This window comes from Pseudoalteromonas sp. SG41-1, assembly GCF_014164575.1.
Lineage (GTDB): Bacteria > Pseudomonadota > Gammaproteobacteria > Enterobacterales > Alteromonadaceae > Pseudoalteromonas > Pseudoalteromonas rhizosphaerae.
Window position 1 is genome coordinate 53,008 of record NZ_JACJFL010000010.1, and the last position, 57,671, is coordinate 110,678.

The following is a 57,671-nucleotide window of genomic DNA, read 5'->3' on the forward strand; positions in this document are numbered from 1 at the left end:
TTTGGTATTGGCTGCTTCGCCATCTAACTGCATGTCGGTTAAAATAAAAAGCAACTCAAGCCAAGTTATCCCCTAACTTGAGTCGTCTTTTTGACAACATCTTCACACACAATTATAAAGATTCGGTTCTAATATTTTTCAATACGTATTGTAGATTCACTGATGAACAATAAGTTCATTTAATCGCGTGGCAGTAAATAAAAGCAGTTCAAGCTCAGGTTAACTAAACTTGAACTGTCTTTTTGACAACATCTTCACACACAATTATAAAGATTCAGTTTTAGCGTTGTTCAATAAACACTGTAATTCAGTGACAAACTTTCAGTTCGTCCAATCATGTGGCAGTAAAATAAAAACAGTTCAAGCCCAGTTTGTACTAAACTTGAACCGCCTTTGACAACATCTTCACACACAATTATAAAGATTCTTTGTAAGCGGCTTGTTCATTTCGCTTCCTTGAAACTAAATTTAGTGTAATAGCTCAAAGCTTACAACTGATAAAAATAAATCTGATAGATGAAAAAAATTAACTCATAGACTTTAGTCTAAATTTTAACCCTAAAATCAACTTAAATGTTCACAAAAAACTTTATCAAAAGATATTATTTTATAATAAACAATCAATTGAAAATAAAGCCCGCAAAGCATCACAGTTATGAGAAATGATTTCACTTAAAGTGAAGATAATTTTGGACCGATCCATTTTAATATTATATTCTTAAAAATTTGCAAAGCAAGAATAGCGGGGTATTATTATGATTCGCAAAACCATACTAGTTGGCTTACTTAGTTGCTCATTTAGCTTAACTGCCGCACCAATCGCAATGCACCAAATTAAAGGATTAAACAAAGCAGCGATTACACACGCTGATCTTGCTCCTTTACTAGATACGTTAGCTGCTCACCCCAGCATAGAGCGAAAAAATTTAGGTCAATCATTCTTAGGTAAATCAATTGATGCATTTTATATTGGCTCGGGGCCAATCAAAGTTATGATGTGGAGCCAAATGCATGGTGATGAAAATACGGCAAGTGCCGCATTAACGGATTTTTTAAGCTATGCAATCGAAACAAAAAATGATGCATGGCGAGAAAATTGGCAAAACAAACTATCACTGATGATCATTCCTATGGTCAATCCCGATGGGGCACAGCTGCAAACCCGTTTTAATGCGCAAGGAATAGATTTAAACCGCGATGCTAAAGCGTGGAGCTAAAGCACACTTTTTACTACGCAACGATAAACACATCGAATACGCCGTATTAGGTAGTCAACTTATAAAACTTTAAATTTAAGTACGTTAGCCCTGTTCTCAGGGCTTGTTATTTTTTGCGATCTTTTTTGGCTGTATTTTTACGTAGATAATAACGATACCAACCTAGCCAAGCCAACCCTAAACTTGCCAACGAGGCGATGATCCATAGTACTTTAAGGCTTAGCCCACCTACACTGCCATTATGCAGTGGATGTAGCCAGTTTTTGATTTGGTTACTTATTCCTTGCTGCCTAAGATCGAAGACCTTCACTACCTCACCTGAGCGCGGATTAATATCAATATAACTGTTTGGAAAACGTGTCGATTTATCATCACTTACCTGCATGCGCAGTCGATAATAGCCTTGGTTTACGCTGGGAGTTTCTATCCATGCAAGTCGCGCTTTAGGCAGTTGTGTTTGTGCTATTTTCACAGCCTGAGTAACACTAATTTGCGGGTTTGAAAAAGTTAACTGTGGTGCTGGTCTTGCAGCACTTTCGACTTCACCCGGTGCCCAGCCAAGCAAGCCATTGGTCTCTTTGGGCAAGGCTAGCATCGCACCGGTACTAGTAAGAATAAACAAGGGTAACAACATCACTAAACCGATTGTTTTATGCCAATCGTACATGTGTCCTAATAAAGCAGCGCGGCGCTTAAAACGCAATTGCCTCAACCAAAAACCTGACTTAGGCCACCACGCAACTAAACCTGTGAGTAATAAGAGCGCGCTGCCAATTCCAAGGTAACCGACAATAATTGTCCCTGTACTGCCAAGTAGTAAAGTAAAGTGCAAGTTATACAGCCAAGTTACTAGGTAATCGCCCCAAAATGACTGTCTGAGCAAGGTGCTGCCATCAGATGACAACCACACCATCATAGGTGCAAAATCCTGCCCTTGAGTCTCTTGAGGGTTATAATAGCGCGCCGGAATGAATTGTTGTTCAGGGGTCACTTCAAACCGCCACGGTCCCAGCTTATCTGGATACTGCATGCGTAATGTTTTTAATGCAGTGTTGTAATCACACGGTTGCTGCGCTGCATTTGCTAATTCCGGATGCAACCAGGTATCTATTTGCGGATAATAAACAAGTGCAGCTCCTGACAAGCAAAGGATCACAAAAAACATGCCAAGGCTTAACCCCAACCATAGATGAAGTCGCCTTGCCAACTTGCGCCACGCGAGTAACTGCTTACCCATTAATACTTAAACTTAATTGCAACAGATATAGCACGACCTTGTGCTGGGCTATGCAGAGTTTACGAGTCATCCCACTATACATATTCATAATACTCATCAGTTAAATTATCAACTTGCGTGCTTAACATCAGTGCCGAATTAACGTCATAACTTGCTTTAAGCCTAAGTAGTGAAAAGTCACCATATCGTCCTTGGCTATTACTTAGTGCTAATTCGTAATCAGAAAGCGCACGCAGTGTCGCAGCCAAGTTTAATTGCGTTGTTAATTAAGTTGTTAATTGATAATCAATGCCTGCAGTGAATAAACGATCAGGAATACATCATATTATACAGTCCATACGAGCTTCACTGGGTGTGACATATTGTCGCAGTGGTCGATTACTTGCCACATTTTGGCTGTAAGTGGGCATTAAAAAAGCGCCTGTTATTAAAGAGGCGCTTTTTAATGTATATTTGCTAGTTATCACGAGCTTATAATATTTGGTTTTCTTTCCAAACTTGCTCTTTTGCCATACGCTTTTTGCGCTTGTCGCATGGGTCATCACAATCACAAGCTTTATCAATGCCTACAGAGCCTAAACCACCACAGCTGCTGGCCATAGATTTCTTTTGCACTATCATGCCCACAGCCATCGCTGCGACAATTAAAAGCAGTAAACCAAACGTAAGAAGAAAAAGTGACATTGCTTAGCCCCTATTGATCAGCAATAAAATAATGCTTGATGATAATCACCAAGCTGTTGCTATTATAAACTGATTTAAACCGCGCTACAAATAGGGTTTAAATGCAGGGCTCGAATAAGTCACTAAGCCATCTTTTGATTTGCCGATCAGATAAACCGGTAAATCATTTTTTTCGGCATAGGCTTTGGCTTTATCCATCCCCATCACAGTCAGTGCTGTTGCAAGGCCGTCAGCTGTCATCGCGGATGGATGCAATACAGTAACCGATACTAGATCATGACGACTTGGCATACCGGTTGCCGGATCAATTAAATGGCTATAGGTAATACCATCCATCTCATAGTAAATGCGATAATCACCCGATGTCGCAATGCCGTTATTACCCGGCGCTAATACACGGTGCACTTTACGCACACCAGGCTCAGCATCCGGTTGCTCAATAGCGATACGCCAATCTTGATCATTCGGTTTTTTACCTGATACACGTAACTCACCACCAATTTCAACCATATAATCAGTTAAGTCATGGCTTTCTAATAATTCAGCTACTTTATCTATCCCATACCCCTTTGCAGTAGAAGAAAATGATAATTCCAAACCCGCTACTGTTTTCGCTAGGCCTTGCTCAGTCAGTATTAGTTTATCAACCCCAATTTGTGCAACCATGGCTGCGAGTTCTTCATCTGTTGGACGTTTTGTTGGTTTTTTATCAGGACCAAAACCCCATAAATCAATCAGTGGTCCCATGGTCACATCAAGAGTCTTAGTAGACTCACCTAAGCGGATGGACTCGCTTACAACTGCTCTAAAATCACGGCTAATAGGCATAACTTGACCAGCGGGAAGACGATTAAAAGTGTTGATTTCAGAATCATCAATATAAGTCGACATTGATTGATTTATATCTTTGAGCAACAGAGTTACTTCTGGTAATAAATTTAATGAATCCAGCTTTTGTTGCTTGGCAAAGACCTTAATATGGTAAGTAGTACCCATAGTTTTACCTTCAAGGTATAACTCTTGGGGCTCATCATTTTGGCCACAGCCACTAATGAGTAAAGTGAGGGTAAGAAAAAAGATGGCAATCATGCCTTGTCGGTGAAAAACTCTATTCATAGCAGCCTACTTAAGTAATGGAAATAAAAAAGCCCCGTAACATACATTGCTACGAGGCTGATATTCTAACCAAAACTAAACTGTTTTGATACGGGTGTTAGCCACCGAAATCATCTAGTAAGATATTTTCGTCTTCAACACCTAAGTCTTTCAACATAGTGATAACAGCGGCGTTCATCATTGGAGGACCACACATGTAGAACTCACAATCTTCTGGCGCTTCGTGATCTTTAAGATAGTTCTCAAATAGCACGTTATGGATAAAGCCAGTATAGCCTTCCCAGTTATCTTCTGGTTGTGGATCTGAAAGCGCGGTATGCCATACGAAGTTATCATTTTCAGCCGCTAGGCCGTCAAAATCTTCAACATAGAACATTTCACGCTTAGAACGTGCACCATACCAGAAACTCATCTTACGCTTAGAGTTCAAACGCTTAAGTTGGTCAAAAATGTGTGAACGCATAGGTGCCATACCAGCACCACCACCTACAAATACCATTTCAGCATCAGTATCTTTTGCAAAGAACTCACCAAATGGACCAGAGATAGTTACTTTATCACCTTCTTTAAGTGACCAAATGTACGATGACATTTTACCACAAGGTAAGCTTAAATCTCTTGGCGGCGGCGCAGCGATACGCACGTTAAGCATGATGATGCCTTCTTCTTCTGGGTAGTTAGCCATTGAGTAAGCACGAATTGTTTCTTCGTCTACTTTTGACTCCAGCTTGAAGAAACCAAAATGGTTCCAATCGCCACGATACTCTTCTGGTACATCGAAATCAGCATATTTAACGTGATGCGCAGGGGCTTCAATCTGAATATAACCACCGGCACGAAACGGTACTGACTCGCCATCAGGGATCTGTAGTTTAAGCTCTTTAATGAAAGTTGCTTTGTTATCGTTAGAAATAACTTCACAATCCCATTTTTTAACACCGAAAATTGACTCTTCAAGTTCAATTTCCATGTCATTTTTAACATTTACCTGACACGCTAAACGACAGCCTTCACGGGCTTCACCTTTAGAGATGTGATCTAGTTCAGTTGGTAAGATATCGCCGCCACCAGAATGAATGTGTACACGACACTGACCACAAGAGCCACCGCCACCACATGCAGATGATACGAAAATACCTGACTCAGATAACGCGCCTAAAAGCTTGGTACCTGCAGATGTTGTAATGGCTTTGTCTGGATCGCCATTTACGCCAATGATGATGTCACCGCTTGCAACTAACTGAGATTTAGCACCAATGATGACTAAAACTAGCAGTACAACGATAGCGATGAAAACACCAACGCCTAAGAAAATCTCATAACTCATGATTTATCCTCGCTACCTATTAAAGTGAAATGCCAGAGAATGACATAAAGCCAAGACCCATCAAGCCAACAGTGATAAAGGTAATACCTAAACCACGTAAGCCGTCTGGCACGTCTGAATATTTCATTTTCTCACGGATACCAGCAAGCAAAGTAATTGCTAGCGCCCAACCCACACCAGAACCGATACCATAAACCACTGATTCAGTGAAGTTATAGTTACGTTCAACCATGAAAGATACCGCACCAAAGATTGCACAGTTAACTGTGATCAATGGTAGGAAGATACCTAACGCGTTATAAAGTGCTGGGAAGAACTTATCTAATGCCATTTCAAGAATTTGTACAAGTGCTGCAATAACACCGATAAACGTCAAGAAACGTAAAAAGCTAAGATCCGCGTCAGGATAACCAAGCCACTCAAGTGCACCAGGTGCAAGAACCGCATGATAAACCAAGTTGTTAACTGGTACTGAGATACCCAATACCACGATAACTGCCACACCTAGACCGATAGACGTTGTAACTTTCTTTGATACTGCAAGGAAAGTACACATACCTAGGAAGAAGGCCAAAGCTAAGTTTTCAATGAAAACTGCTTTTACGAATAAACTAATATAATGTTCCACAGTCTGCCCCTTACCCTTTCGCTTCTACTTGGTCTTTCTTATAAGTACGAAGTACCCAAATGAATAAACCAATGATGAAGAATGCACTAGGCGGTAAAATCAATAGACCCATAGGTTGATACCAACCACCATCTTGTACAAGAGGGATGATTTCAACACCAAATAATGACCCTTTACCAAATAGTTCACGAATAAAGCCAACAGTCAGTAACACTACTGAGTAACCTAAGCCATTACCGATACCATCAAGGAACGACATTACTGGCGGCGACTTCATTGCGTATGCTTCTGCACGACCCATTACGATACAGTTAGTAATGATTAGACCAACGAATACAGACAACTCTTTCGCCGTAGCATAAGAGAAGGCTTGTAATACTTGGTCAACAACGATTACCAATGATGCAATAATGGTCATTTGCACGATAATACGTACAGATGACGGGATCTGGTTACGAATAATTGAGATAAAGAAGCTTGAGAACGCTGTTACCAAGGTCAATGCGATTGACATGATTAAAGCATTTTTTAAGCTCGACGTTACCGCAAGCGCAGAACAAATACCAAGTACTTGTAATGCGATTGGGTTGTTTGCCAGTACCGGACCAAATAGGACCGACTTCATTTCTTTAGTATCAGCCATTATTTCAACGCTCCTTCACGTACTCTCGCAAGGAAAGGACCAAAGCCGTTTTCGCCAGTCCAAAAGTCAACTGTGTGATCAACACCATTTGAAGTTAAAGTTGCACCAGATAAACCATCAATTTGATGATCATTTTTAGCGCCGCTTTTTACTACATCAATAGGTAGCTCTTTGCCACCCCATTTAGCAGTCCATTGTGGATTTTGAATTTCCCCACCTAGACCTGGTGTTTCACCGTGCTTATAAAAGTTAATATCTTTAATTGTCTCGCCATCGCTTTCAAGCGCTAAGAAACCATACATAATACCCCAAAGGCCATAACCTTGGATTGGTAAAATGATAGCATCTGTAGAACCGTCTGCTTTTTTCGAGATATATGCAGGAGACTCATGAGTCATACGCTGAATACCAGCGATATCCTTAATGCCCTCTGCTTTTAATGCAAAGCTAATTTTTTGATCAAACTTGCTTTTTTCAAAATCGAAAGCGTCGATTTTAGCCTGAACTGCTTCGCCAGTTTGAGACTCACCTGTTTCCATATTAACTAGGCGAGTTTCGATCTTAGCTTTAAAAGTTTCTGATACAGAACCAGACACATCAATGCCCGCAGCTGCCAAGATATTTTTTTGAATATCTTGCGTTTTGTTAGCTTGCTGTAAAGGGCGAAGCTGAACTGAAGCAAACGATACGATGATTGCACACACTAAACATAGTGCTACAACAACGCTTAGCGTTTTGCCGATTGATTCGTTATTACTAGACATTACGTGCCAACCTCCGCTTGATATTAGCTTGCACTACGAAGTGATCGAACAATGGTGCAAATAAGTTAGCAAATAAGATTGCTAGCATCATACCCTCAGGGAATGCAGGGTTAATTACACGGATCATTACTACCATCACACCAATTAGTGCGCCATATGCGAACTTTGCTTTGTCAGTAAATGCTGCAGACACAGGGTCTGTCGCCATAAAGAACATACCAAAAGCAAAACCACCAAGTACAAAGTGCCAATGCCAAGGCATTGCAAATACTGGGTTAGTATCAGAACCAACAGCATTTAATAAGAATGCAGTTGCCACCATACCCAAGAATACACCAAGCACGATGCGCCATGAAGCAATACGTACGTAAATGAGGAATAAGCCACCAACTAGCAATGCAAGTGTAGATGTCTCACCTACTGAACCTTGAATGAAACCATAAAACGCATCCCACCAAAGAGCCATGTTGCTGTAATCAAGTGAACCAACAAACGCTTGACCTAGCATAGTTGCACCAGAGAATGAATCTACTGCGGTCCATACTGTGTCACCTGAAATTTGTGCAGGATATGCGAAGAATAAAAACGCACGACCCGCTAATGCAGGGTTTAAGAAGTTACGACCAGTACCACCAAAGATTTCTTTAGCGATTACTACACCGAATGTAATACCTAGTGCAACTTGCCATAAAGGAATGGTTGCAGGTAGGATAAGCGCGAATAACACAGACGTTACGAAGAAACCTTCGTTAATTTCATGCTTACGCACTGAAGCAAATATAACTTCCCAGAAACCACCTACAGCAAAAGTAACTGCGTAAATAGGTAGGAAGAAACATGCGCCATAAAACATTTTAGCGCCCCAGCCGGATTCAGCAGTTAATTCACCACCAAATATCTGGAACAGGCCAACTTGCCAAGAATTTGCTAGTTCAAAACCTTGTGCTAATGCACCAGCGGCCTGATGACCGATATTGAACATACCAAAAAACATTGCAGGGAACGTCGCCATCCACACTAAAATCATCATGCGTTTTAGGTCGATGTTATCACGAACGTGTGTCGCGCCTTTATTTACGTGACCAGGGGTATAAAAAATAGTTGCAGCTGCTTCATACAGCGCATAAAACTTTTCATGTTTACCACCGGCTTCAAAATGCGGCTCGATATCTTCTAGAAATTTCTTTAAACCCATCTCTCTAGCCTTCCTTCTCGATCGTAGTCAAGCAATCGCGTAGGATTGAACCATACTCGTATTTGCCTGGACAAACGAAGGTACATAACGCTAAATCTTCTTCATCAAGTTCAAGCGCCCCTAATGAAATTGCACTATCCAAATCACGGGCAATTAAGTCACGTAATAAAGGCGTTGGCAAAATATCTAAAGGCATAACACGCTCATAGCTACCAAGTGGTACCATGGCACGTTTTGAACCGCCTGTAGACGTTGTCATTTTAAATAAACGACTCGGTGTTAGGTGTGATAAGAAAGTACGTGTTACAGAGAATTTATCTGTGCCTGGAGCAATCCAACCAAACAACTCTTTTTCGCGACCTTCAAGTAATACCGATACTTGAATGTGGTAACGACCTAAGAATGCTTGAGGACCTTGTGAAGTAGCGCCCGCTAAAACAGAGCCAGAGATAACACGGTTATCGCCGTCTTCTAATTCGCCTGCAACTAAATCATCTAAAGCAGCACCCAGTTGAGTTTTCACTAAACGTGGGTTTTTAACACGCGGACCAGCAAGAGAAATCACACGGTCTGTGCTAATTTCACCAGTTAGGAATAAGTGACCAAAGGCAATAACGTCTTGGTAACCGATATGCCAAACTTGCTTGCTTACCGATACTGGATCTAAGTGATGGATATGTGTGCCAACAAGGCCAGCCGGATGTACGCCACCAAACTCATGTACTTCTACTTGAGGAATTGATGAGCTAGGTACTTGGCTACCTGCTTGTTTACAAACAAATACCTTACCATCGGTCAGACGTGATACTACAGCTAAACCTGCTTCAAATGCTTGTACATTTTCAGCAATAATCACTGCAGGATCTGCAGCAAGAGGGTTAGTGTCGATAGCCGTCACAAAGATCGAACTAGGATTTGCATCCACAGCCGCTACTTTGCTGAATGGGCGAGCACGTAATGCTGTCCATTGACCTGACTGGATTAGTACTTCTTTGGCTTTTTCACGATCGAGACTCGAAAGTTGCTCAGTCGAGAAAGCGTCAAAGGTGATTTGCTCACTGCCGTTTATTTCAATAACGACAGATTGCAGCACACGTTTTGCACCACGATTAATTTCTTTTACTGTACCAGCAGCTGGAGCAGTAAATAATACACCTGGGTTCTTTTTGTCTTCAAAAAGTACCTGGCCTTTTTTAACTTGGTCATCCACACGAACATGCATGGTTGGACGCATACCAATAAACTCTTCACCTAGCACAGCTACACGTTTGACGGTAGAACCATCATGAATAACTTGCTGAGGCGCGCCCTCTATGGGTAAGTCCAGACCTTTTTTTATGTTGATCATACGCACTTGCACTACATTAACGGAAAGAAACTGAAAAATCGTACCGACCACGTCGCTTTTCTTGATAACCCTAAGCCAAATTCAAGATAACGAAGAACCGCCTGTTTAAATTACAAAACAAGCAACGCAGTAAAATTCCTCACATATATTGCCCGAATTTTAACATCAATCAGGGTCACTATGCGAGTGTAATTATGAAATTTATACGACAGGAGCAGTTATTTAACCTATTAGCCGCATTTGAATAAAATTCAATATAGACCAAAGTGCTATTGCTTGCGAGGTGGGATGGAAATTAATCCGCTAAATAACGATAAAGTAAAATTTATCAATAAAAAAAGTCGCCATAGCGACTTTTCAAATAAACATGGCTGAATTAATCAATCATGTTAGCTATAGCGGCAACTGGATCGACATCTTGCTCATAATCAACAGCATCAATACCAAACCCAAATAAACGTAAAAACTCATTGTGGTAACCCACGTAATCAGTTAATTCGTCTATTGTTTCTGTGGTTACGCTGTCCCACACAGTTTGAATACGCGCTTGTACATCATCTTCCAGCTCTTTGTAGTTTTGGAATAAATGACCGCCGTCATCAAAGCGTGGTGAGTCTCCATAAAGGTTCTCAGTAAATAACGCGTGAATTTGCTCGATCGTGCCTTCATAGGTCCCATCCGCTTTCATTACTTTAAATAGCGCTGAAATATAAAGCGGCATAATAGGAATTGCAGAACTTGCTTGGGTAACCACTGCATTTAATGATGATACATAAGCTTCACCGTTTAATGCTTTAGTTGATTCTTTGATTGCTACGGTTGCGCGATCTAAATCTTCTTTCGCTTTACCAATAGTCGCGTGACCGTAAATTGGCCATGTTAGCTCTTTACCGATATAAGTATAAGCACTGGTTTTAAAGTTATCAGCTAGTACATCAGCCTCTTTTAATGCATCAATCCACATTTCCCAGTCTTCGCCGCCCATCACTTTAATAGTGTTATCAATATCATCTTGGTTTGCAGCTTCTACGGTAATAGCATCAATTTCACGTTTTGAGGTGTTTAAGTTTTTAGTCGTAACTGAGTTACCAATTGGCTTAAGCGTTGATGAGTAAACTTCGCCGGTATTTGGATCAGTTCGACGCGGCGATGCAAGGCTGTATATAACTAGGTCTACTTTGCCTAAATCCGCTTTAATTGTATCAATCGCTTTTTGTTTGATTTCGTTAGAGAACGCATCGCCATTAATATTTTTTGACCATAAACCTTCAGCGTCTGCGGCCGCTTGAAATGCAGCAGTATTATACCAACCTGCAGAACCGGTTTTACGCTCAGTACCTTCTTTTTCGAAGAAAATACCTAAAGTTTTAGCACCGCCACCAAATGCAGCAGTAATACGAGATGCAAGGCCATAGCCAGTTGAAGCACCGATAACTAATACATTTTTAGGGGCATTTTTTAATGCGCCTTGTTGTTTTACATAGTTAATTTGTTCTTGTACGTGCTCTGCACAACCTACTGGGTGGGCGTTAGTACAAATGAAACCGCGAATTTTAGGCTTAATGACCATTGATCATCCTATATTTATCTCAATAAAAATTAGCGCTAGTTTAAAGGCTAATTGTAAAAATACAGGTCTGATGAGTTTTGTGTACTCTCAGACCTTGCCGTTAATCTAATTTAGAGCCACCTAAACAAGTCGGTGAGTCAGCAACCTGACCACTTTGCTCTGTAAATTCATCAGGCGTAAAAGTATGGATAGCCAATGCATGAATATGATTCGCTAACTCATCTTTTAGCACTTCATTAATTTGACGATGGCGTTGCAATAAACGTTTACCGCTAAACTCTTCACTTACTACAATCACTTTAAAGTGTGAATCGCTACCACGACTATGCATATGGCTTTCGTTCACCACATTAAGGTGCTTACACGCAATCGCATCAGCTAACTTGCTTTCAATCTGTTGTTGCATTGACATAAAACACTCATATTTTACTGGTTATTTATGTGCTTACTATATCAAGGCCACTACTATAAAGGCCAACAAATATTCATTTTTGAAAAATTGTTCGAAAAGTTAAGTTGATTCGAGGGTGTGCCAAACGTGTTTGTTTAGGAAGCGCATGTAGATATTGTTGCTGGCTAAGTCCATTCATAACCAAGCAACTCCCGCTGTGTAACGTAAGCGAAGTGACTTCCTTGGTTACTTTATGTTTTATTTTAAATACTCGTTCAGCCCCTAATGAAATCGATACAATAATAGGCTCATAGCCAAGTTCTGCTTCATCATCGGCGTGCCAGCCCATGCAATCATTCCCATCACGGTATAAGTTAACTAATAAGGCATTAAATCCAACATCAAATTGTTTATTTAATCGCTGTCGCATGGCATCTAATACATCAGGCCATGGTTCAACATTTAATGTCGAACCAGAATAACCGTAACGTACACCAGCATCAGCAATAAAACATTGCATACGTGGAATGGGGTTCGTTTTCCCAAACACGGTCGTTTTTGGTTGCTGCCAAGTCAGTGAGTCGCGTAAATAGTAGAATAAATCGAGACTTTTTTGCGCACTTAACGCTTTTGCTTGGTAGTAAAAGCCATTTGGTAGCATATGGGGGTTGGCCTTTTGCCGTTGCATGTTAGAATTTACCTATCATTTGATTACTGATCACTAACTATTATGACCACGCAAGCACAGTTCGGCGATAAAACATTTACTCTTGAACGTTTTCCATTGGATCAAAAAAACCGTAGCTTACAAGCTTGGGATTCAGCAGACGAGTACCTAATTGACTATGTTACTGAACATTATCCTGATTGTCGCTCTTTGCTGATTTTAAATGATAGTTTTGGAGCCTTGTCTTGTTATTTTAGTAAACAACAATTAACGGTTTGTTCAGTAAACGATTCTTATATTAGCCACCAAGCGGCGGCTTACAACTTAGCAGAAAATAAAATACCAACCACCGCATTTAGCCAGCTAGATAGCTTATCGGCTTTGCCTGAACACGTTGATTTAGTTATCTTAAAAGTGCCACGCACATTGGGCTTCTTGCAATATCAATTATCTGAGCTCAGCGAAGTACTTGCACCTGGCACTCCGGTTATTGGCGCAGCAAAAACCAAAGATGTACATAATTCAACAATTAAAGCTTTCGAGCAATTTATTGGTGAAACTAAAACTAGTTTAGCAGTGAAAAAATCTCGCCTAATTATTAGCCAAGCGGAAGGTGGTTATAAAGCTGCTGATTTTCCTGTTAATTGGCCTCTTGAAGGCACTGATTTTACCATTAGTAATCACGCCAATGTGTTCTCGCGGGATTCTCTGGACATTGGTGCACGGTTCTTTTTTGACTTTTTACCACAAACCAATAAAGCAAAAAGTATTATTGATCTAGGTTGCGGTAATGGTGTGGTGGGTTTGATGACACTCGCACGCTGCCCTAACGCTGAAGTTACCTTTGTGGACGAATCATATATGGCGGTTGAATCAGCACGATTAACTGTAGAGCTCAATATGGAAGATAAGTTTGAGCAATGCCGCTTTATTGAAAATGATTGCTTAACGGGCTTTGAACGTGAAAGTGTCGATGTAGTGTTATGTAATCCGCCTTTTCACCAAGCACAAGCCGTGACAGATCACATTGCATGGCAAATGTTTAAACAAGCCAAAGACACATTAAAAAATGGCGGAGAATTACGTATTATTGGTAACCGCCACCTGGACTACCATGACAAACTAAAACGTATGTTTGGCAATTGTGAATTACTTGGTTCAAATAAAAAGTTTGTAGTATTAAGTGCCACTAAAAATAATGGAATGCTATAGCTATGATGAAATATGTTTTACCTTGTTGTGCTTTATTATCACTGTCGGCTTGCAGTAGTCAGCCTAATCAATTGATCTTAAATCCGCTCTATCAAGGTGGCAAATTAAGCTCAATTAATCAAAGTTTAAGTACCAGTGTTATTGATCTTAGAGGTGACCCAGCAACATTAAAATTAATAACCTCAGACAAAACCCAAACAATTGCCAGCCAAGGCCTTACTGAATCAATTAAAAGTGCCCTTGATAGCGCTCTTAGCCGAAACGGTGCAAGCATTTCAAATCTTGCGACCACTCGTTTTGAAGTTGATATTCATACACTGCAAGCCGTAGTAACTGAAAAAATGATGTCGCATACCAGCAATGCAAAGATTGAATTAGGTGTGCGTGTTATTCGCAGCGATAGTAACTTCAGTAAAATTTACCGTGGTAATGCAAGCCTTGAAGGACCACTAGGTCACGATAGAGCAAAAATTGAAGGACAACTCAATAAGTTGACTGAGCAGTTAATTACCCGCATGGTATCAGACCCTGAATTACTCGCATTTTTAGAAGGTTAACCATGAAACGTCTATTTTTATTATTTATATTAGTGCAACTTAGCCAAACCGCAATGGCAGCGACCGAAGGACGCTTTGTGCAAAAAAACAATATGTTCCCACGAGTTGAAATAACTACCACAATGGGGAAAATCATAGTCGAGATGGATCGCTCAAAAGCCCCTATCACCGTCAATAATTTTTTAACTTATGTGATGGATGGCAGCTATAAAGGCACCGTATTTCATCGTGTTGAACGTGATGTAGAAAACGACCGAGACTTTGTCATTCAAGGCGGTGGCTACGATAAAGAATATGACGGGGTTTATGAAGGCGAACCTATCTTTAATGAAAGCGGTAACGGTTCAAAAAACGATATGTACAGTATCGCCATGGCCTATCAAGATCGTCAACCTCATTCTGGTACTCGTCAGTTTTTCTTTAACATGGACAATAACGACCACCTAAACCCAGGTAAAGACTGGGGCTTTGCCGTGTTCGGTATGGTAATGGAAGGCTACGAAACGCTTGATAAAATCATGCAAGTTGAAACGGGATTTAATGAAAAAATTGGTTATGACTTTGTACCAAAAACCCCGGTTGTTATTTTAAATATAACTGTATTAGAGCCAACCCCACTATAACAATAAAAATAGCGGCCAAACCGCTATTGCCAATGAAGGCGTTATGACTAAAAGCTTGTCGGTATCAGAATATTTTTCGTACTTTAAAGATAAACGACTTATAAATGTGTTTATTTTTGGTATGAGCAGCGGTTTTCCTTGGGTCCTCATAGGCTCCGTGATGTCTGCGTGGCTAAAAGATGAAGGCCTCAGTCGCAGCATGATTGGCTTATTTGGCATTGTATTTGGTGCTTACAGCATTAATTTTTTATGGTCACCCTTAGTCGATAGAATAAAACTGCCGTTGCTATATAACTGGCTAGGCCAGCGCCGTAGTTGGATACTATTTTGCCAATGCTTTATTTTGCTAGGAGTTATTTTACTGGCAGGATTAGATATCACCGCGCATTTAGCCATCGCAGCTGCGTTATGCTTATTAATTGCTATCGCCTCAGCGACTCAAGATATTGCTATTGATGCTTTTCGTATCGATACCCTCAGTGAAAACGAGAGCCATAAAGCAACCGCAGCAGCAGCAATGGCTACTTCTGGTTGGTGGAGCGGTTATGCTCTGCTAGGTGCTATTCCGTTTTATATGGCAGATATGCCAAGCATTGACTGGCCACAAGTGTATTACTTTTTAGCTATTGTGATGTTATTACTTATGAGTTGTGTATTTTGGGCAAAAGAACCTGAATCTAACCGCGAAGTTGTACATGCAGAACTAGAACGTATTTATCGGCAAAAACTGGCGCTTGGTAAGCAAACACAATTAACTAAAGTTGCGGCATGGTTGGCTGTTACTGTACTTGATCCTTTTAAAACATTCTTCGCGCGTAATGGCGTGAAGACTGCACTTGCGCTGCTCGCTTTTATCTTTTTATTTAAAATTGGTGAAGCATTTCTGGCCCGTATGTCGATTGTGTTTTATAAAGAAGTCGGCTTTTCAAACACTCAAATAGCAAACTATTCAAAGCTCGGCACGGGGCTTATCACCATTGTGTTCGCATTTTTAGGCAGTATTTTTAATCACAAGTACGGCATCGTTAAAGGTTTGTTTATTAGCGGTGTGGCAATGGCTGCTTCTAACTTAATGTTTTCTTGGATCGCTCTCGCAGGCCCGCAAGAACACTTGTACGCAATGGCAATTGTCGTCGATGGCTTTACTCAAGCATGGTCATTAGTTGCTATGGTAGCATTTATATCTATGCTATGTGATCGCGCTTTTAGCGCAACACATTATGCTTTATTAGCGTCATTGGGAAATTTAGGACGAACCTTACTTTCAAGTTATAGCGGTGTGGTGATTGATGATTGGTTAGGTGGAAATTGGTCGTTATTTTTTATTTTGACTGCCCTGATGGTAATACCATCACTCATATTCTTATATCTTATTCGGCATAAATTGTATGAATTAGAAAATAGTTATCACGGTAGGAATTAATAAGGGAAAGAAATCATTTCACATCAATGAGAGCGCTTCCCTGCGCTTACAAAAAGAAACTAAATATTAGTCTTCTTTTAATAAGCCTAAACCTTCATACGGGTCGACTTCTAATGCATCACAATAACGTAAAAATTCAATTACGTCTAAACGGCGCTCTTGGTTTTCAATTTTGCCAATAAATGAATGTGGTGTACCAAGTACTTGAGCAAGGCTTCGCATTGTGTGACCTTTCTCGTGACGCTTAGTTTTAAGCCACTTGGTTAGTTTTGAGTTTTCTTCAGAAGAAACTGTTTTACCCATCATAAAAAACATCTCCTACTAGATGATTTAAAGTTAATTAATTAAGAGTGAAATTTGCCCGTCTCACTCTTGGATACATTATATACTATTCAGACTCATGTGAAATAACTAATTTCAGCTGAGTCCCCATTTAAGGAATCAGCTATTATAGATGAGCAGCTTTATTGTTAAAGTCACAACAAAACGCGCGTTCTATAATTAGTTCCTTTTTAATGTAACAAATAATTAATTTAAATAAACCTTTTTTATGATTAATTATTTTTGACTTATAAATTAAATAGTTACATTATTAACTGTCCCTTTATTGTTAGGAGCAAGCGTTTATGTTCAGATTATTGTTTTTACTACCCATTATCCTCTGCTTAGTTTGGTATTTTTTTCTTAAAGCAAATGGCGTTCCGATCAAACAAGGTAAGAAAGGCTTTATATATATTTTAGCGTTTTCTGCAATAGTGTTAGGTTTTTTTATTCTAATGCTCCAAGTCACTCACCCTACATAAATGAGTGACTTAGCCTAAAGCAAGCCAATTTGACGTTCAATTAGCATCTATAAACAAGAAATAACGGATAAAGCCACATAAGGTACAAAGCTCAGGCCACCAGCAACAGCATCTATTAATGACAATAATCTAGAAGTATTAACTCTGAATAATTGTATGAACTCACGTAAGTATTTTAATCTTGCTACGCGGATCTAGACCTTGTTTTTAAGGAGGATTATTGAGTGGGGAATACTTCAGTAAGCTGTTCAGCTACTTTTTGCCCGCGTTAAAAATCATTACGAAATCGGTTTCATTTAATGAAATAATAGCTACGCAGTAATTTTAGATAATAAGATGTCTTAGGTAATAAAAAAGCCGCTAGCTGCGGCTTTAATCAATTGCTTTAAACGCTGAAACTAGCGCCACACCCGCAGGTGGTAGTTGCATTGGGATTGGAAACAAAAAAGCGTGCGCCTTCAAGTCCTTCGGTGTAATCCACCTCACCATCAACTAAATATTGAATACTCATTGGGTCAACCACTAAGGTTACGCCATTTTTTACAATTTCTAAATCGCCTGGGTTTGCTTTTTCATCAAAAGTAAAACCATATTGGAAACCTGAACAACCTCCGCCTGTTACATAAACACGCAGTTTTAGATCTGGATTTTCTTCTTCGTCGATTAACTGTTTAACGCGAACAGCAGCTGCATCGCTGAACTTAATGGGTAATTCTTCTGACATACCATAACCCTCTATACCTACATTGTTTTGATTATCTAATACCCGAGTGTTTTAATCAAGTATAGCGTTTACTTACTAAGCTTTGACGCTATATGCACATTTAAAATCTCATACCAATTAAGCCTGACAACAGAATAATGGCAACGAGCACAATCAGCAGAAAAAGCGCGGTTTTAATTTACTACTTTAATACTTTTTTGGTATCAAAATGGGTAGCTATAGATGGCATAGCCCCATACGGTAGTAAATATACTTAACGATATAAATACTGCTGCTGAGCCAAGGTCTTTCGCTCGACCAATGAGTATATTGTGATCTAGCGTAACTGCATCAGCAAGCGCTTCAACAGCCGAGTTGATTATTTCGGCAAATAAAATGAACACTAAGCTACTGATCAATAAAAACAAATGACTTATCGAAGATGACAAGATGATAGCAAATGGTAGTAATATTATAGCCATTACAAACTCCTGCCTAAATGCTGATTCATATTGCCATGCAGCTATAAACCCCTTATAAGAGCAATGTGTGGCTTTAATAATTCGATTGATCCCTTTACCATTAGGCTTATTTACACTACTGATTACGTTTTTCATCGTTATTCCTAATTATAGTTAAAATGAATTTAAAGACTTTGTTTTACTTGCACCCGCCACTGCCAACTATCAACATTAGGGCCCATCGTAAGAGGTTTAATAATATCCATATGAACGACATTGCCTTCACTTGAATGAGATGAAAACAACCTTGCACCAATACCGATACTCTGTAAGGTTGTATCATTACTATTAATTGCTGGTGTTTGCCCCCACGCCTTACCGCTATCGACAAATGCTGCCCATGCAACATTCACCAACTGATATAACTCCCAATGGGGGTTATAACGCAGCTCGGCGCTTGCTGACCATAAATGCTCACCATGTTGATATTGCTCTGCATAACCACGAACTCCGGTGTCTCCACCTAAAGCAAGCGGTATATCAAGATATTGATTTTTTTCTGCTTGCCATTGCGCTTTAAAGTAACCGGCCCAACGAGGTGTTAGGTATTGATACAATTCAAACTCTGCTGCTACTTGTTGGTGATCAGGTTGCTCCCTCTGCCAATAAGCTTTGTAATTTGTAGAAAACAGCATTAGCGTGTTTTGCCATTGCATACCTTTGGATAAAATATTTTCAAGGTGAACACCTTGGCTTTCATCAGTATTTAATGAGCTAATATCTACACCTATTTTGCTTATTAACTGCCAGCCTAAATTAATATCCTCACGATGATCGATAAAGCGAATGTTAGAGAAAATCTGATAATCTGCTTGGCTATATTCCAAACCTATCCAAGGGAAGGTGAACCTTCTATCTGAAGGTAATTCGGCTAATATCGCGCTATCCAAACTTGTAAAACGATGTAACTCTTTGTTGATCCCTAAATGCATTCGCACCGCTCCTAATTGATGCTGAGTTATTAAATGCCCGAAAGCTAAAGTAGACTGCTCAACTTCATGAGAGAATTGCCATGCAAGCTCACCATTTTGATAAATACTGTCACGACGATTTTCTTTGAGTATTGACGCCAAATGTTGCTGCTTAGATGATTGCTGATAAAAGGGCTTTGAATAAGCAAGGTAGGTTTTTTGTCCATCATCATTATCAGCAAATTCAAGTTCAACAGTTGATTGTTTAGGAAAACTAAGCGGCATACTAAAAGCAACTTGATAGCCTGATCGCAGGTGGTCTTTTTTATATTGCACACCTGCATGAACCCCTAAGCCTAAGAAATTATCTTCTTTAAAACCAAAAGCATATTTATTATTGCCGGCACGACGACCAAAACTAATATAAGGTACTAGTGACCAAGTATCCCACGTTTCAACTTTAAGCTCATTTTCTTGCTGACTCTCGCAATCCTCAATCAAGCTAACTCGACTTTTACGCAAAAACGAATACTGATTAAGTATGCGCTCAGTCTCAGCAAACTGCGCTCTAGAAATAACGTCAGCCTGAGCAAAAGGAAGTAGCTTTTCCACAACATGCTGTTGGGTATTAATATGTAACCAGTTAGCTAAACTGTGCAGATATAACCTGTCTGGTTGACTCTCATCAAATACAGGATGGCTAATAAGTGTGAGCTTATCTATCGTAACAGACTCTTCACTATCAGCTTTTGACGCGCACTCAACTTCCTGACCACTTACAGTAAAGCTATTAATAAAAAACGCTATAAAGCTGGCTTTAATTCCTTGATTGATTAGCTTTTTAAATCGAGATCTTAGCTCACTACCTATATTAAACTCACTATGGTGCAACTGTTGAGACAATTTTATAGTGTTCATTTATCGTCCCCCTTCGGCTTTAGATAAAAAAGAGGCGGGGTTACTTTAAACTCATCAGCAATGTTGGTATTAACTTCAAAAAAGGTCAGTAGAGTATTCGCAATGGTGTCATGTGAATAAGCGTCATCCTGATGTGCTTTAGTTTTTTCAATATCAATATAAGGAGCTGAAAACCAAGAAATAATAGGGACATGTGTTTGTGCATCGGGCGCAAAAGCATAAGGCATACCATGTAAATACAGCCCGTTTTCACCAAGTGACTCACCATGATCACTGACATACAGCATAGCGGTGTTATATTGCACAGAATTGGCTTGCAGAAGCTTGATCACTTCAGCCAAAAAATAATCTGTATAGCGGATTGCATTGTCATATGCATTAATTATTTCGTGCTGACTGCACTCTGATAACTCTGCTGATTGGCAAGCAGGTGTAAAAAACTCAAACTCGTTCGGGTAACGTTTAAAATAAGCAGGCCCGTGATTACCCATTTGATGTAAAACAATAACGGTGTCTTGGGTGTGTTGATCAACGTATTGCTGTAAATTAACCAACATGCCAACGTCACGGCATTCCACATCACATACTGTATTAACCTCTGAACTGCGATAGCTTTGATACATCAGCCTATCGGCAACACCCTTTGAGCTAGAGTTGTTGTCACGCCAGCTTACTCTCACTAAACTTGCAGCGAGTACATCAAGAACGTTTTGAGTATACTTAGCTTTGCTCACAGTAAAATCATCACGACCAAAAAATGAAAACATACAAGGCACAGACACTGCTGTTGACGTACCGCAGGAACTCACTTGGCTAAAATTAATGAGTCCCGCTTGCTTTGACATATTTGGCGTAGTGTCGCGTGAATAACCATTTAAACTGAGGTGGTCAGCCCTTACTGCTTCACCGACCACTAAAATCATTAATTTAGGTTTTCGCGTGCTGCTACTTTTAGTTATCTGTGTCGTGAGGTTGATAAACTGTTTCGAGTTTAGTGATGCGGTTTGTTCTGCTAAATAATCGAATACCGAGTAAATTGGATATAAAGGATTAGTGTAATAACGAAGCTCTTTATGTAGACGAAAAAAACTGGTGTATTGCGCACTAAACGGCGCGATAAGTATGGGGATCAACACCATAATCATGGTAATACTGATAGCCTGTTGACGCAGTCGTTGTAACCAAGTGATATTTTTCACTTGTATAAATAACAATAAAGCCGCGGGTAAAATAGCCATAAATATAACTCGACTGAACAATCCTAAATTAATTATTTCTTGTGCTTCAGCGAGGTTGGTTTCAGCAACATTTTGGATCATCGTTTTGTCAATCAGCACCCCTAATACAACGCCATAATAATCAACCATTGCAGCAATCAATAGCATCACAAACACCACGACTTTGGTGGGTAGTAAAATATTAAGAACAAACATCACGAAAAGAATAAGACTCAAAAGCAACAAACTTAACGAGATAATAAAACTCAAGTTTTCTTGCCAAGAATATAAAGCGTTGAGTTTGTCAAAGAACACTGTATTTGCCATTAAAACGATAAATACTGAGCAGCTGAGTAATAAAGTAAAAGGAGAGATAATACGTTGCTCTTTAGCTTTCCCCATGGTTTCATTTAGTGAATAAAACTTTGATAATAAATAAGTAAATGTAATTTTTTGCATCTTGTTTTTAGCCCATTCCATTGTTAGGAAATAGCTTAACCTGATGAAAAAATCAGAGCTGTATGAAGATGTTGTGACGTGTACGGATGTGCGTTCAAAACTTTTAGAATGTAGCTTTATGTACAAATTTGTTGCGGTAATTTATGAGGAATAATTAACTTTGATTACGACACTCTGATACAACATCTTCTTTGCAAAGTATGCCAAAATGATGAAACTTTAAGAAAGGGAACGCCTTATGTGAATTAAATAACCTGAACTTTGGTTAAGATACTTGCTAATAAATTGATTTAAAATGAATGTTTTTATTCTACAGCCGGAAGTTTTCAGGGAAAACAAGGCGAGTTTACGCGTAAATAGCTCGCCTATTGTAAATAAATTCAACGCAGTTAGCGTTGAAAATAGCTGCTGATGATAGATTTATTATCGAAAGCTCAAGTTCAGTACTTAGCAGCGATGAGTTTTTAAGTCTAATCAGTGTGATGCTCGCTTAAAAACCACCTTAAACTTAGCTCCACCTAACACTTCTGATTGACTAATAGACACTTTGCCACCATGCCATGCGGCAACTCTAACAACAATAGCTAACCCCATTCCATAACCTTGTTGAACGGTGTCGCTTTCACCTCTGGTAAACGGTTTAAATACGTGTTCGCGCATTTCTTTTGAAATGCCTGGGCCATCGTCTTCAATACACATGCTCACACTATTACATGTTTGCTGTGTTGTTATCCGCACGTGCTTAGCTGCATATTGCTGTGCATTTGAAAGTAGATTATTAATTAACATTGCTAAATAATTCTCATCACCATCAATGATTATATTTTCCTTGGCTAATTTGGCTATATCCATTGCAACCGAACAAGCATCACTTGAAGTAAGGTTACACACTGCTGATTTTATCAAAGCATTTAAGTTTAGAGGCATGCGTTTAACTTTAATCATTTTCTGCTCTAAACTGGCGTAATTAAGTAAAACGGCAACGAGATTTTCCATTTCTTGAATATCTCGACTCAAATGACGGACATACTTTTCTTTGTTTTTTGGGTTATTCGTCTCGCCAAGGGCTTCAATACCAAAGCGTAATCGAGCTAATGGAGTTCGTAAATCATGTGACACCGCGTTACTTAATAATTTGTTATCCTTAATTAGAGTATTTATCTGCTCCGCCATAAAATTAAACTCATTTTCAATATCAATTATATAAGACGAATTTGAAATATTAATACGAGCAGAGAAATCACCTTCACCAAAGCGTTTTGCCGTATTTCTTAGTAGCTGTAATCGTTTAATTAAAGGGCCAAGCCAAATAAAGGCACACAGTAAAACCCCCAAATAAAATATGGTTGTTAAAATAATTTGTAGCGCGAGATTATCTTGTTGCTTGCCTTGCTGTGGGATACTGAGCGTCAATACTTGTTGCTGAGTTTGTAATAGCTTATTTACGGTGATCAACTCAGCAGATTCAAGAACCAGAGGATGGCCCTGACTGAAACTATCTCGCAAACTAATAGGTAAAGGAAATTCAGATATGGGCGTTAGTGTTAGTTGTTGCTGGTTTTGCTGTTGCCAGGCGCTTACAAATTGTGCAAGATTACCCGTTTCTTCAAGCGTATTTGCTAATGAGTTAATTATTTGCCTATAAGGGCTAAATTCATCCGTGTTTTTTTTATGCTGATACTCGTTAAAAAAACTATCTAAACCCCAGCCTAAAAATATAATTGCAGAGAGTATTACGACGACTAATGAGACGATCAGCTTCTTCACATTAGGACCAAGCGTCTGCTACAAATAAATACCCTTTACCCCACACAGTTTTGATCCTGCATGGGTTATTAGCATCATCACCAAGCTTTTTTCTTAATCTAGATACAATAATATCAACACGGCGATCAAACCCGTCATAATCAATACCACTGAGTTGATTAAACAACTCCGCACGGCTAACAACTTGACCTGCAGATTGCGCTAGATACCAAAGTAAATCAAATTCGTTAGATGAAATTGCAACAGGCTGATCGTGTAGCCTAGTAGCACGAGAATTAGCATCAATACTCAACTTACCAATTTGTATATGATTTTCGGTTAGATTTGCAGTGTTATGATGGGTTTTTAAGCGTCGTAACAAAGCTTTAATTCGAGATAGCAATACCCGTGGTTTCACCGGTTTTGTTACATAATCATCAGCCCCTAATTCTAACCCCAAAACTTCGTCCATTTCATCATCACGGGCAGTCATCATTAAAATAGGCCCATGATAAAAGTTACGTACTTCTTTGCATACATCAAAACCATCTTTTACAGGCAACATAATATCTAACACAACAAGTTCTGGAATATCGCTTTTGATTAATTCAACCGCCATATCCCCCCGATTAACTAAAGTAACCAAATAACCATGTTCAGTTAAGTAATCACTAAACCATTCGGCCAAAGACATATCGTCTTCAACTAACATTATATGCTGAGGATTTATCTGTTCGATCAAAATAACTTCCACCTTGATTTAGGCCGTTTAGAGGATTCAAATACCCATGACACTGTAATAATAACCGTAACGATATTGTTATTCTGTTTACTTTTTCGAAGCGCGTAGTGACGAGTTGAATCTGATTGAAAATCAAAACTGAATTCAGCATTGTTGACTTGCGTCCAACATTCTACGTTACGCAACTCAGACAGCTCGACTAAGCAATAATCGCCAAGCTCTTCTTGATGCCATTTAAAAGTAACCTGCTGATAACACGTTTGCCCTTTTCGCAGTGCAACACAACGCTTAGGTGTAACAAGTAATTCGTTTTCTTTGCGCGAATGGTTCGCTGCGTATGCACTACTCATTGCCAACTGAAACAGAAAAAATAAGCCCAAGTAAATAATAAGTTTACTCTGTAAGCTTGTTTGATTAGTTAGCGTCATTGTTTATCCACTTAAAATACATAACTAATGCTTGAACTTATACCAGTATAAAAGTCTTGTTGCTTACTAAATAGCGGGCTTTCGTTGTAACCGAATTCCGAACCAAAGAAAACTTCTGCACGCAGCAATACGTTTTCTGAAATAGGATAAGTTAAGCCTATTGATGAATCAAAATTGAGGGAGGATTTGCCGTCATATGCTGCAAAATTAGTCCTTGCAGCTTCTTCTTCTGAAACGCCATAATAATAGTCATTAAGCTTGGCTTGGCGAAACGACAGCGCGAAAATGCTATGAAAGTTCAAATTTCTTATTTGCCAGTTGCGACCAATGAGAGCAGAGGCTACAGCACCGCCATTTCTGCTCGTTAAACCTTGTTTAAGAGTCAATTGCACAACATTTTCACCAATGTAGCCCGTTAATCGACCTCCGATCATAGTGTTCACATCCCGCTCTTCTATACTTTCAAAATTAACTTGGTTTTCTTTTTTTCTTAACCCTGAGCCTGGTCCTGTTAAAATAACATCGAATGACCAGTTTTCTCTATTGTATGCGGTGTAGCCAAAAACAAGTGAATCAGGCGCTTGGTTGGCAAAATCGACAAAAAAGTTATGCCAATTATAACTTCCGATGAGTGTGATACCGATATCAAGATCTTCTTTATCATCAACATTAATAATTGAACGATTAAAAGCATTTAGTCCTAAACCGACTTCAAAAAAATTTTCAGGCTCACTGCTTTTATCGATATTTAAACCAATCTCTCTTGTTAAGTCTGCGGCATAACTAAAAGACGAAAAACAAAATAATAAAATAACGACTAGTAGGTGTTTGAGCGGTGAATACATTTACGCCGACTTCCTTATTGATTAATCACCCATCCATTATATTCTTTGATACCTAAAAAAACGTATCAAGATGCTGAGTATGTAACAAAATGTAGACTCTAAGATTACATTAGCTAAAATAAAAGTACCTAAATAATAAACAACCTAGTTAATCTAATCAATTTAAAAAATTGCTTAAGTACAATTGATAAACCTAAATTAAGCTAATAAGAAGTTTTGCTAGGAAGATGGCGGTGCAGCTATAACTGATCGATAGAGCTGCGACCTAACTTTTACTTTTAATATGACCTGTAAAATATTTTCTTTCATTACTAATATCGGGCCTCTAGTCATCACTCGGCCCACTAATTTAACCAAGAGTAAATCCTTGGTTATGTGTAGATAATTCTAAAATCAAAAGGACTTACTGTCACACTTTTGATAAACTGCCCGCTGAAATAGGTGGCGAGGAAATATGCATGTGGCTTGAAACGCTTAGGCGTCGCTTGGCAAAGCCAAAAACATCGGTGCAATTGTGCTTACTCGGCGTAAGTGCTGGACTCATTGCGGCGTTTTTGATCATTCTATTTCGCTTAACTATTCTATTTTTCCAAGGTTTGTTCCTTGAAAATCCTGACGATTTTACTACCTTACCGCCTCTTGAGCGGGTTTTAATGCCTATTATTGCTGCCTTTTTAATTGCGCTATTTGCTGCTTTGACTGGTTTTAAACATTATCGATTAGGTATTCCCTTTGTTATTCACCGTATTAAACGCCATTACGGGCAAATGCCGTTATACAACACGGTAAATCAATTTGTCGGTGGTGCACTGGCATTGATCAGTGGTTTCTCGGTTGGCCGTGAAGGGCCATCTGTACATATGGGCGCAACCGGTGCAAGTTTGCTGGCCGATAAATTACATTTGCCTCATAACGCCATGCGGACACTCAGCGGTTGCGGGGTTGCAGCTGGTATTGCCGCATCATTTAATACACCACTTGCAGCTGTTATTTTTGTGATGGAAGTGGTGCTTAGGGAATACAAAGTACATATATTTGTGCCAATAATGCTCGCTGCAGTCACTGGTGCACTGGCGACGCAGTTTGTATTTGGTGACGCATCAGAATTAGCACTGATCACAGTGACGGCATTAAGTGGCTGGCACTATCCATTTTTAATCCTGTTTGGTATGGCTTTGGGCGCGGTTGCTTATGCTTTTAACCAAAATCTAATGTTGATCATTCGTACCTTCAAACCTTTGAGTATGTTTCCACGTTTATTGCTGGCAGGTCTGATTGCTGGCGGCATTGCTTATATGGTGCCACAAGCGATGGGTTCTGGTATGAGTGCAATAACTTTGGCCGTAGAAAGCCCTGATGATGTGCAACTATTAACCACTATTTTAATTGCTAAATTACTGGCGACATTATTTGCCATTGGCTTGGGTATTCCCGGCGGGATCATTGGCCCAGTGATTGGTTTAGGCGTACTGATGGGCACTTTAATGGCCTTTTTTGCACAATTTATTAGTCCCGGCGTTGATATCTCTGGTACTTATAGCGTCTTAGGCATGGCAGGCTTATTAGCTGCCACCTTACATGCTCCACTGGCTGCTTTAACTACGGTAATGGAGTTAACCTCAAGTCCTGAAATAATCGTGCCGGCCATGTTAGTTATCTCAGCGGCATACGTCACCGCATTACAAGTATTTGGCAATCGGTCGATATTTTTACAGCAGCTCGACTTTCAAGGTTTAGCCTATCATGTCTCCCCTGCCACCGAAGCACTGCAAAAAGTCGGAGTAATGGACGAGATGGATGAAAACTTCAAACTACTCTATTCAGATGATAAAGAACAAATAGAAAGCACCTTAAATGCTGTTGATAGCCAAACCCCGTTAATTGTTTATGATCCTGAAAATGGTTATCGCCTTGCAGAATATGATTTAAGTTTAATGTCAGATCAAAATATTTCGATCAACTACATCAGCTTGCAAGGGATCAGCAGTCAAGCTACTTTGGCCGATGTGTTTGATGTATTAAAAGATAAGCGCAGCGGAGCTGTGTATATTTATAACTTACTCGATAATCAACAAATTATGGGAATAATGCGCTGGGATCAGATCCGCCACATTCTTACCATACGTAATAGCTTACTGTAACTAACAATAAGAGAACATTATGAGCGCGCTACTGATCTACAAAGCCTTACATGTATTTTTTATGATTGCCTGGTTTGCTGGCATATTTTACTTACCCCGCCTCTTTGTTTATCACGCTATGAGCGAAGAAAAGTCCTGTAACTCCATGCTCAAAGTGATGGAGCGACGGTTACTGTATTTTGTGACGCCATTTGCAGTACTAACGGCGGTGTTTGGCGTGCTGACAATTGTTGAATATGGCCGCGACTGGTTTAAATACAGCATGTGGATGCACTACAAATTAGTATTAGTGATCGTGCTATACATTTACCATGGCTATTGTTTTAAATTACTGGCGGATTTTAAACACGACCGTAATACTCGCAGCCACCGCTTTTATCGTATTTTTAACGAACTACCGGTATTAGTGCTATTAGTCATCGTATTTTTAGCTATAACTAAACCCAGCTTGTAAAATTTGCTATATAACCAAACCACTTCAAGATGCAGAAACTCGCTTCTTGAGGTGGTTTGGGTATAATATTGCGCGATTGCGTGCCCATCGAAGATGGTTAATCGCGCCCCTTTTGAATGTGATAGGAACAGCCCCCATGTTAAGTTTCCAAGGTGAAAATATTCTTTCTGTCAATCAGCTCGATCGCGACTGTATTGAACGTATTTTTGCAGTAGCCAAAAAAATGGAGCCGTATGCTAAAAAGCAAAAACGCACCAATGTATTAGAAGGCGCAATCTTAGCAAACTTATTCTTTGAGCCAAGTACCCGTACCCGCGTAAGCTTTGGTACAGCCTTTAATTTATTAGGTGGTTTGGTTCGTGAAACAACGGGGATGCAAAGCTCTGCATTAGCCAAAGGCGAGTCTTTATACGATACCGCGCGCGTTATTTCAGCTTACGCCGATGCGGTCGCTATGCGCCATCCTGATGCAGGCTCAGTGGCTGAATTTGCTACTGGCTGCTCAGTGCCGGTGATCAATGGTGGCGATGGCCCTAACGAGCACCCAACTCAAGCATTACTTGATTTATTGACAATTGAGCGTGAACTACATCGCTTCGATCAAAAAATAGATGGTATGCATATCGCCCTTGTTGGTGATTTAAAATACGGTCGTACCGTGCATTCATTATCAAAATTATTATGTCATTATAAAGATATAAAATTTTCGATGGTGGCACCTGATGGCTTACAAATGCCTAGCTATATTCTTGATGCCGTCGATAATGCGGGCCATAAAATTGAAATCGTCGATAAAATGGAAGGTAACTTAGCCGCCGATATCGTCTATCAAACCCGTATCCAAGAAGAACGCTTCCCATCGCAAGAAGAAGCCAATAAATACCGTGGTGGTTTTAGAATTAGCCAATCAATTTATAACACCCACTGCAAACCAAACTCCGTGTTAATGCACCCATTACCACGCGATAGTCGTATAGAAGCCAATGAGCTTGATAACGATTTAAACCTTAATGACAATTTAGCTATTTTCCGCCAAGTACAAAATGGCGTGTTAATTCGCATGGCGCTGTTTGCATTGACACTCGATGTTGCCGATAAAGTAGAGCAATACGAAGTTGCTGTGCCTTGGTTTAGCCGTAAACGCGATAGTTAATTTTAACGTGACAACTAATAGGATTTTTTATGACAATTAGCCAAGATTTATTTGCCCGCGCACAACAATCGATTCCCGGTGGCGTTAACTCTCCAGTACGTGCATTTAATGGCGTTGGCGGCACACCGCTATTTATTACCAAAGCCCAAGGCCCATTTACATTTGATGCTGACGGCAACCGTTATATTGATTATGTTGGCTCATGGGGCCCGATGATCATGGGTCATAATCACCCAGCTATCAAACAAGCAGTGCTTGATGCGGTAGAAAATGGCCTAAGTTACGGTGCGCCAACAGAAGCTGAAATTCTAATGGCTGAAAAAGTAAAAGAGCTAGTACCATCAATCGAAAAAGTTCGTATGGTAAGTTCTGGCACAGAAGCGACCATGAGTGCAATTCGCCTTGCTCGCGGCTTTACTGGCCGCGATAAAATTTTAAAGTTTGAAGGCTGTTACCACGGACATGCTGATTCATTATTAGTGAAAGCGGGTTCTGGCGCATTGACTATGGGCGTACCAAACTCGCCAGGTATCCCTGAAGATTTTGCCAAGCATACATTAACTGTTTCGTTTAATAACCTTGATGAAGTAAAAGCTATTTTTGCCAAATACGCTGACGAAATCGCCTGTATTATCGTAGAGCCAGTTGCTGGTAACATGAACTGTATTCCACCAGTACCAGGCTTTTTAGAAGGCCTGCGTGCAGTATGTGATGAATATAAATCAGTGCTTATTTTTGATGAAGTAATGACCGGCTTTCGCGTAGCCCTAGGTGGTGCACAAGCCTATTACAACATCATTCCAGACTTAACCTGTTTAGGTAAAGTGATTGGCGGCGGCATGCCAGTAGGCGCGTTCGGCGGTAAAACTGAGATCATGGATTACATCGCTCCTGTTGGCCCAGTTTACCAAGCAGGCACTTTATCAGGTAACCCAATTGCTATGGCTGCGGGTCTAAAATCGCTAGAGTTACTGTGCGTTGAAGGACTACATGCTGATCTTGAAGCAAAAAGTAAAGCAATCTGTGAAGGTTTTGAAGCCGCAGCAAAAGCTGCAGGCATCGCCCTAACAACTAACTATGCCGGTGGTATGTATGGCTTCTTCTTTACTGAACAAGAGAAAGTAACCACTTACCAACAAGCAACTCAGTGCGATTTAGAACGCTTTAAAAAGTTCTTTCACTTGATGCTTGAAGAAGGCGTGTATTTAGCACCATCAGCATTTGAAGCTGGTTTTGTTTGCTCTGAACACTCTGAGCAAGAAATTGCCGATACAATTGCAGCAGCAAAAAGAGCTTTTGCTAAGCTTTAAACTATTAAACATAAAAAAGCCCGCAAGGGCTTTTTTTATGTCTAAAATAAATACCTGCTCCAGTAATTACTTTACTGACAGCTAGGCCTTGGCTCAAATTCACTGGCTCTAAGTGGCAGTTGAATTACTTTACCGCAGCCCGGTGGCGCTTGCTTACCCGTTAATTCATTAATAAAAGCCCAGCGAATTGAAGGCGGACGAGTATCTGCTATTGCCTCAGGGTTGAGCGGCTTAAGATAACGAATATACGTTTCTAATGCACCAACACTACCCGTTAAGCCTGTACTTTTATTATCATCACGACCAAGCCAAGCAACGGTTACTGTATTTTGATCAAACCCTGCATACCAACTATCACGTAGATCATTACTGGTGCCCGTTTTACCAGCCAGCTGAATTGATGGGAAATGGGCATTTAAACGTTTAGCAGTGCCATCTTTTGTGACTCGCTTCATCGCGTATTTAGTCATATAAACAGCGGCTTTATCAAAACGCGGTTCAGAACTAACTTGGTGCTGATAAAGCACACGCCCAACAGAGTCGGTTAATGCCGAAATAGATGTTAATTGACGGTATTCGCCATCAGCCGCCAACGTGGTATAAAGCTGTGCAACTTCAAAGCTCGACATTTCAACGGCACCAAGCAGTAATGATGGATAATGTGATATTTGCTCTTTAGCGCCGAGTTTATTGAGTGTGTTCGCTACTTTATCAACCCCGACATCAAGTCCCAAGTTGACCGCAGGAATATTGATACTTTGACTAAACGCTTTATATAGTGGCAGCATACCGCGATATTGATGATCAAAATTCTCTGGTTGCCATACTTTGCCTTGCTCATTAGTCACTTGTACTGGCGAGTCATCTAACAAAGTAGCTAAGTTATAGTGCGGTAAACCCAAAGCTGTTAAATACACAGCCGGTTTAACTAACGAGCCTATGTTGCGCTTAGTATCAAGTACGCGGTTAAAACCTAAAAAGCGCGGATCGCGTCCCGCAACTAAAGCAGATATACCGCCTTTCTCTACATTCACTGAGATCATCGCCGCTTCAAGCTGCTCTGTCGTGGCGCGTTTTTCAAGGTAAGGTAGGCTTTTTTCAATTGCCTCTTCCATTGCCGCTTGTTTTTGGAGATCAAAATAAGTAAATACACGCACGCCCGCATCGAGTACTTCTTGGTCCGGTAGTAATTTTTTCAGCTCACGATCAACCAGCTCTAAATAACCAGGATACGATTTAGGCAAGCTGTCTTTCATAGGTGCAATATCAATTGGCCGCTTTAATGCAGCACGGTATTCGCGGGTATCAATTAATTTATTATCAACCATCAAACGTAGCACTAAATCACGACGTTCCATAGTGCGTTCAGGATAACGGCGTGGATTATAATATGAAGGGCCTTTCACCATCGCAACGAGTAGTGCAATTTGATCGAATTCAAGCTCATCAACAGGCTTAGAGAAGTAAAACTCAGAAGCTAAGCCCATGCCATGCACACCTTGGTTATACGATTGACCAAGGTATACTTCGTTTAGATAAGCTTCTAAAATTTGATCTTTTGAATAGCGATAATCTAAAATTAACGCGATCAACGCTTCGTTAAATTTACGGACCAGCGTACGATCACGGGTTAAATAAATATTTTTTGCCAGCTGCTGGGTTAACGTACTACCGCCTTGAACTGTACGCCCTGCTTTAATATTGCTGTATAAAGCCCGCATAATCGAAAACACGGATACACCGTGGTGCTGATAAAAGTTCTGATCTTCAACCACTAATAATGTATCTGTAAGCATCGGCGGGAATTTATCCAACGGCACAAACTCTCGATCTTGTTTTGAATCATTGCCTATGCGCGCAATTTGTACTGGCTCTAATCGAGCATTGTTTAAACGCCTGCCAAACTTATCTTTAATACTCGCGAGTTTTTGTCCTGCAAAGCGTAACTCAATAACCTGTGCTTGCTCTAAGCCATCATAAAATTCAAATTCACGACGGAAGATTTTAATACTATCGCCCGCTTTTACATACTGACCAGTTCGACTTAACTGATTGACCGATGAATAGTTTAGCCTATCAAGCTCCCACACCACTTCTTGGCTAGATAAGAATTGTCCTGGGTAAAAACCCATTGCTCGTGCATAAACTTGTGCTGGTAATTGCCATTTATTGCCTTCAAATTGACGCGTAATTTTGGCATCTAGATAAATTAAATATAAGCCCATCGCAACAATACCAGCTAAGCTTAGTTTCCAAAAAATAGACCAGACTTTGCGACCAATTCCACGTTTTTTTATATTCGCTGCAGACGTATTTTTAGTCGAAGTTTTTTTCACCGACTTAGACGCTGTGCTTGGTGCTTTCTTTGCCGGGCGTTTTGATGGAGTTTTAGTGGAGCGGGAGTCTTTTTTATCAGCCATTGACGTTGCTATTTATTTCCAGAGTTAAATTTACAGGTGCGAGCTTAGCATATAGCTATATACCCAAGCCACCTCAAGATGCAGAATTCAGCGTTTCACAGGGGCTTAATATCAAGGCGTTACTTTGCAAGAATGGTAATCCCTTTTAAGAAGTAACAACGCTGAGAGTAAGTTCCTGTGAAACGCCCAAGGGGTTGGTTTAAATGCGATTTATACTGCGTTATTGATTTTAGCAATAGAACCACTATTACTTGCAATCAATGCCTTACCTAAATCGCTTTTAATTCCAACTGAAACTCGCTTCTTGAGGTGGTTTGGGTATATTACACCTGCAAAATTAACCTTGACTGAAACTACTTGCCCCGAACTTTGGGCATTAAATCTTTTAACCTCAGTTGCGGTGGCTTAATTTTAGCGTGTACACAACCACAATGAGTGGATCATTGCCGGTATAAAAAATATAAAGCACAAGACAATATTAATAATCAAATCTTTACCCACACCCGCTTTCAAAAACACAGCAACAGGTGGTAAGAATATAGACAAAATAATCAGTAATAGTTTGTTATCCATGCTTAACCTTATTTGTAGTTGGACTAATTTTAAGCATAGTTACTTATTGTGATTTTTGCTGTTTTAATAAACTTTAATTAAAAAAATTTAGCCTCTGCGTAAGTACAAAAAAAGCCCTAATCTAAATTAGGGCTTTGTATTGAACACACAATGATTTTAAAACTTTTTACTTTTAATTAGTTACTACGTACCGAAACAAACTCAGGGTAAGCATCAATGCCACAATCGTGTTGATCCATACCGTTTAGTTCTTCTTCCTCTGTTACCCGGATACCCATGGTTTTCTTAAGTATTGTCCACACAATAAGTGAAGCAATAAATACAAAACCTAAGATACATACTAAGCCAATTAACTGGTTCACTAGGGTTGCATCAGTATTTGATACTGGCACTAAGAGAATACCCAAGATACCGCACACACCGTGCACTGAAATAGCACCTACAGGGTCATCAATTTTAACTTTGTCTAGTGCTACAATGCTAAACACCACTAATGAACCACCTAAAATACCCAGTAAGCAAGCAAGTAAAGGTGACGGTGATAATGGATCAGCAGTGATAACAACCAAGCCAGCAAGCGCACCATTAAGTACCATAGTTAAATCTGCTTTACCCCACAACACTTTACAAACAAACAGTGAAGCAATGGCACCGGTTGCCGCAGCAGCGTTAGTATTTAACAATATTTTACCTACTGCAGTCGCGTTTTCAGCATCAGAGATAAGTAATTGTGAACCACCATTAAAGCCGAACCAACCCATCCATAAAATAAATGTACCTAATGTAGCCAATGGTAAGTTAGAGCCTGGAATTGGATAAATTTCACCATTTTTACCATATTTTCCTTTGCGAGCGCCGAGCATTAATACACCGGCAAGTGCTGCAGCAGCGCCTGTGCCGTGAACAATGGCAGAGCCTGCAAAATCAACAAAACCCATTTCAGATAAGAAACCGCCGCCCCATGTCCAGTAACCTTCAACTGGGTAGATAAAACCAGTTAACACTACCGCAAAGGCTAGAAAAGCCCACAACTTCATGCGTTCAGCAACCGCACCCGATACAATCGACATAGCGGTTGCAACAAATACGACTTGAAAGAAAAAGTCAGATTCTAAAGAATGATTAGCATCAGCGGCTTGGGTGCCAATAAGCCCACCTAGAGATGGAATTAAGCCACCTTCAGCGTTGTCTACATACATAATGTTGTAGCCAACTAGTAAGAACATGGTACATGCGATGGCATAGAGCGCCACGTTCTTAGTTAAAATTTCAGTGGTATTTTTTGAACGCACTAAGCCCGCTTCGAGCATGGCAAAACCTGCTGCCATCCACATTACTAAAATACCCGACATTAAAAAATAAAATGTATCTAACGAAAACTTGAGTTCTACGATCGTGTTTTCCATAAAGCCCCCTTAAATTGCTTCTTCATCTAATTCACCCGTACGGATACGGACAATTTGATCTAAGTCGTAAACGAAAATTTTGCCGTCGCCAATTTTGCCTGTTGATGCAATTTTGGTAATGGTCTCAACGACCCGTTGACAATTTTCGGTACGAGTAGCAATTTCCAGTTTAATTTTAGGAATAAAATCAACCTGGTATTCAGCTCCGCGATACAACTCTGTATGACCTCGTTGACGACCAAAACCTTTGACGTCAACAACTGTCATCCCCTCAATGCCTAAATCAGCTAGCGCTTCTCGCACATCATCTAATTTAAATGGCTTTATTATTGCACTAATCATTTTCATAGTGGCCCCCTTCGGACGCTTATTGTTATCCTGTTTGCTAAGACAATCCAACCTTTGTGCCACTATTTTTAACGTTTTAAAAACAACAAATTACATAATAAAAACAAATTAACCGCATAAAAAATGCACCATACAGGTGCATTTTTTTAACATATTAGCTGAACTGGTGCAGCAGCCTAGCTTTGTCTGACGACACAGTCTCTACTTTGTTCTTTAGCTTGATACAAAGCCTTATCAGCTAGGCGCATGGCACTTGTTAACGTAACATTTTGAAATTTTGTTAAACCTATACTTACCGTAATTGCAAATACATCACCATTGATCACAAAATCATACTCAGACAACCGCACTCTAAACGCTTCAAGTAAAGAGTACGCTTGTTCCAAATCTAAATTAGTTAATACAACCGCAAACTCTTCACCACCGACACGGGCAACGGTAAAATCTTTAAACGAACTGCGTAATAAAGACGCTACTTGCTTTAAAGCCTGATCCCCAGCTTCATGGCCAAATTTATCATTGATCGCTTTGAAAAAATCAATATCGAGTAATGCTAAACTATTGTTAGACGATGTTTCTTTTAGCAGTTTTTCGGCAAATTGATAAAAATAACGGCGATTATAAAGATTAGTTAAATCATCGCGAAAGGCACTTTCTTTAATATCTGCTATCAGTGACAGCTGCTCCATAGTCTGTAATACACGACAATGGAACTCTTCATTCATAAAGGGTTTGGTTAAAAAATCATTCGCGCCAAATTTAATAAACCGTGCAGATAAACCATGCTTACCCGCACCTGACAAACCAATAATAGCTAAATCATCACGACCACGAAAATTTCGCACCGCCTTAACAAGCTCAAAGCCATCCATTGTCGGCATCGCATAATCAGTTAGTAACAATTTAATCTCGGGATCATTTTTCAGTATTTTTAGAGCTTGCTCACCATCATGCGCATCTTGCACATCAAACAGCTGCTTTTCGAGCATTTGCTTCATTAATGAACGACTTAAAACTGAATCATCGGCGATTAAGGCTTTGCAACCTTGATTACGTAATAGCTGCGCCACTAATTTAACCGCATAATGATATGAATCACGATTATCTTTAATTACATAATCAACGACCCCAAGCTCTAATATTTGCTGGCGCTTATATTCATCGATGGTAGATGTTAGTACCACTGTAGGGATAGCTTGCGCCAAGGTATATTTAACAACTTCGCCATTCATCGCATCAGGCAGGGTTAAATCGACCAAAGCAAGTGTGTACTGATGCTTCGCAATGAATTCTTTGGTCTCGGCAAGTGACCAGGCAAAATCGACAGCAACATCAAGATAATGAGCTGATAAGTGTCGCAACACCTGCTGGACCACTTTACTATCTTCAACAACTAAAACTCTTTGCATATATCTTCTCTACACTTCAGGTGGACATTGCGAGGGTAAACTTTTTACGAATAAAAAAACTAAAAGTCATAACAGGCGGTAATATACTTTATTATTAGCTTGAGCAAAATATATTGCTGAAAATATACGCATAAAAGCATAGCCTTTGCATTACTGATAATATTTATGTCTAGTGCTCACCGATTAATATCGTCGTCTAGTCTCATTCCCTTTGTTATTTGCTTAAAAATTATCTTTAATAGGTTAACTATTGTTTAAAGGATCCACCATGAAGCTTATTAGTATCATTAGTGTCTCTGTGGCCATACTTACTTTGAGTGTAAGCACAGTCAGTTATGCAGAAAATCAACGTCGTATCGATGTCGATAGTAAAGTTGTCACTGAACATAAAGCGCGCATCAATGGCGAGCGTTTTTCATATACCGCAACCACAGGCACACAACCGGTATGGGATGACAAAGGCGATGCCGTTGCTACATTGCAATACACTTATTATGAACGCGACAAAGTTGACGATCGCACTAAACGCCCATTATTAATTTCATTTAATGGCGGACCTGGTTCTGCATCAGTATGGATGCACTTAGCCTATACTGGACCACGGGTATTAAAAATTGATGACGAAGGCTACCCTATTCAACCGTATGGCGTCAAAGATAACCCATACTCAGTGCTTGATGTTGCTGATATCGTTTACGTTAACCCAGTAAACACTGGCTACTCGCGTATTCTTGAAAACGATAAAGGTGAATTACCAAGTAAAGAGGCGCAAAAAAGCATGTTTTTTGGTGTCAATGCCGACATTAAATACCTAGCAGAATGGTTAAACACCTTTGTAAATCGCACAGAGCGCTGGCGCTCACCTAAATTTTTAATTGGTGAGAGCTACGGCACAACCCGCGTATCAGGCCTTGCCCATGAATTACAAAACAGTCAATGGATGTATATCAATGGTGTTGTGCTGGTTTCACCAACAGACATTGGTATTAAACGCGACGGTCCGATAAAAGCAGCTAACCGTCTACCTTACTTTGCTGCAACGGCGTGGTATCACAAAGCTTTAAGCCCAGCATTGCAAGCTAAAGATTTAGATGAATTACTACCAGAAGTTGAAGACTTTACCGTTAACAAGCTAATTCCTGCACTTGCTAAAGGTGGCTTTATTAATGATGAAGAAAAACGCGCTATCATTAAACAAATGGCACTGTATGCCGGTGTATCTGAAAAGTTTGTTGCGCAAAACAACCTTGATATTCCTACCAACTTCTTTTGGAAAGAACTACTACGTGAGCGCGGTCAAACGTTAGGCCGTCTAGATTCGCGTTATTTAGGCATGGACAAGCGTGACGCTGGCGAATCTCCAGACTACTGGGCTGAGCTAACATCATGGTTGCATTCATTTACACCAGCCATCAATCACTACTTACGTGAAGAGCTTAACTATAAAACTGACGTAAAATATAACCTGTTTGGTAATGTACACCCGTGGGATCGCAGCAATAATAACACTGGTGAAAATCTGCGTTTAGCAATGGCGCAAAACCCATACCTCAATGTGATGATCCAATCAGGATACTATGATGGTGCCACTAACTACTTTGATGCTAAATACACTTTATGGCAACTAGATCCAAGTAGTAAAATGCGTGATCGCCTAAGCTTTAAAGGCTACCGCAGTGGCCACATGATGTATTTACGCCATGCAGATTTAGAAACATCAAATAACGATTTACGTGATTTTATTTTACAGTCACTACCAAAAGAAGGTGAAGCTGCGAAGTATTAAACAGCGCTTAAAACCACTGGATTAAAAAAGCCCGTTTTTACGGGCTTTTGTTTATCGATAATTCGGATATACTCAAACTATTGATTTTACGTTTTTGGAAAACACAGATGACTGAAAACTTCCGTGTTATGTATGCAGGTCTAGCTCAAGATATTGAGCAATCGAATGCAATTAAACAACTGGCTGTAAAGCTCAAAGCCCCTGAAAGTAAAGTAGCTGCATTTTTTGAAAACAAACCCCTATTTGCGCCTTGTGAAAAAGAAAAAGCACTCAAGCAAGCAAAGCTACTTGCCAGCGTAGGCATCAAAAGTAAACTGCAACCAATAACCAACAACACACCAGCGGTAAGTAGCAGCGATACAACCAACCAGCGAGATGAGCGTATTTTTAACGCCCTTGATTACATCACCAGTAGTTTAATTCGCATCGAAGAAAAACTCGACGACCTAGAGCAACGCTTACCAGCCACAACCCAACAACCAGATCCTGATGAAGGCGACGAGTGGCAAACTGACGACCTATTGCTAGATGAAGAGCTGACAACGCCGATCAAAAAACGCAGTAACATGCTGCTGTATTCACTTATAGCTATGGTTGTTGTCTTGCTTGTAGTACTAGGATTGTCGTTTGCATTCCCTGATTTATTCAGTTTTATGGATAATTAACAGATAAAGCAAAAATAAATATGAGCGAAAAAAGAGCACTGATCCGCCAAAAAATCCGTAAAGCACGTAATTCACTGTCAAAATTCGAGCAAAAAATTGCCGCAGAATCGCTTAAAGTGAATTTTACTCAACACTTAAAACAGCAAAAAACCATTAAAAACGCCCATATTGGCATTTATTTTAGCAATGACTCAGAGCTAGATACCTCATTGTTAATAAAAGATCTTTGGACTAAAAACCACGCCCTTTACCTACCTGTAATCCACCCATTTAACGGCACTACTTTATACTTCCAGCGCTATGAAGAAAATTCACCCATGAGGGCAAATCGCTATGGTATCTTGGAGCCTAAGTTAAATTGTAGTCAGATATGCCCACTGGCTGAGCTTGATTATCTGCTAATGCCATTAGTTGCATTTGATGATAACGGTAACCGGTTAGGGATGGGGGGTGGCTTTTATGATAAAACTTTGGCGCGCTACGAAAAAGAAAACTGGCAAAAACCACAACTGATTGGCCTTGCACATCAATGCCAACATGTTCCAAGTTTACCGGTTGAATCGTGGGATGTACCATTAAATTACATAATCACACCACAGAAAATCTACCATTGGTAAGCAATTTATTTATATACTAATGGCAATCCCTCTCACCTATTGAGCACATAATCATGACACAAGATGAATTAAAAAAAGCAGCTGCTTGGGCTGCACTCGAATTTGTAAAAAAAGACACCATTGTGGGTGTTGGCACAGGCTCAACTGTAAACCATTTTATTGATGCATTAGGCTCAGTAAAAGACACCATACGCGGTGTGGTATCAAGTTCTGACGCTTCAACCGAAAAACTAAAAGCACTCGGTCTTGAAGTATTTGAACTCAATGATGTTGATGCCCTTGACGTGTACGTTGATGGCGCAGATGAAATAAATGCGCTGAACGAAATGATCAAAGGCGGTGGCGCAGCACTAACCCGCGAAAAAATAGTCGCAGCTGTAGCAAAACAATTTGTATGTATTGTTGATGAAACAAAAATAGTGGACACCTTGGGTGAATTTCCACTGCCGGTAGAAGTGATTCCGATGGCACGCAGTTATGTTGCTCGTGAATTGCTTAAACTAGGCGGCGATCCAGTTTATCGCCATGGCGTGGTAACAGATAATGGTAACGTTATTTTAGACATACATAACTTGTCGATCAGCCAAGCAAAAGATTTAGAGCTGACAATTAACCAAATTGTTGGCGTAGTAACCAACGGCTTATTTGCCCACCGTGGCGCAGATAAAGTGATTATCGGTACCAAAAATGGGCCGCAAATTAGATAAAATAGGATGAGGGTATGAGTAAGGTATCGTTAGCAAAAGACAAAATTAAAATTCTTTTGCTTGAAGGTGTACATCAAAGCGCTGTAGAAACGCTAAAACGTAACGGCTACAGCAATATTGATTATGTAAAAACCTCATTGCCTGAGGACGAACTAATTGAACGCATTAAAGATGTGCATTTTGTAGGCCTTCGTTCTCGTACTCATATTTCTGAAGCTGTACTTGAAGCGGCAGAAAAACTGGTTGCCGTTGGTTGTTTTTGTATCGGCACTAACCAAGTTGATTTAAGTGCCGCCCGCAAGCGCGGTATTGCAGTATTCAACGCACCGTTTTCTAATACCCGCTCTGTTGCAGAGTTAGTACTTGGTGAAATTTTACTATTGTTCCGTGGTATTCCAGAGCGTAATGCCATTGCCCACCGTGGCGGCTGGTTAAAAACCGCCAATGGCTCATTTGAAGCCCGTGGTAAAACTTTAGGTATTATTGGTTACGGCCATATTGGTACGCAGCTAGGTATCATGGCTGAAAATATCGGTATGAACGTTGAATTTTACGATATTGAAGACAAGCTAACCCTAGGTAATGCCACACAAGTACATAACCTAACGCAGCTACTGCAACGCGCTGATGTTATTAGCTTACACGTACCTGAAACACCGCAGACTAAAAACCTGATTGGTAGCGCGGAAATTTCAGTGATGAAGCAAGGTTCAATTTTGATCAACGCCTCACGCGGCACTGTAGTTGATATTGACGCCCTAGCAGAAGCACTTCGTGATAAAAAAATCAGCGGCGCTGCCATCGACGTATTCCCAGTTGAGCCAAAATCAAACGATGAAGAATTTGTATCGCCACTACGCGAATTCGACAACGTAATTTTAACACCACACATTGGTGGTTCAACTCAAGAAGCGCAAGAAAACATTGGTATTGAAGTAGCGGGTAAACTAGCAAAATACTCAGATAACGGCTCAACTATTACTGCTGTTAATTTCCCTGAAGTATCACTGCCAGAGCTTGCTAACCGTAGCCGTTTATTACACGTACACCACAACCGCCCAGGTGTGTTAACCCAAATTAACCAAGCGTTTGCCCAGCACGGCATCAACATCGCCGCGCAATACTTGCAAACAGACGAAGCGATTGGTTATGTAGTAATAGACGTAGATACCGACCACTCTGAAATAGCACTAAAAGAACTAAGTGCAGTAGAAGGCACGATCAGAGCACGTATTCTTCACTAATATCAGTCAGCGGTCAAAAAATAAAAGCCGTGCTTGTTAAATCAAGCACGGCTTTTATTTGGATGAAGAATACTACGTTTTTTCAACCTTAGCCGATGAAATATTGCCAGTTTTATTGTCTGTATTAAACAAGCTTCACTTAAGTTACATCTTACTGTATTTGCTTTAACGGCTCACTCTTAAGTATATATTTCAACAACTCTGTCAAAAACTTCTCTATTACTAAATGCCTCAATAGAGGCGTTAGCTAGGGTTTTCCTCTACCAAAACCTTATTGAGAAACGACGCAAGTACGCTGCGCATTTCGTCTACCCAAGGGTGAAATAGCCAAAAGGTGTGCGGTGTATCGGGTATGGTATACACTTGTTGATGGACGTTGTTTTTAATTAGCTGCGCTACAAAAGCATCTCTGCCAACATGAAAACGGTCATGGGAAGAGTTAATAAATAACGTTGCTGGAGTATGTTTACTTAAATATTCTACCGGCGAAACCGCATGCCAACGTTTTGGCTCTTGTGCATAACGCCCACCTAACCAAAGCGCTGCATAAGAAATCTTTCCAGGTTTATCTTCAAACATCCTAGCCGCTGTTGAGGTTAAATCAGCCACGCCGTCAATGTTCACGATTGCTTGCACTGCTTCGTAAGGCGATTTTGTATCGTGATTGGTACTCATGGCCCCGAATAACGTGGCCATATGAGCACCAGAAGACGCCCCTAACACCGCGATTTTTTTGGTATCTATCATATATAATTTATGATGTTGTTTTAGCCACTTAATCGCATCGTTGATATCTGCCATTGCAGCTGGATAGAGCGCCGTTTTAGAGGTTCTATATTCGACACTTACCGCCACAAAACCTTGGCCAGCTAACCAGCGTGCCGTTGGCGTTTGATGAGACTTGTTACCAGTCCTCCATCCGCCGCCATGGATCATTACGACCAACGGTTTCGCCTGCACTACTTTATTAGGATAAAATAAGTCAAGGTGCAGCGTTGAGCCATCCACCGTTTTGTAAGCTAAGTTGTAATGTTCGCTGATGGACTGTGCTGTTTGCTCGATATTTTCCGGTTTGTTGATCGGACTAATAAAAGGAAACTGTTTCTTGTTTTTTCGATACTCACTTTCAATGGTGTACTCAGCCATTTCACCACTGAGTGAATTGACCACCTCACGCGTAAATACCAGCTGTATTGCTTGTTGAATACGTGGAGATTGATACCATTCACCCAAGATATTTTCCCAAGTAAAAGATGCTGCTTTACTGTCATTTAGCTGTCTTCTATTCGTTGTTATAAATGCCCCAGGACCGGAAGAATTGTACTCAAAAAAGCGAGCATCTTCTGCTCGAAACACCTTTTTACCGCCTGTTCTAGCCGTCCCCCCCATTGGGTGCCACGCTTGTTGTTGAATATGCGCTCCCATCCAAGTATCTATAAATACTGTTTGTCCTATTGCATTAGGATCTGCATACCTTCCATCAGGGAAAGTAGTAGTTGGATGCCAAGGTCTTCCTAACCCCATACTATTGTCTTGCACTCCTTCCTCTGCGCTAAGTGCACAATCAATAAAAACCAGACCAAATGCTTGCTCAATATTAGTACTTGGTGCAGTAATAAAACCTATGGGTAACTGTTTGTTAGGTCTATTGCGGGTCACTATGTTCGACTTATAAAAAACGGCGGCTCCGCCCCCAAAAATAAAGTCAACATGACCACTTATGGTATTATTGAGAAATAAAGATCTCCCTGCTTTCGTGTAAAGAGTATCTTGATATCCACTGATTCTTACATGATTAAACAATGCTTTATCACTACCATAGTCGGTCAATACGGCCACGGCTTGTAAACCTGATACGCGTTTCGGATCATCTTTACTCATTGCATCGTAATATGGAAAATCAAAGCTATTTTCAATATGCAAGTTTTCAACACTAAAATTAGGCGATTTAATAGTTAACGTGGCTGAATTTGATGTTCCTAGATTACCACCATTTTCTGTTACTTTGCCTGAATAATCATCAAAATATAATCGAGTAGTATCAGCCCCTGCACCTGATAACGTAATAAAAGGTTTGTTAATAACGAGTTTTTCATAATAGTCACCTGGGGCTATTTTAATAATATAGGGCTGAGATAAATTATTAGGTGCTTGCTCAATAGCTTGTGCAATGGTGGCAAAAGCGTGTTCATTGTTTTTATCAACAATTGCATCAACTCGTGGTGATACGAGTTCATTCGCAGATAAGCTTTGACACGTAAGTCCAAAGAAAAATAATAAGCCCAGAATAGTACCGCTTACTGTTTTTAACCGACCATGTAACTGCATGTGAAGTTTTCCTTACATAGTAAAAATAGCATGTTTAAAGTAGGCCTGTGGCGAGTAAGTAAGATCATTTTTTACTAACTATATTTTGCTGCCAGCCACGCATCACGTTTTTAATGGTGTAGTCTTGCGCTTCGACTTGACTCAGTTGATGCGCCCAAGCCACTCGCTTACTACTATTGGCCCCCTGCCCTGAGTTATTAAACTCAGCATAAAAAACGGTTTCCTGTTTACTAACATCCCCCCAATTTTGCCAACCTTCAGGAGCAATATGCTGACCTAAATCAGAGTTAATGAACACAGTTTTAGCGTGATGTCTCCAAGGACGGCCAAGATAAACTTTATCAACAGCAGCACTGGCAGTTAGCTTTACACGATTAAACACAAATCCAAATGCCTGATTTTTAGGGGTAGAAGCAGCTGTAATATAAGAGTTACTGAGTGACTTAACTTCACAGTCTTCGAACATTGCTGTGCCTTCACCAAAAATAAAGTCTGTGGTGCCTTCGATATAACAATCTTTGAAATACGAGCGAAACCCTTCGCCAGCTAGGTACAAGGAATCTTGATGGCCTTTGATAGCTACGTTATTTATGCTTACTCGATCAGCCTCGATATGCAAAGCAACAGCCTGCCCAACCGCGCCTGCACTATTAATAATAGTCAAATTTTGGGCGCTAAAGTCATTCCCTCGCACCATTAATGTATATGTGTGAAAGGTACTATTTCGACCTAAATTTATCTTATTAAAATGGTCGCCATAGGTAATAATTGTATTTTCTTTACTTTCACCTATTAGTTTTATTCGTGTATTCCATGAGTAAACTTCTACCTTTTCTGCATAAACGCCATTTTTAACGAAAATACTTATGTCATGCCAAGGGTAAGTTTTACTTGCATTGATTGCTGCCTGAATGGAAGTAAAATCGCCCGTACCATCTTTGGAGACTACCATGTTTGTGGCGTACTCTTGAGCCACTACCGCTCGCGTCCCAAATAATACAAGCAGCAATGTAATTAAAAGCACTAAAGGACTTGTTCTTTTGTTTAGTGTAATCACTGTCGTAACCACCCTTTTATTATTGATATCACAATCTTTCTCATCTTATGGGGAAAATGACTGAACACCTGTAGCCATAACTTCTACATAGCAGTCACAGTTTGCAACATAGCTGATTTTCTGTGAGCGAAGTTAGCATGTAGCGCAATTCCAACTAATTGGACTGGTATTTATCCAAAAAATCTTCTTCAATACTTATTTCTAACAAATTATGCCACCGGTGGCAAATCTATTTAAATATCATTCCCTAAAAAATCAGCGTGTTATTTTTTACAAAAATAAAGCTCGCAGATCTAATGATACATTATATTAACAAACCACTTGACCCAAACTGCCACCGGTGGCAACCTAATTAAAATAAATTTTATTAGTGGTAACTTATGTAAACAAATTAACAGCATCTCTACTTTTTATTTAACGCGCTACTTTATCAAATAGTGCGCAATTTAATCTTTCTTTGTTCCAAGGGAGCAATAATGAAACTCACACACACATTTATAAAAAGCTTAATTGCTACTAACGTGCTTGCCGCCCTTACCGTAAGTTCATTCTTTAGTAACGCTCAAGAATCTCAACCAGCAGCATCTGAGGATGTTGAGGTCATTGAAGTAAAAGGCTTTCGTGGTTCTTTAATTAAAGCCTTAGAAGCCAAACGAGATGCAGCTAATACTCGTGAGTCAATTATGGCTGAAGATATTGGTAAGTTTCCAGACTTGAATGTGGCAGAAGCCATTCAGCGAGTTCCTGGAGTGGCAATATCGCGCGAAGGTGGTGAAGGTCGTAATATTGTTCTACGAGGTTTTAGCCCGGGTTTTACCCGAACCACGCTTAACGGTATGGAAGTACCCGCAGGAAGTGATGGTCTCGATTCTGGCGGCGTAACTGTTAACAATAGTCGAGCCTTTGACTTCCATGTATTTGCATCAGAGCTTTTCAACCGTATAGATATTCAAAAAACGCAAACAGCCTCGATTGAAGAAGGTGGTATTGCTGGTACAGTCGATATGTACTCTGCACGCCCTTTTGATAACCCCGGCTTCAATTCGACCCTGTCACTTAAAGGTGGCTATAATGATTTAACCAGTGAAGTTGACCCTAGGTTTGCTTTCTTAGCCAGTAATACATTTGCTGATAATACCTTTGGTACACTTTTTTCGGTTGCAGTATCAGATAGAAGTGTACGTCAAGAAGGCTTTGGCAGCGTGCGCTGGGAGCCAACAAATCGAATTGGTAATGGCACATGGGGTGACACTTCTGAGCTGGCGACCATCAACGGAACGCCTAGTAATTACTGTGGTGCTGAAGAAGCTATATCCTGTTTATGGGTACCTCGGTTACCGCGGGCTGATTTTTTCGGGAATGAGCAAAAACGTATTGGGGTTACCGGTTCTTTGCAATATAAGCCTAATGACGACATGTTATTCACATTGGATATATTGCATTCTGAGTTAGAAAATGATCGCAGAAACTACAACTCTATGGAGTGGCTAGTTAATCGTGGTGCTCCGGGTGATTTCCAAGGTCAAAGCCCCGTTTCGTTTACGGTCGATGAGTCGGGTAAAGTCCTTGTTGCTGGCAGTTTTGAAAATGTCACCTCATGGTACGAAAGCCGATACCAGGTGTCCGATTCGATATTTGACCAGTATGTATTATCTGGCGATATTCAACTTAATGATCGCTGGTCGCTTGACCTTATGGCTGGTATGGCTAAAAACGACGCTGACAGAGAGGAAATTCGTTATTACTACCGATCGGTTCCCCACTTCTACTCCTATGATTACAGCAGTGGAAATGCAGCGACAGTAGATTATGGCGATTACGATACGACCGATCCTAATAACTACCTTGATGCAGTCAATGCCTCTAATCGTAGTGACGATGTTAAAAAATCAAATACCACAGTGAAACTGGATCTCGCTTATGCCGGAGATAGCTTTGATATAAAAACCGGACTTGCCTTTAATGACAGAGAAGTAGAATATCGAACGGCAGATGGTGACTTTACTCCCTTTGATCCTTCAAAATATACAACCCCATTTCCGTATTCGGATTTTGGTAAAGGCTTAGATGGCGCTACTTTGGCTCCTTTTCTTGTTGCTGACTTTGATAAGCTAGAGGCCGACGGTATTCTTACTCATAATTATACCAATAATGCAGCTCAAGGCTGGGTGGTAGGTGAGAAAACACAAGCCCTTTACCTTGAATTAAACAGTGATCATGAAATTGGTGATATGTATCTTCGTACTAACTTTGGCGTGCGCTATGTCAACACTGAGGTCACTTCTGAAGCCATTATAAACAATAGTCCTTTGTCGGTTACGCGCGATTACAATAACTTCTTACCGTCGATGAATTTAGCACTTGAAGTCACCGATGATATAGTGACGCGTTTTGCTTATGCTCGCAGCATGACTCGCCCAAGTCTAGGTAGTTTAAATATTGCTTCACCGCAGTTTGGGTATACGACTTTTACTGTAGGTAACTTAGGTAATCCTGGACTCAACCCTTATGAATCAAATGATGTTGACCTGAGTGTTGAATGGTATTTCGCAGAAGAAGCTGTTGTTGCTTTTAATGTTTTTAATAAAGACATAGTGACCTCTCTTGATACTGAAGAAGTAGAAAAACTGGTAGACGAAGAGTTTTGGCCATCTATTTACGCTGATCCTCAGTATATAGCCACAGCCCCCCTAGGTGACCCCGCATCGCAAACCTATACACACCGCATACCAGTCAATAATAACGACGGCTATAGCGTGACTGGTTATGAGCTGATGTATCAACAACCCTTTATCTTTTTAGACGGTTGGCTGTCTAACTTTGGTGTGGTTGCTAACTTTACACATGTAAGCGCACAAGACTCTACAGGCTTGTCACCCAATTCTTATAATGCAACATTGTATTATGATGAAGAAAATTATGGCGCTCGTATATCATTAAACAAACGCGATGATTACCTACTTCAAGAGCCAGCCGGAAACGGCCATGCTCAAGAGCGTAAGTTTGGTCCGACTCATGTAGACGTATCTGCATTTTATAATGTGAATGAAAACATTTCGCTTTCACTGGAAATTATTAATTTAACAGACGAAGTTGAACGTATATATGGTACCGGAGACGGAGATCTCAACTTAACGAGAGAATACAGCCATACCGGTACACAATACTTTATCGGCGCAAGTTATACATTTTAGTAAACTGCAACGAATCAGTGTCTATTTGAACTGATAAAAAAGCCCGCAGATGCATAAAATATGCGGGCTTTTTTGTATCTAGCTTTTATGTAATGTTTGTAAAAACCCATAAAGATATGCAAAAAAGTAGGCTGTAATGAGATTGCAATAATCGATTACTGAGTAACGCACCTTATATGTATTTGCCTTAAGCTACTTGCTTAACAGCCACATCGACAAACGAAGTAAATGAATTTGTTTATTGATTTAGAATTGACCGTCACTGAATAAAAACGCTCAAAGAAAATACTAGTGCCTATTGACCGAGTTAAGGCTCATATGTGTTAAGTTGCACCCACTCAGCAAGTTGCAGCATTTTGTGCACAAGTTTTCTTTATACCTAACTCTTCGTGAAAATGCGTTGTGACACTAAAAGTTAATACAAAAATAATAAAACCCAACAACCAGCAATTACACTCTTTTAGTTTAAATTTACCACGCCAAAAAGCTGATATGAAAATGACGAAATTTCTAAAAGTGAAGATAAATGTGATAAGTAGGAACACAAAAATGATAATTCCAGCTGTACTCATAATTTTCCAGTGCAACTAACGAGCCTGTAGAATAACTCGTTTTTAATTTATTTTTATTGGTGCATTAACCATAGCTGAGTTCCTATTTTGATTCAATCGACAACTGACTTTTACGTAAAATATAAAAAGAGGATTTGCTGTTGCTTTAATTGGCGTTTTGGAAGGTATGACAGGTGTTTAAGTGGCTTATTTGGAGAGGTCGCAGCTTACCTTTATTAATGCATCGTGTTTTGCAGCTTTTCTATGTTATGAACAAGGCAGTACAGTTGCCATTGCGCATTCACTTTCGTTTGTCCTCTCAAGGTCAGTTTGTTCATGCCTTTATTGACTGTAATATTCCGCTGTTTATTTAAAGGAATGCAGGCTCTATACAGCCTAGTCGTTTGCCATTCCTTCAATAAAAAGCTGCCGTCGCCCCATTGGGCTGTCTATTTTGACTTTGATTATTATAGCTAACGGTGGATTTAGATCTCTGGATCCGCCGTAGGATAAAAATGTGCTACTGGCGACAATGGCACTATTTATAAGGAATAGCACGCACTAAAGTACGCAGTTTAATGAAACTGGGTGTCAGCGAACGGCTCGCCATAGCCTGTGGTATCACCAGTACCAAAAGTAGGCGCTTGGAAGCGAAGGCCCTTGTAGAAGCTCAAAAAAAAAAGGAATTAACATTGCGCTAGGCAATGACTATTTAGCGTCAAAAGGTTTAGTGTCACTGAGAGATATTTGGATCAATATTCATTACGGGAGATGAACCGCCCATTGCACTTCCTGCTAATAAAAAGCGCATGATGGGTGGTGTGGGGCTGGAGGTTAGAGACCTCCGGCTACCCGATTATAAGGTTGTTTACAACACAAACAAGACGTCACCTTTTTCCATAAACACGTACAGTAAAATACCAAAGATAGATATTAATGCACCAGCTAGTCTAGCACTTGTTCCCTCTAAAGATTTAGTTTGAGAAGAAGTGAATTTTGTACGAGAGCCTGATTGACCATTAGTGATACCAAACTCGACATCCATTTTACCAATATAAACAAATCTAGCACCGACTAAGAAAAATGCGATGCCAATAATCAACTCTAATGTGACTTCCATATCAAAACCTTATAACGCCGCCAGCAACTGCCGGAGTGAATTGGCTGCTTTTTTGCGTCTTTTTGCAAAAAAGAAGACAGTTTACGGAGGTCAGATTGACTGGCCTTGTTAAATGCTTTTCTCATTGATGCATGTAGCCTTTAAATTCTTGCAAGCTACCTGCGATTTTTATTGCTGTATCTGGTGCCATGCCTATAGCCGGCATGTAAAACACCTCACCTTGCTCGTTAACCACTAAAAGCTCACCGCCACCATTTCCTCCAAAAGTTATGAAACCCGGAGCAAATTCTGGCAACTGATAGTCGCGATTAAATTCTTCGATTTCTTCCGGACGCCACAAAATATACCATTCTGGCTCCACCGAAAGCTCACCCTCAATAAAGCCTTCATTAATCCAGTCTTTCAATTGTTGTTTAATTGCTTCGATATTCATGGTCGCCATTTAGACATAATGACTCCCACACGGTGTTAGCCTCCGCTTTTCGTGGGTTAGCTTAATTCAAAGCCAGAGCCATAATTAGTTTGTCAATTAACTAAACAGCAGAGGCTAACATGAATAAACATAGCATACTTTTTATCGGACTTGATACACATAAAGAATTCAATGAAGTCGCCTATATTGAAGAACATAGAGGTGCACAACCTGTTCACCTTGGTCGAGTTTCGTCTTCCAAAATTGCCGTTCAAAAGCTTGTTCGTCAGTTTGAATCTAAATACCCTGGCGCAACGCTACACTTTGTTTATGAAGCAGGCCCTTGTGGTTATTATTCGTATTGTCCCTGATACTCACTAAAGCCCGCTACGCGGTTCAAATTTATTCCCTATAAATTTGTGGATTTACAGATTAATCACAAGCCTTGGCCATTGCTGTTATGTGGTTGCCCCGTCTCTTATTCCTAAAAAACCAGGCGAGAAGATTAAAACCGATAAACGTGATGCCCTTAAGCTCGCTAAATTACTTAAATCTGAAGATTTAACACCTATCTATGTTCCCGAGCCTGAAGATGAAGCTGTACGTGATTTATCTCGCGCACGCGAAGTAGCCATGAAAGATTTAAAAGATGCTAAATATCAATTAAAAGCACTGCTGCTTCGTAATAATATTAATTACAAAGGCACTGCAAATTGGTCACAAAAACATTTACGTTGGCTCACTGAGCTTGTGCTTCCACACCCAGCACAGCACATCGTCTTACAAGAGTTTTTACAAACAATTACCGAGCGAATAAGCCGACTTGAACGATTAGATAATGAACTTACACATCACGTCCATCAATGGCGTTATTATCCCGTTGTTAAAGCAATACAAGCAATGCGAGGTGTTCGTTTGTTGGTCGCCACCGGTGTTGTTGCTGAGCTTGGCGATTTAACGCGCTTCGATCATCCCCGTAAATTAATGAGTTATCTCGGTCTTGTACCCAGTGAACACTCGAGTGGTGGCAAACGCCATATTGGCGCTATCACAAAATGCGGAAATGGCCGAGCAAGACGCCTCCTTGTTGAAGGCGCGCACACTTATCGCTATGCAGCAAATATATCGACAGATATGCAAAAACGACAAGAAGGTTTATCAAAGGACATTATTGATATTGCGTGGAAAGCACAACTTAGGCTCTGCAAGCGCTATAAAAAAATGATAGCCAAAGGGAAACACTACAACCTGGTTGTCACCGCAATTGCCCGAGAAATGATTGCGTACATATGGGCCATTGCTAAAGAAGTGGTGCTTACGCCAGTGAATACAAAACTTAGATTGGCAAGAGTACCCGCATGATAAACGAATTAGAGTTAATGCATGGGATCAAGCATCGGGTGTGGCACAACCACCGACGGCGTTAGGATGGCAATGCAGCTAACGCTGCGTTGAACCACGAACATAGACTGAAGACAGGTGCCACGACGGAATAAGTAAGGTCTGCTCTGTTACTAGAAATAGTAATAACCAACGACAAAATTGTCAGGAACAATTTTGAACAGCGTAGCTGATTCACGAAAGGCAGGATGCCTGTAGTCATATCAGCAAGATAACCGACGAACTTACTTGCTTCATCCTATGTATTAACTCGCTCTAATTCGAGCTGAAGTAATTATGGCTTAAAAAGTTAAGCAAGGATCAGTGCGTTTAACTTGACAGTGGGAGTCATACCAACGCCGTTTTAAGCGGCAAATTGCAGTTGGCTAAAATAAGTGAGGTACGAACAAAAAGCCAACTGTAATTTGTTCGACTTGAAAACCCTTGTTAGGCCTACACTAAATCCCTCTTAAAATCATCGTATAGCTTCTGCACAATAGGGCCTGCAGCCGCATTAAAAAATTTAAGCATTGATTCTTTAGATGAAAACAGATCCTTTAGTTTTACAGAATACCCAGGAGCAACTGGAGAAATTGGAATAGCATTATAAGACCACATTATTTGACCTGAACTATCGAATAGCTGTGCTGCGATATTAAAGCGTGAATTAAATTCATCAGAAAACCCATGTACCATACCTAAAACGACAACATTAAGTGTAATAACTAACTTATTTTGAGAGTTGCTATCAAAATTAATCTTAAGATTATCTGCTTTTACTTTTTCAATGAATTGATTCTGGACGATCTCATTTAAACTTATACGGTGTTCTTCCATAAATCTTAACGCCAGCTCTCTTACGCCCAAACCATCTCCAGCAGTTCCAGAATAATAATAACTGACACCTGTCCATTGAACTTCTACGGTACTTATAGCGGTTAGCATAGAGTTGTCATTTGGGCTTGCTTCAAGTTTTATAGTTTGTAACTGTTCGAAATTTTCTTTTTTAAGTTTTACACTCGGGACTGATGAACATCCACTAATAAAGATTATAAAAAGAAGTACTAAGTAATGAAATTTCAAAGAAACTCTCCTGTAGGCCTAACAGCTTATTCAAAGGATCTAAACCCACAAGTTGCAGACAGAAAATCCTTTGAGTTTTTTAATATTTTCAGTCTAACTCTGTATCTAAATGTAAATCAAGGGATTTATCTTTGTTGTTATTTTGTTATTGTAAATCACAAGAAATAAACCCGCGAGTTGTTAAAAAAAACTCAAAACTGTTTATGAATACAGGAAAATAAAGCAGATAAAGATACGCGTGGCGCTCATGTTCCTGAATATGGGAGCAAACAACAGCTTGATTATTCAATGAGTTATTATCCTAAACCTATATCAACGTCAGTTTCCCACTTGAAACCATCTCTAAACTTTAATTTTCACCGTTGGGTTTCGTTGCTATGAACCACAACCTACGATAATAAATTTTACGCCGACCTGCTTTGGTTTTTCCTAGTTCCTAGCGCCTAAATCCTAGTCCCTCACCCGAATCGCCCATAAAAAAGCGCGAGATTATCTCGCGCTTTAAAATGACTCAAAACTGTATTTTGTCTTAAACTTACCGCTTAAGACTTACAACTTATAGCTCTACGAGCTATTCGCCCTTTGCTTTTAAATTTATAAACTCTGCCAGTTCTTCTGGTTGCCCCATTAGGGTGAAGATCTGTTGGTTAATTTCGGTCATGGTTTGCCCTTCTGGCAAGCTTGCTGACACTGTTAATGAGCTTAAGCCCTGCGTGAAGTTTTTAATCGCTTCACTCAGTTCCTCGCTGACTGGCGCTTGTTGTAGCTGCATGTTGACCATTTGCTGCATTTGCTCCAGCGTCATACCTTGCTTTTCAAGCGTTTGTTCGACGAGTGCTTTAAATTCACCTTCGTTATTGAGGGCAATTTCGATGCTGCGTGGTTCAAGCTCTGCAAGCGCCTCCATTAGTAAGGTTTGTTGCTGTAATTGCTGCTCTAAAGTCGGCTGTTGACTACCTAGTTGTTGCTGCATTTTGCTCAGCGCCAATGAAGCATTCATCAATGCGGTTGACTTTGCTAGACCGAGGTTAAAATTAAGGCCTACAATATTTTTAGCATTAAGCGCAAAGTCGATATCACTATCACCTGATTTTTCATCATAGTTCATCAATGTATGAAGATCATAACTAGCAGCAGCAAGTTTATTGTTAGCGTCTGGTGGTAACTGCGCTAAAAAATGCTCACTGAAGGTAAAGTTTTTTATGCTCAACTCGGTACGAGGAGCAATTTTATCTACTTCATATCCCGCCACTTCAATGCTCGCAATATTAGCAACTGGCTGCTGATCAAAACCTGTGATTTGCATATTTGATATTTCAACACTTTGCCCAAGCACGCTGGCCGAAATATCTTCATAACTAGCTGTTACACCCATTTGCTGGCTCATTAATGCAAGCTGACGATCAACTTCTACTTTAACTTCTTGAGTCAGTGCATGATTTGCATAGTTAACACCACCGATAGCCGCAGCGACAACAACAGCAACAATTGCGAGTTTTTTCATTCTATTTCCTTATTACGATTTCTATTATCACCGTTGTTATTTAGCTTAGTCTCTAACGGCTTTAGACTTAAGATTTTGCTAAGCGTATCATTCAATAATACCTTTGATAAGGCCTAGCATAAGTAAGTGCAAATTGATTTGCACTTTTTTGAGCGTGGCTAATTAATTAAACTTAGCAGTTCATGCACTGTTTTAACTGGGGTTATTTTAGCGCCCAGCCCTTCCATTGATTTATGGTAATTACGAAATGGAATAAATATTTCGGTAAAACCATGTTGGGCAGCTTCTTTAACGCGCGGCACACCACTATCGATTGGCCGTACATCGCCATTTAAGCTCAACTCACCCATTATGCAGGTAGTCCGTGGCACTACAAACTCATTTAAGCTACTGAGTAAGGCAGTCACTAAGGCTAAATCGATACAGGTTTCGGTTTCATCAATTCTCAGCCCGCCAACAATATTAAAAAACGTATCATGAAAGATTTTGGTTTTAGTGTGCTTGCGTAAAATACCAGTGAGCATTTTTATTCGGTTCATATTTAAACCTACGCACACTCGCTGTGGAAACTCCGCCTCGGTTTCGGTAGTTAAACATTGTATTTCGAGCAACAAGTTGCGGTTACCTTTTCGAATGCAAGTAATGGTTGAACCGGGTGAGTCGGTACTTGATCCCGATAAAAATATTTCACTGGGGTTATCAACACTTAGCATACCGCGTTCGCACATTCTAAAAATGCCCACAGTATCAATGTCACCAAAGCGGTTTTTATTGGCGCGCAAGGTACGTATTTGCCCATCGTTAGTGTCGATATGTAATAACGCATCAACAATATGCACTAAGGTTTGCGGCCCCGCTATTTCATTATTTTTATTTACGTGGGCAATAATAAACATAGTGACGTCGTTTTGCTTACAGTACTGTGTAAGCGCTTGCGCGGCACTTTTAACTTGTGACGGTGAACCTGGGCTGCCGTTTGCGGTATCAGTAACAACCGCTTGAATAGAATCGATTACTGCAAACTTGATGTTATTTTTTTCAAGCTCGTCGATAATGGTTTCAACACTGGTTTCTGATAACAAATACAGTTCGTCTGGGTTGTAATCGAGCTTTAAACGATTAACACGGTTTTTAAATTGCGATAACGACTCTTCTGCGGTGCAGTAAAGTGATGGCATACGCTGTGACATGCGCGCGACTAAATCCGATAATAAAGTCGTTTTACCTGCTCCGGGATCGCCTGAAATAATATTCACAGAACCTGTGGTTACGCCACCTGATAATACTCGGTCAAGTTCACCAATACCGGTTAGTTGCTTTTCGGCTTCGGTGGTTGCGATGTCATTAATTTTTTTCGAGCCACCGCCAACGCCACCAGCATAGCCGCCAACAACGCTGCGCGTTGCTGCTTTTTTAGTTTGCCCTGCTGAGGGCTTAAATTCGGCTAAGGTATTCCATGCGCCGCAGCGACACTGTCCTTGCCAGCGTTGGTAGTTCATTCCGCATTCGGTGCAAACAAACTCTATTTTTGCCGCTTTTGCCATTAACTTTTGCCTACCTTCGTCATTTTGAAATCATTTATGTCCATACTAGGATGATCTTTAATTTATTGTTACGTTATCGTGCGCTGAATATTGACCTTGCCAATAAGGCAATTCAACGCCACAATCGAGATATATAAAAAAGCAAGGTTTATCACTTTTACTTTAGGGCATATTTTTTGCTTAATCTTTTTAGCTTGGGCTTTTTTGATTAATAAACTAAAGTAATGAGCCATTTATTTGGCAATCTCATAATAATAAAAATTAAAGATGGTAACTCATTACACCGCACATGCTGCAAACCAGCAACCAAGTGAGTGTGTAAATACATGTGCAGTATACCAACTTTTTAGAATAGACGGTGATGGTTTTATAAATGACTGAAGACACTCTGCTTAAATATGAAAGTTTAGTTGATGAGCTTAAATCATATTTAGGTAATGCCAAATTTGACACGATCTTTAAATCGAAGACAGCGGGTTTAACAAAACCTGAGCAGTTCTTGATCAAGATGGAAATGTCGCGCTTGTCGCAACCTATCGCCCGTTTTATTGATTTACGCGGCCAAGTAACAGGCCAAGTTAAACCTTATGAGTATGAAGGCAAACAACACTTTATGGATGAAACCGCTATTGCGGTATTTGAACAAGCCATAGAACGCCATGGTGGTTATACCCTTGCTGTTTACGAAGCTGTAATGAACACCGATAATAACCATCGTGTAATGCAAAAAAAAGCCGCTGAACAAGCTAAGCAACCTGAGTTACAGAATGAACAAAAATTAGATTGCCAGGTTATTAAATTTGCCTCTTATGAAAGTCGCCGTGAAGAACGGATGAACTATTCAATCAAAATCACTGTAGAACTCAACAAAGACAACACCATTGCAGCAACCACCTCAGATATATCTTTAAGTGGCGCAAAAATAAAGCTCTCACCGCGCTATCAAGTCAAAAAAGGGCAGTTATTAGGACTGCGTTTAGTCGGTCTTGAGCAAGATTTTGAATTAGGTTTAAAAAACGGCATTCAATATGAAGTTGTTGCAGTTGAGAAAATCTCTGCGGAATTTAATCATATTCGCTTAAAACGTACTTTTATAGAAAATAACGCAAAATTTGATGAGTTTTTAGAAAGCTTTATTCACGGCAATAAGCGTCGCTATAAAGTAAATTTAGATAACACCTTAGATGCAGTCGTCTCAAAAGGCTATGAGCAGTATTATATTCCCCGTGTTACCTCGTTATTTACTTTTTTTAGTTTGCAAAACGATAAACTCTACCCAAGTTTAGTGCTGACCACTGAAAACAATATTTTTATTCAGCGTTATTTTTGCGATGAGCGAAAGCTGTCATGTTTATACACTATTTTAAATC

The 57,671-nt window shown here is 40.0% G+C and carries 50 protein-coding genes and 3 pseudogenes (1 of these 53 running past the window's edge); 18 read left to right on the forward strand and 35 right to left on the reverse strand.

What is annotated here, in order from left to right; all coding sequences use genetic code 11:
• The first annotated feature begins 755 nt into the window (after nucleotides 1-755).
• Nucleotides 756-1,217, forward strand: coding sequence for a M14 family zinc carboxypeptidase (locus H5203_RS08620; RefSeq protein ID WP_182819598.1), 462 nt, complete (start codon nucleotides 756-758; stop codon nucleotides 1,215-1,217).
• Between the two features lie 106 nt (nucleotides 1,218-1,323).
• Here H5203_RS08620 and H5203_RS08625 read toward each other — a convergent pair whose 3' ends face one another.
• The 13 genes from H5203_RS08625 to H5203_RS08685 form a co-directional block, all read right to left on the reverse strand.
• Nucleotides 1,324-2,454, reverse strand: coding sequence for a PepSY domain-containing protein (locus H5203_RS08625; RefSeq protein ID WP_182819599.1), 1,131 nt, complete (start codon nucleotides 2,452-2,454; stop codon nucleotides 1,324-1,326).
• A gap of 74 nt (nucleotides 2,455-2,528) precedes the next feature.
• Nucleotides 2,529-2,702: a TonB-dependent receptor gene (locus H5203_RS08630; RefSeq protein ID WP_182758449.1), complete on the reverse strand. Its 174-nt coding sequence runs from the start codon at nucleotides 2,700-2,702 to the stop codon at nucleotides 2,529-2,531.
• Nucleotides 2,703-2,925: 223 nt separating this feature from the next.
• Nucleotides 2,926-3,138 carry a (Na+)-NQR maturation NqrM gene (gene nqrM / locus H5203_RS08635; RefSeq protein ID WP_149982042.1) on the reverse strand — a complete coding sequence of 71 codons (213 nt, stop codon included), beginning with the start codon at nucleotides 3,136-3,138 and terminating at the stop codon, nucleotides 2,926-2,928.
• An 84-nt stretch (nucleotides 3,139-3,222) separates the two neighbouring features.
• Nucleotides 3,223-4,254: an FAD:protein FMN transferase gene (locus tag H5203_RS08640; RefSeq protein ID WP_149982043.1), complete on the reverse strand. Its 1,032-nt coding sequence runs from the start codon at nucleotides 4,252-4,254 to the stop codon at nucleotides 3,223-3,225.
• Nucleotides 4,255-4,351: 97 nt separating this feature from the next.
• Nucleotides 4,352-5,581, reverse strand: coding sequence for an NADH:ubiquinone reductase (Na(+)-transporting) subunit F (gene nqrF / locus H5203_RS08645; RefSeq protein ID WP_145241329.1), 1,230 nt, complete (start codon nucleotides 5,579-5,581; stop codon nucleotides 4,352-4,354).
• Nucleotides 5,582-5,600: 19 nt separating this feature from the next.
• Nucleotides 5,601-6,209 (reverse strand): NADH:ubiquinone reductase (Na(+)-transporting) subunit E, encoded by a 609-nt coding sequence (nqrE, locus tag H5203_RS08650; protein ID WP_145241327.1) that lies wholly within the window; start codon nucleotides 6,207-6,209, stop codon nucleotides 5,601-5,603.
• Between the two features lie 10 nt (nucleotides 6,210-6,219).
• The gene (locus H5203_RS08655) at nucleotides 6,220-6,852 is read right to left on the reverse strand and encodes an NADH:ubiquinone reductase (Na(+)-transporting) subunit D (protein WP_145241325.1); all 633 of its coding nucleotides are present in this window, start codon (nucleotides 6,850-6,852) and stop codon (nucleotides 6,220-6,222) included.
• Entirely contained in the window at nucleotides 6,852-7,616 is a 765-nt protein-coding gene (locus H5203_RS08660) for a Na(+)-translocating NADH-quinone reductase subunit C (protein ID WP_145241323.1), read from the reverse strand. The genes H5203_RS08655 and H5203_RS08660 overlap by 1 nt, the downstream gene beginning before the upstream one ends.
• On the reverse strand, nucleotides 7,609-8,811 hold the full coding sequence (locus H5203_RS08665) for an NADH:ubiquinone reductase (Na(+)-transporting) subunit B (RefSeq protein WP_145241321.1): 1,203 nt from the start codon (nucleotides 8,809-8,811) through the stop codon (nucleotides 7,609-7,611). The genes H5203_RS08660 and H5203_RS08665 overlap by 8 nt, the downstream gene beginning before the upstream one ends.
• A 4-nt stretch (nucleotides 8,812-8,815) precedes the next feature.
• Nucleotides 8,816-10,159: a Na(+)-translocating NADH-quinone reductase subunit A gene (locus H5203_RS08670; RefSeq protein ID WP_145241319.1), complete on the reverse strand. Its 1,344-nt coding sequence runs from the start codon at nucleotides 10,157-10,159 to the stop codon at nucleotides 8,816-8,818.
• Between the two features lie 376 nt (nucleotides 10,160-10,535).
• A complete protein-coding gene (fabV, locus tag H5203_RS08675; protein ID WP_145241317.1) occupies nucleotides 10,536-11,729 on the reverse strand; it encodes an enoyl-ACP reductase FabV in 1,194 nt (397 codons plus the stop codon).
• 100 nt (nucleotides 11,730-11,829) lie between these two features.
• A complete protein-coding gene (locus H5203_RS08680) occupies nucleotides 11,830-12,141 on the reverse strand; it encodes a BolA family transcriptional regulator (RefSeq protein WP_145241315.1) in 312 nt (103 codons plus the stop codon).
• A 73-nt stretch (nucleotides 12,142-12,214) separates the two neighbouring features.
• Entirely contained in the window at nucleotides 12,215-12,808 is a 594-nt protein-coding gene (locus H5203_RS08685; protein ID WP_145241313.1) for an alpha-ketoglutarate-dependent dioxygenase AlkB, read from the reverse strand.
• Between the two features lie 42 nt (nucleotides 12,809-12,850).
• Between H5203_RS08685 and H5203_RS08690 the strand changes: the two genes are divergently transcribed.
• Genes H5203_RS08690 through H5203_RS08705 form a run of 4 tightly spaced genes read left to right on the forward strand, consistent with a single transcriptional unit; the run spans nucleotide 12,851 to nucleotide 16,602 of the window.
• Complete coding sequence (locus H5203_RS08690) at nucleotides 12,851-13,999, forward strand: methyltransferase (RefSeq protein WP_145241311.1); 1,149 nt, start codon at nucleotides 12,851-12,853, stop codon at nucleotides 13,997-13,999.
• Nucleotides 14,000-14,001: 2 nt separating this feature from the next.
• A complete protein-coding gene (locus tag H5203_RS08695) occupies nucleotides 14,002-14,556 on the forward strand; it encodes a YajG family lipoprotein (protein ID WP_182731490.1) in 555 nt (184 codons plus the stop codon).
• A 2-nt stretch (nucleotides 14,557-14,558) separates the two neighbouring features.
• Nucleotides 14,559-15,179, forward strand: coding sequence for a peptidylprolyl isomerase (locus H5203_RS08700; protein WP_145241308.1), 621 nt, complete (start codon nucleotides 14,559-14,561; stop codon nucleotides 15,177-15,179).
• Between the two features lie 43 nt (nucleotides 15,180-15,222).
• Entirely contained in the window at nucleotides 15,223-16,602 is a 1,380-nt protein-coding gene (locus tag H5203_RS08705) for an AmpG family muropeptide MFS transporter (RefSeq protein ID WP_145241306.1), read from the forward strand.
• Nucleotides 16,603-16,668: 66 nt separating this feature from the next.
• Here H5203_RS08705 and H5203_RS08710 read toward each other — a convergent pair whose 3' ends face one another.
• From H5203_RS08710 to H5203_RS08750, 9 genes are all read right to left on the reverse strand, one after another.
• Entirely contained in the window at nucleotides 16,669-16,908 is a 240-nt protein-coding gene (locus H5203_RS08710) for a helix-turn-helix domain-containing protein (RefSeq protein WP_016708680.1), read from the reverse strand.
• Between the two features lie 882 nt (nucleotides 16,909-17,790).
• Nucleotides 17,791-18,129, reverse strand: a complete 339-nt coding sequence (gene erpA, locus H5203_RS08715) for an iron-sulfur cluster insertion protein ErpA (protein WP_058560150.1) — start codon at nucleotides 18,127-18,129, stop codon at nucleotides 17,791-17,793.
• Nucleotides 18,130-18,332: 203 nt separating this feature from the next.
• Nucleotides 18,333-18,725, reverse strand: coding sequence for a diacylglycerol kinase (locus tag H5203_RS08720; protein WP_145241304.1), 393 nt, complete (start codon nucleotides 18,723-18,725; stop codon nucleotides 18,333-18,335).
• A 29-nt stretch (nucleotides 18,726-18,754) separates the two neighbouring features.
• Nucleotides 18,755-20,458, reverse strand: coding sequence for a ShlB/FhaC/HecB family hemolysin secretion/activation protein (locus H5203_RS08725; RefSeq protein ID WP_182819600.1), 1,704 nt, complete (start codon nucleotides 20,456-20,458; stop codon nucleotides 18,755-18,757).
• Nucleotides 20,455-22,134: a phosphoethanolamine transferase gene (locus H5203_RS08730; protein ID WP_182819601.1), complete on the reverse strand. Its 1,680-nt coding sequence runs from the start codon at nucleotides 22,132-22,134 to the stop codon at nucleotides 20,455-20,457. The genes H5203_RS08725 and H5203_RS08730 overlap by 4 nt, the downstream gene beginning before the upstream one ends.
• A 474-nt stretch (nucleotides 22,135-22,608) precedes the next feature.
• Nucleotides 22,609-23,901 carry an ATP-binding protein gene (locus H5203_RS08735; protein ID WP_182819602.1) on the reverse strand — a complete coding sequence of 431 codons (1,293 nt, stop codon included), beginning with the start codon at nucleotides 23,899-23,901 and terminating at the stop codon, nucleotides 22,609-22,611.
• A 1-nt stretch (nucleotide 23,902) separates the two neighbouring features.
• Nucleotides 23,903-24,592, reverse strand: a complete 690-nt coding sequence (locus H5203_RS08740) for a winged helix-turn-helix domain-containing protein (protein ID WP_182734726.1) — start codon at nucleotides 24,590-24,592, stop codon at nucleotides 23,903-23,905.
• A gap of 26 nt (nucleotides 24,593-24,618) precedes the next feature.
• A complete protein-coding gene (locus tag H5203_RS08745) occupies nucleotides 24,619-25,050 on the reverse strand; it encodes a DUF3019 domain-containing protein (protein WP_259401926.1) in 432 nt (143 codons plus the stop codon).
• An 11-nt stretch (nucleotides 25,051-25,061) separates the two neighbouring features.
• A complete protein-coding gene (locus H5203_RS08750; RefSeq protein ID WP_182819603.1) occupies nucleotides 25,062-25,895 on the reverse strand; it encodes a MipA/OmpV family protein in 834 nt (277 codons plus the stop codon).
• A 458-nt stretch (nucleotides 25,896-26,353) separates the two neighbouring features.
• Here H5203_RS08750 and H5203_RS08755 point away from each other — a divergent pair, with 458 nt between their 5' ends.
• From H5203_RS08755 to hemL, 4 genes are all read left to right on the forward strand, one after another.
• On the forward strand, nucleotides 26,354-28,036 hold the full coding sequence (locus H5203_RS08755; RefSeq protein ID WP_145241292.1) for a chloride channel protein: 1,683 nt from the start codon (nucleotides 26,354-26,356) through the stop codon (nucleotides 28,034-28,036).
• A gap of 19 nt (nucleotides 28,037-28,055) precedes the next feature.
• Nucleotides 28,056-28,490 (forward strand): CopD family protein, encoded by a 435-nt coding sequence (locus H5203_RS08760; RefSeq protein WP_145241290.1) that lies wholly within the window; start codon nucleotides 28,056-28,058, stop codon nucleotides 28,488-28,490.
• A 136-nt stretch (nucleotides 28,491-28,626) separates the two neighbouring features.
• Nucleotides 28,627-29,643: an aspartate carbamoyltransferase gene (locus H5203_RS08765; RefSeq protein ID WP_145241288.1), complete on the forward strand. Its 1,017-nt coding sequence runs from the start codon at nucleotides 28,627-28,629 to the stop codon at nucleotides 29,641-29,643.
• 29 nt (nucleotides 29,644-29,672) lie between these two features.
• Nucleotides 29,673-30,953, forward strand: a complete 1,281-nt coding sequence (hemL, locus tag H5203_RS08770; protein WP_149982051.1) for a glutamate-1-semialdehyde 2,1-aminomutase — start codon at nucleotides 29,673-29,675, stop codon at nucleotides 30,951-30,953.
• A 71-nt stretch (nucleotides 30,954-31,024) separates the two neighbouring features.
• Here the strand turns inward: hemL and mrcB are convergent, their stop codons facing one another.
• The 5 genes from mrcB to H5203_RS08795 all read right to left on the reverse strand — a co-directional run bounded on the left by mrcB (nucleotide 31,025) and on the right by H5203_RS08795 (nucleotide 37,109).
• Nucleotides 31,025-33,373, reverse strand: a complete 2,349-nt coding sequence (mrcB, locus tag H5203_RS08775) for a penicillin-binding protein 1B (RefSeq protein WP_145241284.1) — start codon at nucleotides 33,371-33,373, stop codon at nucleotides 31,025-31,027.
• A gap of 411 nt (nucleotides 33,374-33,784) precedes the next feature.
• Entirely contained in the window at nucleotides 33,785-33,946 is a 162-nt protein-coding gene (locus tag H5203_RS08780; protein WP_145241282.1) for a YqaE/Pmp3 family membrane protein, read from the reverse strand.
• 176 nt (nucleotides 33,947-34,122) lie between these two features.
• Nucleotides 34,123-35,352 (reverse strand): ammonium transporter, encoded by a 1,230-nt coding sequence (locus tag H5203_RS08785; RefSeq protein WP_145241280.1) that lies wholly within the window; start codon nucleotides 35,350-35,352, stop codon nucleotides 34,123-34,125.
• A 9-nt stretch (nucleotides 35,353-35,361) separates the two neighbouring features.
• Nucleotides 35,362-35,700: a P-II family nitrogen regulator gene (locus tag H5203_RS08790; protein ID WP_016708666.1), complete on the reverse strand. Its 339-nt coding sequence runs from the start codon at nucleotides 35,698-35,700 to the stop codon at nucleotides 35,362-35,364.
• A gap of 176 nt (nucleotides 35,701-35,876) precedes the next feature.
• The gene (locus tag H5203_RS08795) at nucleotides 35,877-37,109 is read right to left on the reverse strand and encodes a diguanylate cyclase (protein WP_182731495.1); all 1,233 of its coding nucleotides are present in this window, start codon (nucleotides 37,107-37,109) and stop codon (nucleotides 35,877-35,879) included.
• A gap of 268 nt (nucleotides 37,110-37,377) precedes the next feature.
• Between H5203_RS08795 and H5203_RS08800 the strand changes: the two genes are divergently transcribed.
• From H5203_RS08800 to serA, 5 genes are all read left to right on the forward strand, one after another.
• Nucleotides 37,378-38,895 (forward strand): S10 family peptidase, encoded by a 1,518-nt coding sequence (locus H5203_RS08800; protein WP_145241276.1) that lies wholly within the window; start codon nucleotides 37,378-37,380, stop codon nucleotides 38,893-38,895.
• A gap of 107 nt (nucleotides 38,896-39,002) precedes the next feature.
• Entirely contained in the window at nucleotides 39,003-39,560 is a 558-nt protein-coding gene (locus tag H5203_RS08805; RefSeq protein WP_145241274.1) for a hypothetical protein, read from the forward strand.
• A gap of 20 nt (nucleotides 39,561-39,580) precedes the next feature.
• A complete protein-coding gene (locus tag H5203_RS08810; RefSeq protein ID WP_182819604.1) occupies nucleotides 39,581-40,177 on the forward strand; it encodes a 5-formyltetrahydrofolate cyclo-ligase in 597 nt (198 codons plus the stop codon).
• 53 nt (nucleotides 40,178-40,230) lie between these two features.
• Nucleotides 40,231-40,884, forward strand: coding sequence for a ribose-5-phosphate isomerase RpiA (gene rpiA, locus H5203_RS08815; protein ID WP_182819605.1), 654 nt, complete (start codon nucleotides 40,231-40,233; stop codon nucleotides 40,882-40,884).
• Between the two features lie 14 nt (nucleotides 40,885-40,898).
• The gene (serA, locus tag H5203_RS08820; RefSeq protein WP_145241268.1) at nucleotides 40,899-42,128 is read left to right on the forward strand and encodes a phosphoglycerate dehydrogenase; all 1,230 of its coding nucleotides are present in this window, start codon (nucleotides 40,899-40,901) and stop codon (nucleotides 42,126-42,128) included.
• A 243-nt stretch (nucleotides 42,129-42,371) separates the two neighbouring features.
• Here the strand turns inward: serA and H5203_RS08825 are convergent, their stop codons facing one another.
• Both H5203_RS08825 and H5203_RS08830 read right to left on the reverse strand, forming a co-directional pair.
• The gene (locus H5203_RS08825; RefSeq protein WP_182819606.1) at nucleotides 42,372-44,456 is read right to left on the reverse strand and encodes a pectinesterase family protein; all 2,085 of its coding nucleotides are present in this window, start codon (nucleotides 44,454-44,456) and stop codon (nucleotides 42,372-42,374) included.
• Between the two features lie 64 nt (nucleotides 44,457-44,520).
• Complete coding sequence (locus tag H5203_RS08830; protein ID WP_310736548.1) at nucleotides 44,521-45,513, reverse strand: pectinesterase family protein; 993 nt, start codon at nucleotides 45,511-45,513, stop codon at nucleotides 44,521-44,523.
• A 476-nt stretch (nucleotides 45,514-45,989) separates the two neighbouring features.
• Between H5203_RS08830 and H5203_RS08835 the strand changes: the two genes are divergently transcribed.
• On the forward strand, nucleotides 45,990-48,707 hold the full coding sequence (locus H5203_RS08835; RefSeq protein WP_182819607.1) for a TonB-dependent receptor: 2,718 nt from the start codon (nucleotides 45,990-45,992) through the stop codon (nucleotides 48,705-48,707).
• Nucleotides 48,708-49,494: 787 nt separating this feature from the next.
• Here the strand turns inward: H5203_RS08835 and H5203_RS08840 are convergent.
• Nucleotides 49,495-49,723 (reverse strand): annotated as a pseudogene (locus H5203_RS08840) (transposase); the annotation flags it as partial.
• Between the two features lie 14 nt (nucleotides 49,724-49,737).
• Between H5203_RS08840 and H5203_RS22875 the strand changes: the two are divergent.
• Nucleotides 49,738-50,033 (forward strand): annotated as a pseudogene (locus H5203_RS22875) (hypothetical protein); the annotation flags it as partial.
• Between the two features lie 93 nt (nucleotides 50,034-50,126).
• Here H5203_RS22875 and H5203_RS08845 read toward each other — a convergent pair.
• Together H5203_RS08845 and H5203_RS08850 are read right to left on the reverse strand one after the other, a co-directional pair.
• Nucleotides 50,127-50,378 carry a hypothetical protein gene (locus tag H5203_RS08845; RefSeq protein WP_101343115.1) on the reverse strand — a complete coding sequence of 84 codons (252 nt, stop codon included), beginning with the start codon at nucleotides 50,376-50,378 and terminating at the stop codon, nucleotides 50,127-50,129.
• Between the two features lie 121 nt (nucleotides 50,379-50,499).
• Nucleotides 50,500-50,811, reverse strand: coding sequence for an SMI1/KNR4 family protein (locus H5203_RS08850; RefSeq protein WP_200911622.1), 312 nt, complete (start codon nucleotides 50,809-50,811; stop codon nucleotides 50,500-50,502).
• Between the two features lie 119 nt (nucleotides 50,812-50,930).
• On the opposite strand from H5203_RS08850, the pseudogene H5203_RS08855 reads away from it, so the two are divergent.
• Nucleotides 50,931-52,152, forward strand: a pseudogene (locus H5203_RS08855) (IS110 family transposase).
• A 471-nt stretch (nucleotides 52,153-52,623) separates the two neighbouring features.
• On the opposite strand, the gene H5203_RS08860 reads toward H5203_RS08855, so the two are convergent.
• The 3 genes from H5203_RS08860 to radA all read right to left on the reverse strand — a co-directional run bounded on the left by H5203_RS08860 (nucleotide 52,624) and on the right by radA (nucleotide 56,301).
• Complete coding sequence (locus H5203_RS08860; RefSeq protein ID WP_182819608.1) at nucleotides 52,624-53,253, reverse strand: hypothetical protein; 630 nt, start codon at nucleotides 53,251-53,253, stop codon at nucleotides 52,624-52,626.
• Nucleotides 53,254-53,824: 571 nt separating this feature from the next.
• Nucleotides 53,825-54,757 (reverse strand): hypothetical protein, encoded by a 933-nt coding sequence (locus tag H5203_RS08865; protein WP_182819609.1) that lies wholly within the window; start codon nucleotides 54,755-54,757, stop codon nucleotides 53,825-53,827.
• 158 nt (nucleotides 54,758-54,915) lie between these two features.
• On the reverse strand, nucleotides 54,916-56,301 hold the full coding sequence (gene radA / locus H5203_RS08870) for a DNA repair protein RadA (RefSeq protein WP_182719606.1): 1,386 nt from the start codon (nucleotides 56,299-56,301) through the stop codon (nucleotides 54,916-54,918).
• 373 nt (nucleotides 56,302-56,674) lie between these two features.
• Between radA and H5203_RS08875 the strand changes: the two genes are divergently transcribed.
• Nucleotides 56,675-57,671, forward strand: partial view of a PilZ domain-containing protein gene (locus H5203_RS08875; RefSeq protein WP_145235513.1) — the start only. The gene runs 1,490 nt beyond the window's last position; the window shows 997 of its 2,487 coding nt (coding positions 1-997); its start codon is at nucleotides 56,675-56,677; the stop codon falls past the right edge of the window.

Bases quoted from the DNA above. Each gene is read 5' to 3' on its own strand.
- erpA (WP_058560150.1), bottom strand. From the start codon at position 18,129: ATGTCAGAAGAATTACCCATTAAGTTCAGCGATGCAGCTGCTGTTCGC.
- radA (WP_182719606.1), bottom strand. From the start codon at position 56,301: ATGGCAAAAGCGGCAAAAATAGAGTTTGTTTGCACCGAATGCGGAATG.
- H5203_RS08620 (WP_182819598.1), top strand. From the start codon at position 756: ATGATTCGCAAAACCATACTAGTTGGCTTACTTAGTTGCTCATTTAGC.
- H5203_RS08785 (WP_145241280.1), bottom strand. From the start codon at position 35,352: ATGGAAAACACGATCGTAGAACTCAAGTTTTCGTTAGATACATTTTAT.
- H5203_RS08725 (WP_182819600.1), bottom strand. From the start codon at position 20,458: ATGAACACTATAAAATTGTCTCAACAGTTGCACCATAGTGAGTTTAAT.
- H5203_RS08695 (WP_182731490.1), top strand. From the start codon at position 14,002: ATGATGAAATATGTTTTACCTTGTTGTGCTTTATTATCACTGTCGGCT.
- H5203_RS08740 (WP_182734726.1), bottom strand. From the start codon at position 24,592: ATGTTAGTTGAAGACGATATGTCTTTGGCCGAATGGTTTAGTGATTAC.
- H5203_RS08730 (WP_182819601.1), bottom strand. From the start codon at position 22,134: ATGCAAAAAATTACATTTACTTATTTATTATCAAAGTTTTATTCACTA.
- H5203_RS08660 (WP_145241323.1), bottom strand. From the start codon at position 7,616: ATGTCTAGTAATAACGAATCAATCGGCAAAACGCTAAGCGTTGTTGTA.
- H5203_RS08670 (WP_145241319.1), bottom strand. From the start codon at position 10,159: ATGATCAACATAAAAAAAGGTCTGGACTTACCCATAGAGGGCGCGCCT.
- serA (WP_145241268.1), top strand. From the start codon at position 40,899: ATGAGTAAGGTATCGTTAGCAAAAGACAAAATTAAAATTCTTTTGCTT.
- H5203_RS08825 (WP_182819606.1), bottom strand. From the start codon at position 44,456: ATGCAGTTACATGGTCGGTTAAAAACAGTAAGCGGTACTATTCTGGGC.
- nqrM (WP_149982042.1), bottom strand. From the start codon at position 3,138: ATGTCACTTTTTCTTCTTACGTTTGGTTTACTGCTTTTAATTGTCGCA.
- H5203_RS08655 (WP_145241325.1), bottom strand. From the start codon at position 6,852: ATGGCTGATACTAAAGAAATGAAGTCGGTCCTATTTGGTCCGGTACTG.
- H5203_RS08795 (WP_182731495.1), bottom strand. From the start codon at position 37,109: ATGCAAAGAGTTTTAGTTGTTGAAGATAGTAAAGTGGTCCAGCAGGTG.
- H5203_RS08805 (WP_145241274.1), top strand. From the start codon at position 39,003: ATGACTGAAAACTTCCGTGTTATGTATGCAGGTCTAGCTCAAGATATT.
- H5203_RS08810 (WP_182819604.1), top strand. From the start codon at position 39,581: ATGAGCGAAAAAAGAGCACTGATCCGCCAAAAAATCCGTAAAGCACGT.
- H5203_RS08705 (WP_145241306.1), top strand. From the start codon at position 15,223: ATGACTAAAAGCTTGTCGGTATCAGAATATTTTTCGTACTTTAAAGAT.
- H5203_RS08850 (WP_200911622.1), bottom strand. From the start codon at position 50,811: ATGAATATCGAAGCAATTAAACAACAATTGAAAGACTGGATTAATGAA.
- H5203_RS08690 (WP_145241311.1), top strand. From the start codon at position 12,851: ATGACCACGCAAGCACAGTTCGGCGATAAAACATTTACTCTTGAACGT.
- H5203_RS08845 (WP_101343115.1), bottom strand. From the start codon at position 50,378: ATGGAAGTCACATTAGAGTTGATTATTGGCATCGCATTTTTCTTAGTC.
- nqrF (WP_145241329.1), bottom strand. From the start codon at position 5,581: ATGAGTTATGAGATTTTCTTAGGCGTTGGTGTTTTCATCGCTATCGTT.
- H5203_RS08710 (WP_016708680.1), bottom strand. From the start codon at position 16,908: ATGATGGGTAAAACAGTTTCTTCTGAAGAAAACTCAAAACTAACCAAG.
- fabV (WP_145241317.1), bottom strand. From the start codon at position 11,729: ATGGTCATTAAGCCTAAAATTCGCGGTTTCATTTGTACTAACGCCCAC.
- H5203_RS08640 (WP_149982043.1), bottom strand. From the start codon at position 4,254: ATGAATAGAGTTTTTCACCGACAAGGCATGATTGCCATCTTTTTTCTT.
- H5203_RS08865 (WP_182819609.1), bottom strand. From the start codon at position 54,757: ATGAAAAAACTCGCAATTGTTGCTGTTGTTGTCGCTGCGGCTATCGGT.
- H5203_RS08765 (WP_145241288.1), top strand. From the start codon at position 28,627: ATGTTAAGTTTCCAAGGTGAAAATATTCTTTCTGTCAATCAGCTCGAT.
- H5203_RS08745 (WP_259401926.1), bottom strand. From the start codon at position 25,050: ATGACGCTAACTAATCAAACAAGCTTACAGAGTAAACTTATTATTTAC.
- H5203_RS08755 (WP_145241292.1), top strand. From the start codon at position 26,354: ATGTGGCTTGAAACGCTTAGGCGTCGCTTGGCAAAGCCAAAAACATCG.
- H5203_RS08680 (WP_145241315.1), bottom strand. From the start codon at position 12,141: ATGTCAATGCAACAACAGATTGAAAGCAAGTTAGCTGATGCGATTGCG.
- H5203_RS08760 (WP_145241290.1), top strand. From the start codon at position 28,056: ATGAGCGCGCTACTGATCTACAAAGCCTTACATGTATTTTTTATGATT.
- H5203_RS08685 (WP_145241313.1), bottom strand. From the start codon at position 12,808: ATGCAACGGCAAAAGGCCAACCCCCATATGCTACCAAATGGCTTTTAC.
- hemL (WP_149982051.1), top strand. From the start codon at position 29,673: ATGACAATTAGCCAAGATTTATTTGCCCGCGCACAACAATCGATTCCC.
- H5203_RS08625 (WP_182819599.1), bottom strand. From the start codon at position 2,454: ATGGGTAAGCAGTTACTCGCGTGGCGCAAGTTGGCAAGGCGACTTCAT.
- rpiA (WP_182819605.1), top strand. From the start codon at position 40,231: ATGACACAAGATGAATTAAAAAAAGCAGCTGCTTGGGCTGCACTCGAA.
- H5203_RS08700 (WP_145241308.1), top strand. From the start codon at position 14,559: ATGAAACGTCTATTTTTATTATTTATATTAGTGCAACTTAGCCAAACC.
- H5203_RS08750 (WP_182819603.1), bottom strand. From the start codon at position 25,895: ATGTATTCACCGCTCAAACACCTACTAGTCGTTATTTTATTATTTTGT.
- H5203_RS08720 (WP_145241304.1), bottom strand. From the start codon at position 18,725: ATGAAAAACGTAATCAGTAGTGTAAATAAGCCTAATGGTAAAGGGATC.
- H5203_RS08665 (WP_145241321.1), bottom strand. From the start codon at position 8,811: ATGGGTTTAAAGAAATTTCTAGAAGATATCGAGCCGCATTTTGAAGCC.
- mrcB (WP_145241284.1), bottom strand. From the start codon at position 33,373: ATGGCTGATAAAAAAGACTCCCGCTCCACTAAAACTCCATCAAAACGC.
- H5203_RS08780 (WP_145241282.1), bottom strand. From the start codon at position 33,946: ATGGATAACAAACTATTACTGATTATTTTGTCTATATTCTTACCACCT.
- H5203_RS08800 (WP_145241276.1), top strand. From the start codon at position 37,378: ATGAAGCTTATTAGTATCATTAGTGTCTCTGTGGCCATACTTACTTTG.
- H5203_RS08790 (WP_016708666.1), bottom strand. From the start codon at position 35,700: ATGAAAATGATTAGTGCAATAATAAAGCCATTTAAATTAGATGATGTG.
- H5203_RS08835 (WP_182819607.1), top strand. From the start codon at position 45,990: ATGAAACTCACACACACATTTATAAAAAGCTTAATTGCTACTAACGTG.